The sequence below is a fragment of the Gluconobacter roseus genome (genome assembly GCF_046058915.1).
In the GTDB taxonomy this organism is placed as follows: Bacteria; Pseudomonadota; Alphaproteobacteria; order Acetobacterales; family Acetobacteraceae; genus Gluconobacter; species Gluconobacter roseus_A.
This window is the reverse complement of record NZ_CP175538.1, coordinates 1,506,749-1,564,419: the sequence shown is the minus strand read 5'-3', so window position 1 is coordinate 1,564,419 and position 57,671 is coordinate 1,506,749. Positions and strand designations below refer to the sequence as shown.

Annotated in this window: 52 protein-coding genes and 2 pseudogenes (1 of these 54 cut by a window edge); 35 read left to right on the top strand and 19 right to left on the bottom strand. The window is 58.6% G+C overall.

The window, feature by feature from the left end; genetic code table 11:
• Window positions 1-334 precede the first annotated feature (334 nt).
• From ACJ2A4_RS07205 to ACJ2A4_RS07155, 11 genes are all read left to right on the top strand, one after another.
• Complete coding sequence (locus tag ACJ2A4_RS07205; protein WP_408872306.1) at window positions 335-703, top strand: hypothetical protein; 369 nt, start codon at window positions 335-337, stop codon at window positions 701-703.
• Complete coding sequence (locus ACJ2A4_RS07200) at window positions 687-2,000, top strand: phage terminase large subunit (RefSeq protein ID WP_408872305.1); 1,314 nt, start codon at window positions 687-689, stop codon at window positions 1,998-2,000. The genes ACJ2A4_RS07205 and ACJ2A4_RS07200 overlap by 17 nt, the downstream gene beginning before the upstream one ends.
• A 46-nt stretch (window positions 2,001-2,046) precedes the next feature.
• Window positions 2,047-3,465: a portal protein gene (locus ACJ2A4_RS07195; protein ID WP_408872304.1), complete on the top strand. Its 1,419-nt coding sequence runs from the start codon at window positions 2,047-2,049 to the stop codon at window positions 3,463-3,465.
• Between the two features lie 14 nt (window positions 3,466-3,479).
• Window positions 3,480-3,977, top strand: a complete 498-nt coding sequence (locus ACJ2A4_RS07190; protein WP_408872303.1) for a phage scaffolding protein — start codon at window positions 3,480-3,482, stop codon at window positions 3,975-3,977.
• A 70-nt stretch (window positions 3,978-4,047) separates the two neighbouring features.
• Window positions 4,048-5,427, top strand: a complete 1,380-nt coding sequence (locus ACJ2A4_RS07185) for a DUF4043 domain-containing protein (protein WP_408872302.1) — start codon at window positions 4,048-4,050, stop codon at window positions 5,425-5,427.
• 54 nt (window positions 5,428-5,481) lie between these two features.
• On the top strand, window positions 5,482-5,883 hold the full coding sequence (locus tag ACJ2A4_RS07180) for a hypothetical protein (protein WP_408872301.1): 402 nt from the start codon (window positions 5,482-5,484) through the stop codon (window positions 5,881-5,883).
• A gap of 10 nt (window positions 5,884-5,893) precedes the next feature.
• Window positions 5,894-6,493, top strand: a complete 600-nt coding sequence (locus ACJ2A4_RS07175; protein WP_408872300.1) for a hypothetical protein — start codon at window positions 5,894-5,896, stop codon at window positions 6,491-6,493.
• A gap of 12 nt (window positions 6,494-6,505) precedes the next feature.
• Window positions 6,506-7,486, top strand: a complete 981-nt coding sequence (locus ACJ2A4_RS07170) for a hypothetical protein (protein ID WP_408872299.1) — start codon at window positions 6,506-6,508, stop codon at window positions 7,484-7,486.
• Between the two features lie 96 nt (window positions 7,487-7,582).
• Complete coding sequence (locus tag ACJ2A4_RS07165; protein ID WP_408872298.1) at window positions 7,583-9,070, top strand: phage tail protein; 1,488 nt, start codon at window positions 7,583-7,585, stop codon at window positions 9,068-9,070.
• A complete protein-coding gene (locus tag ACJ2A4_RS07160) occupies window positions 9,071-9,496 on the top strand; it encodes a hypothetical protein (RefSeq protein WP_011252772.1) in 426 nt (141 codons plus the stop codon).
• A complete protein-coding gene (locus tag ACJ2A4_RS07155) occupies window positions 9,493-9,810 on the top strand; it encodes a hypothetical protein (RefSeq protein WP_062455999.1) in 318 nt (105 codons plus the stop codon). Before ACJ2A4_RS07160 ends, ACJ2A4_RS07155 begins: the two co-directional genes overlap by 4 nt.
• A gap of 471 nt (window positions 9,811-10,281) precedes the next feature.
• On the opposite strand, the gene ACJ2A4_RS07150 is transcribed toward ACJ2A4_RS07155, so the two are convergent.
• A complete protein-coding gene (locus tag ACJ2A4_RS07150) occupies window positions 10,282-10,596 on the bottom strand; it encodes a hypothetical protein (RefSeq protein WP_408872297.1) in 315 nt (104 codons plus the stop codon).
• Between the two features lie 292 nt (window positions 10,597-10,888).
• Here ACJ2A4_RS07150 and ACJ2A4_RS07145 point away from each other — a divergent pair, with 292 nt between their 5' ends.
• Genes ACJ2A4_RS07145 through ACJ2A4_RS07105 form a run of 9 tightly spaced genes read left to right on the top strand, consistent with a single transcriptional unit; the run spans window position 10,889 to window position 18,466 of the window.
• The gene (locus ACJ2A4_RS07145; protein WP_408872296.1) at window positions 10,889-11,803 is read left to right on the top strand and encodes a hypothetical protein; all 915 of its coding nucleotides are present in this window, start codon (window positions 10,889-10,891) and stop codon (window positions 11,801-11,803) included.
• 4 nt (window positions 11,804-11,807) lie between these two features.
• A complete protein-coding gene (locus ACJ2A4_RS07140) occupies window positions 11,808-12,020 on the top strand; it encodes a hypothetical protein (RefSeq protein ID WP_174787453.1) in 213 nt (70 codons plus the stop codon).
• Window positions 12,017-13,078: a hypothetical protein gene (locus tag ACJ2A4_RS07135; RefSeq protein ID WP_408872295.1), complete on the top strand. Its 1,062-nt coding sequence runs from the start codon at window positions 12,017-12,019 to the stop codon at window positions 13,076-13,078. Before ACJ2A4_RS07140 ends, ACJ2A4_RS07135 begins: the two co-directional genes overlap by 4 nt.
• Window positions 13,075-13,698: a baseplate assembly protein gene (locus ACJ2A4_RS07130; protein WP_408872294.1), complete on the top strand. Its 624-nt coding sequence runs from the start codon at window positions 13,075-13,077 to the stop codon at window positions 13,696-13,698. The genes ACJ2A4_RS07135 and ACJ2A4_RS07130 overlap by 4 nt, the downstream gene beginning before the upstream one ends.
• Window positions 13,695-14,054, top strand: a complete 360-nt coding sequence (locus tag ACJ2A4_RS07125; protein WP_408872293.1) for a phage tail protein — start codon at window positions 13,695-13,697, stop codon at window positions 14,052-14,054. The genes ACJ2A4_RS07130 and ACJ2A4_RS07125 overlap by 4 nt, the downstream gene beginning before the upstream one ends.
• 44 nt (window positions 14,055-14,098) lie before the next feature.
• On the top strand, window positions 14,099-15,238 hold the full coding sequence (locus ACJ2A4_RS07120; protein WP_408872292.1) for a baseplate J/gp47 family protein: 1,140 nt from the start codon (window positions 14,099-14,101) through the stop codon (window positions 15,236-15,238).
• Window positions 15,239-15,280: 42 nt separating this feature from the next.
• Window positions 15,281-16,519, top strand: a complete 1,239-nt coding sequence (locus ACJ2A4_RS07115) for a hypothetical protein (protein WP_408872291.1) — start codon at window positions 15,281-15,283, stop codon at window positions 16,517-16,519.
• Window positions 16,520-16,523: 4 nt separating this feature from the next.
• Window positions 16,524-17,210: a hypothetical protein gene (locus ACJ2A4_RS07110; RefSeq protein ID WP_408872290.1), complete on the top strand. Its 687-nt coding sequence runs from the start codon at window positions 16,524-16,526 to the stop codon at window positions 17,208-17,210.
• A complete protein-coding gene (locus tag ACJ2A4_RS07105; protein ID WP_408872289.1) occupies window positions 17,210-18,466 on the top strand; it encodes a hypothetical protein in 1,257 nt (418 codons plus the stop codon). Before ACJ2A4_RS07110 ends, ACJ2A4_RS07105 begins: the two co-directional genes overlap by 1 nt.
• Before the next feature lie 8 nt (window positions 18,467-18,474).
• On the opposite strand, the gene ACJ2A4_RS07100 is transcribed toward ACJ2A4_RS07105, so the two are convergent.
• The 10 genes and pseudogenes from ACJ2A4_RS07100 to ACJ2A4_RS07055 form a co-directional block, all read right to left on the bottom strand.
• On the bottom strand, window positions 18,475-19,788 hold the full coding sequence (locus tag ACJ2A4_RS07100; protein ID WP_408872288.1) for a c-type cytochrome: 1,314 nt from the start codon (window positions 19,786-19,788) through the stop codon (window positions 18,475-18,477).
• Entirely contained in the window at window positions 19,785-21,563 is a 1,779-nt protein-coding gene (locus ACJ2A4_RS07095) for a GMC family oxidoreductase (RefSeq protein WP_408872287.1), read from the bottom strand. The genes ACJ2A4_RS07100 and ACJ2A4_RS07095 overlap by 4 nt, the downstream gene beginning before the upstream one ends.
• A 1-nt stretch (window position 21,564) precedes the next feature.
• Entirely contained in the window at window positions 21,565-22,278 is a 714-nt protein-coding gene (locus ACJ2A4_RS07090; RefSeq protein ID WP_408872286.1) for a gluconate 2-dehydrogenase subunit 3 family protein, read from the bottom strand.
• Window positions 22,279-22,419: 141 nt separating this feature from the next.
• Complete coding sequence (locus ACJ2A4_RS07085) at window positions 22,420-23,232, bottom strand: hypothetical protein (RefSeq protein ID WP_408872285.1); 813 nt, start codon at window positions 23,230-23,232, stop codon at window positions 22,420-22,422.
• A gap of 19 nt (window positions 23,233-23,251) precedes the next feature.
• Window positions 23,252-24,280, bottom strand: coding sequence for a hypothetical protein (locus ACJ2A4_RS07080; protein WP_408872284.1), 1,029 nt, complete (start codon window positions 24,278-24,280; stop codon window positions 23,252-23,254).
• Entirely contained in the window at window positions 24,277-25,206 is a 930-nt protein-coding gene (locus tag ACJ2A4_RS07075) for an Hsp33 family molecular chaperone HslO (protein WP_408872283.1), read from the bottom strand. The genes ACJ2A4_RS07080 and ACJ2A4_RS07075 overlap by 4 nt, the downstream gene beginning before the upstream one ends.
• Entirely contained in the window at window positions 25,206-26,261 is a 1,056-nt protein-coding gene (argF, locus tag ACJ2A4_RS07070; protein WP_408872282.1) for an ornithine carbamoyltransferase, read from the bottom strand. The genes ACJ2A4_RS07075 and argF overlap by 1 nt, the downstream gene beginning before the upstream one ends.
• Window positions 26,177-27,479 (bottom strand): annotated as a pseudogene (locus ACJ2A4_RS07065) (aspartate aminotransferase family protein). The gene argF and the pseudogene ACJ2A4_RS07065 overlap by 85 nt, the downstream one beginning before the upstream one ends.
• Before the next feature lie 66 nt (window positions 27,480-27,545).
• Window positions 27,546-28,001: a hypothetical protein gene (locus ACJ2A4_RS07060; RefSeq protein WP_408872281.1), complete on the bottom strand. Its 456-nt coding sequence runs from the start codon at window positions 27,999-28,001 to the stop codon at window positions 27,546-27,548.
• On the bottom strand, window positions 27,958-29,124 hold the full coding sequence (locus tag ACJ2A4_RS07055) for a D-aminopeptidase (protein WP_408872280.1): 1,167 nt from the start codon (window positions 29,122-29,124) through the stop codon (window positions 27,958-27,960). The genes ACJ2A4_RS07060 and ACJ2A4_RS07055 overlap by 44 nt, the downstream gene beginning before the upstream one ends.
• Before the next feature lie 66 nt (window positions 29,125-29,190).
• Here ACJ2A4_RS07055 and ACJ2A4_RS07050 point away from each other — a divergent pair, with 66 nt between their 5' ends.
• The 7 genes from ACJ2A4_RS07050 to ACJ2A4_RS07020 all read left to right on the top strand — a co-directional run bounded on the left by ACJ2A4_RS07050 (window position 29,191) and on the right by ACJ2A4_RS07020 (window position 33,426).
• Window positions 29,191-29,805 (top strand): regulatory protein RecX, encoded by a 615-nt coding sequence (locus ACJ2A4_RS07050; protein WP_408872279.1) that lies wholly within the window; start codon window positions 29,191-29,193, stop codon window positions 29,803-29,805.
• Between the two features lie 2 nt (window positions 29,806-29,807).
• Window positions 29,808-30,296 (top strand): CHAP domain-containing protein, encoded by a 489-nt coding sequence (locus ACJ2A4_RS07045; protein ID WP_408872278.1) that lies wholly within the window; start codon window positions 29,808-29,810, stop codon window positions 30,294-30,296.
• A 70-nt stretch (window positions 30,297-30,366) separates the two neighbouring features.
• The gene (locus tag ACJ2A4_RS07040; protein ID WP_062507617.1) at window positions 30,367-30,621 is read left to right on the top strand and encodes a twin-arginine translocase TatA/TatE family subunit; all 255 of its coding nucleotides are present in this window, start codon (window positions 30,367-30,369) and stop codon (window positions 30,619-30,621) included.
• The gene (locus ACJ2A4_RS07035) at window positions 30,621-31,244 is read left to right on the top strand and encodes a methylthioribulose 1-phosphate dehydratase (protein ID WP_408872277.1); all 624 of its coding nucleotides are present in this window, start codon (window positions 30,621-30,623) and stop codon (window positions 31,242-31,244) included. Before ACJ2A4_RS07040 ends, ACJ2A4_RS07035 begins: the two co-directional genes overlap by 1 nt.
• 2 nt (window positions 31,245-31,246) lie before the next feature.
• Window positions 31,247-31,813 (top strand): 1,2-dihydroxy-3-keto-5-methylthiopentene dioxygenase, encoded by a 567-nt coding sequence (locus tag ACJ2A4_RS07030; RefSeq protein WP_408872276.1) that lies wholly within the window; start codon window positions 31,247-31,249, stop codon window positions 31,811-31,813.
• 9 nt (window positions 31,814-31,822) lie between these two features.
• The gene (gene mtnC, locus ACJ2A4_RS07025; protein ID WP_408872275.1) at window positions 31,823-32,506 is read left to right on the top strand and encodes an acireductone synthase; all 684 of its coding nucleotides are present in this window, start codon (window positions 31,823-31,825) and stop codon (window positions 32,504-32,506) included.
• On the top strand, window positions 32,503-33,426 hold the full coding sequence (locus tag ACJ2A4_RS07020) for a bifunctional riboflavin kinase/FAD synthetase (protein ID WP_408872274.1): 924 nt from the start codon (window positions 32,503-32,505) through the stop codon (window positions 33,424-33,426). Before mtnC ends, ACJ2A4_RS07020 begins: the two co-directional genes overlap by 4 nt.
• A gap of 774 nt (window positions 33,427-34,200) precedes the next feature.
• Here the strand turns inward: ACJ2A4_RS07020 and ACJ2A4_RS07015 are convergent.
• A complete protein-coding gene (locus ACJ2A4_RS07015) occupies window positions 34,201-35,280 on the bottom strand; it encodes an IS5 family transposase (RefSeq protein WP_408872273.1) in 1,080 nt (359 codons plus the stop codon).
• A 461-nt stretch (window positions 35,281-35,741) separates the two neighbouring features.
• Here ACJ2A4_RS07015 and ACJ2A4_RS07010 point away from each other — a divergent pair, with 461 nt between their 5' ends.
• The 3 genes from ACJ2A4_RS07010 to ACJ2A4_RS07000 all read left to right on the top strand — a co-directional run bounded on the left by ACJ2A4_RS07010 (window position 35,742) and on the right by ACJ2A4_RS07000 (window position 41,675).
• Complete coding sequence (locus ACJ2A4_RS07010; protein ID WP_408872272.1) at window positions 35,742-36,860, top strand: glycosyltransferase family 2 protein; 1,119 nt, start codon at window positions 35,742-35,744, stop codon at window positions 36,858-36,860.
• Between the two features lie 32 nt (window positions 36,861-36,892).
• Window positions 36,893-38,710 carry a hypothetical protein gene (locus ACJ2A4_RS07005; protein ID WP_408872271.1) on the top strand — a complete coding sequence of 606 codons (1,818 nt, stop codon included), beginning with the start codon at window positions 36,893-36,895 and terminating at the stop codon, window positions 38,708-38,710.
• 577 nt (window positions 38,711-39,287) lie between these two features.
• The gene (locus ACJ2A4_RS07000) at window positions 39,288-41,675 is read left to right on the top strand and encodes a TonB-dependent receptor (protein ID WP_408872270.1); all 2,388 of its coding nucleotides are present in this window, start codon (window positions 39,288-39,290) and stop codon (window positions 41,673-41,675) included.
• Here the strand turns inward: ACJ2A4_RS07000 and ACJ2A4_RS06995 are convergent.
• Together ACJ2A4_RS06995 and ACJ2A4_RS06990 are read right to left on the bottom strand one after the other, a co-directional pair.
• Window positions 41,653-42,447 (bottom strand): tetratricopeptide repeat protein, encoded by a 795-nt coding sequence (locus ACJ2A4_RS06995; protein ID WP_408872269.1) that lies wholly within the window; start codon window positions 42,445-42,447, stop codon window positions 41,653-41,655. The two genes, ACJ2A4_RS07000 and ACJ2A4_RS06995, sit on opposite strands and share 23 nt — an antisense overlap.
• Complete coding sequence (locus ACJ2A4_RS06990) at window positions 42,447-43,418, bottom strand: TraB/GumN family protein (RefSeq protein WP_408872268.1); 972 nt, start codon at window positions 43,416-43,418, stop codon at window positions 42,447-42,449. The genes ACJ2A4_RS06995 and ACJ2A4_RS06990 overlap by 1 nt, the downstream gene beginning before the upstream one ends.
• Before the next feature lie 178 nt (window positions 43,419-43,596).
• Between ACJ2A4_RS06990 and ileS the strand changes: the two are divergent.
• The 5 genes and pseudogenes from ileS to dld all read left to right on the top strand — a co-directional run bounded on the left by ileS (window position 43,597) and on the right by dld (window position 51,365).
• Window positions 43,597-46,454 (top strand): annotated as a pseudogene (ileS, locus tag ACJ2A4_RS06985) (isoleucine--tRNA ligase).
• Complete coding sequence (lspA, locus tag ACJ2A4_RS06980; protein WP_408872267.1) at window positions 46,454-46,966, top strand: signal peptidase II; 513 nt, start codon at window positions 46,454-46,456, stop codon at window positions 46,964-46,966. The pseudogene ileS and the gene lspA overlap by 1 nt, the downstream one beginning before the upstream one ends.
• Window positions 46,967-47,031: 65 nt before the next feature.
• Window positions 47,032-47,604, top strand: a complete 573-nt coding sequence (locus tag ACJ2A4_RS06975; protein WP_062507636.1) for a DUF3035 domain-containing protein — start codon at window positions 47,032-47,034, stop codon at window positions 47,602-47,604.
• Between the two features lie 89 nt (window positions 47,605-47,693).
• A complete protein-coding gene (gene mutL, locus ACJ2A4_RS06970) occupies window positions 47,694-49,553 on the top strand; it encodes a DNA mismatch repair endonuclease MutL (protein WP_408872266.1) in 1,860 nt (619 codons plus the stop codon).
• A gap of 81 nt (window positions 49,554-49,634) precedes the next feature.
• A complete protein-coding gene (gene dld, locus ACJ2A4_RS06965; RefSeq protein WP_408872265.1) occupies window positions 49,635-51,365 on the top strand; it encodes a D-lactate dehydrogenase in 1,731 nt (576 codons plus the stop codon).
• Window positions 51,366-51,395: 30 nt separating this feature from the next.
• On the opposite strand, the gene ACJ2A4_RS06960 is transcribed toward dld, so the two are convergent.
• The 5 genes from ACJ2A4_RS06960 to ACJ2A4_RS06940 all read right to left on the bottom strand — a co-directional run.
• The gene (locus ACJ2A4_RS06960; RefSeq protein ID WP_408872264.1) at window positions 51,396-53,540 is read right to left on the bottom strand and encodes a TonB-dependent receptor; all 2,145 of its coding nucleotides are present in this window, start codon (window positions 53,538-53,540) and stop codon (window positions 51,396-51,398) included.
• Window positions 53,541-53,655: 115 nt separating this feature from the next.
• On the bottom strand, window positions 53,656-54,078 hold the full coding sequence (locus ACJ2A4_RS06955; protein WP_408872263.1) for a DUF2946 family protein: 423 nt from the start codon (window positions 54,076-54,078) through the stop codon (window positions 53,656-53,658).
• 92 nt (window positions 54,079-54,170) lie between these two features.
• The gene (locus ACJ2A4_RS06950) at window positions 54,171-55,061 is read right to left on the bottom strand and encodes an EamA family transporter (protein ID WP_408872262.1); all 891 of its coding nucleotides are present in this window, start codon (window positions 55,059-55,061) and stop codon (window positions 54,171-54,173) included.
• Window positions 55,062-55,063: 2 nt separating this feature from the next.
• The gene (gene parE / locus ACJ2A4_RS06945) at window positions 55,064-57,079 is read right to left on the bottom strand and encodes a DNA topoisomerase IV subunit B (RefSeq protein ID WP_408872261.1); all 2,016 of its coding nucleotides are present in this window, start codon (window positions 57,077-57,079) and stop codon (window positions 55,064-55,066) included.
• A 67-nt stretch (window positions 57,080-57,146) separates the two neighbouring features.
• A protein-coding gene (locus tag ACJ2A4_RS06940; RefSeq protein WP_062507642.1) for a hypothetical protein crosses the window boundary here: on the bottom strand, window positions 57,147-57,671 show its 3' portion. 36 nt of this gene lie beyond the right edge of the window; the window shows 525 of its 561 coding nt (coding positions 37-561); the start codon falls outside the window, past its right edge; it ends in the stop codon at window positions 57,147-57,149.

Sequence of the window (57,671 nt, the reverse complement as noted above, 5' to 3'; positions counted from 1 at the left end):
AGCCCAGGAGATCGGACATGTCGCACCGGAAATTGTGTCGCGTGTGGCTGTGCGGGCGGAACGGGAACAGATCCAGCGTGATGTGGAGACCCGCGCGCGCAGGGGAACGGAACGTCGGGAACGTTTCCGACATGTGCCGGTTCGGGCGGTCTGGCTGGACGGTGGCATGATGATGAGCCGCAGGGAGGCTTCTCTGAGAGCAGGCTGAAAGCCGGTTCTCGGGGCGATCCGGGGGAAAAGGTTGGAACAGATGGATGAAGACGTATCTGGTAAATGTTCTTTGCGACGGGAACAGTCTTGGGAACGGAAGAAGAGATTTCTCGAACATCTGTCTGTGAGTGGAAATATTTCTGAAGCCGGGCGTGTCGCTGAGGTCCGGCGCAGTACATTATATCTCTGGAAAGATACGGATAAGGAATTTTCTTCCCGGTGGGAGGAGGCTCTGGAAGAGGCTGCGGATGCTCTGGAAGCGGAAGCACGCCGACGCGCCGTGGAGGGATATGATGAGCCTGTTACGTATGCCGGGCGTGTCGTCTGCGATCCGGATACGGGCAATCCGATTGTTCGCAAACGGTATAGCGATGGGTTGATGGCGTTTCTGCTTCGGGCGCATCGTCCGTCCCGTTTCAGGGCGGGTATGGAATCCGAGGGGCGTTCGGGAACGATCTCGATCAGCATCAGCAGTGATGACAACGCCCTTTAGGCTGAATGATTCGCAGCGTGAGGCGGTGCGGCTGCTTGGTGGGCCAGCGCGACATATTCTTTTGAGAGGTGGGTCGCGGTCGGGGAAGACCTTTGTTCTGGTTCGGGCCGTTGTGATTCGGGCGCTGAAGGCACCGGACAGTCGGCATGGTATTTTTCGCCATCGGCTGACGGCGCTGAAGGCGTCGGTTTTGCGGGACACGTTTCCAAAGGTCATGCGGATGTGTTTTCCGCAGGTCGGATGGAAGCTGGATCGGCAAGACTGTGTCGTGACGTTCCCGAATGGATCGACGATCTTTTTCGGGGGGGTGGATGACGAGCATCGGACCGAGAAGATCCTCGGTCTGGAATTCGCGACGGTTTATCTGAACGAGGCCAGCCAGATCAGTTATGGCGCGCGGAACATGCTTCTGACGCGTCTGGCGCAGAAAACCGGCCTTGCAGTTAAGGAATATATCGATGCCAATCCGCCGAGCATGGGACACTGGCTTTATGCGCTTTTCGAAAGCGGGATCGAGCCGAAGTCGGGGGAACCGTTAGCGGACAGGTCGCTGTATGCGACGATGATCCTTAATCCGCAGGCCAACCGGGATAATCTGAGCGAGGATTATCTCGCCAGCCTTGAAGCGCTCCCTGAGCGGGAAAAGCGGCGGTTTCTTTATGGTGAATATCAATCGGTTGTTGAAGGCGCGCTGTGGCGGCTGGAGATGTTCCGGCGTGAGGCGGCGATTACGGCGCAGAGCCGGGCGGATGTGGCGGCCCGTATGCGGCGTATTCTGGTGTCTGTTGATCCTTCGGGGGCTGCGGGACCGGAAGATTACAGATCCGATGAAATCGGGATTGTGGTCTGCGGCGTTGATGCGGCTGGTGTGGGGCATGTTCTGGAAGATCTGTCTGCTAGGGATAGTCCGGCGGGCTGGGCTGCCAGGGCCCTGCGGGCATTTGATGAATGGGGTGCTGAACGCATTGTTGCGGAGCGGAACTTCGGCGGGGCTCTGGTAGAGGGCACGATCCGGAGTGTGCGGGCGCATGCCTCGGTCAAGCTGGTGACGGCGGCGCGGGGCAAGGCGGCGCGCGCAGAGCCGGTTGCGGCACTCTATGAGGTTGGCAGGGTTGTTCATCATGGCCGGTTTACGGCTCTGGAGGATCAGCTCTGTCATTTCTCGGTCAGCGGGTATCGCGGGCCACGGTCTCCGGACCGGGCGGATGCGATGGTCTGGGGGCTGAGTGAACTGATGCTGGCCGGAAGTGGCGGCATGACGGGCTGGAGTCCGTCTGGATTTTCGCTGGCGCGCTGAACTGACCCTCCGGGTCGGGATCGCGGCCTGAAACAATGGAGAACACATGGACTGGTTGTCCCTGCAACAGCGTTACGCTGTTCCCGCGGGTGCGTCCGCGCGGACGGCGCGGCTGCTGGCGCTCAAGCGTGTTCTGGATGGGACGCAGTATGATGCGCTGCCGCATCCGTTCTCGATGGAGAAGTCGGGGGCGGGAGAATACATCCCGCTGTCGAGCCGGCGTCCTTCGGTGCGGACGAATCTGTGCCGGACGGTGGTGGATGAGTCGGTTTCGCTGCTGTTCGGGGATACGCACTGGCCGGGTCTGGTGACGGATGATGCGCGGGTGACAGAAGCCTTGAGCACGTTCGCTTCGCAGACCAGGCTGGCGTCTCTGCTGATGGAAGCGGCGCGGCTGGGCTCGGTGGGATCGGTTGCGATCCTGTTCGAGGTCTCGGCTGATGTTCCGAAGCTGTCGGTTCTGGAAACGGCATATCTGACGCCGTTCTGGGATGATGCGACGGGGGAGCTGCTTCGGGTTGAGGAGCGGTTTCTGGTCCGGGGGCGGGATCTGGCGGCGCAGGGCTATCCGATTGCGGATGAGCTTCTGGGGGCGCAGTTCTGGTGGCAGCGGATCTGGACGTCTTTGGACTGTGCGGTTTCCGTGCCCTGGCTTGTGGGGATGGATGGCGGGGTCCGGGATGAAAGCCGGTCCGTGCGGCATGGGCTGGGGTTTGTGCCGATCGTGTGGACGCGCAATCTGGGCGGCCCTTATGGGCGTGATCCGGAAGGTGAATGCACGTTTGAGCGGGCCATCGATACGGTCATCGAGGCGGATTATCTGCTGTCTCAGGCTGGGCGCGGGCTGAAATACGGGTCCGATCCGACGCTGGTCCTGAAGACGGGTGGATTTTCCGATGGGGTGGCGCATCAGGGTGGTGCAGCTTCGGCGCTGACGCTGCCGCCTGAGGGTGATGCCAAGCTTCTGGAAATCAACGGGAATGCGGCGGGCGCGGTGCTCGATCATTATCGGGAACTGCGTCTGGTGGTGCTTGAGCAGTTGCATGGCAACCGGGCGCATGGCGACCGGGTTGGTGGTGCGCAGTCGGGCAAAGCCATGGAGATGATGTGTCAGCCACTGATCTGGCTGGTGGATCGTCTGCGGCATTCCTACGGGGAAGGGGCGCTGCTCTCGATTTACCGGATGGCATGCCGCTTTTCCTGTGTTCTGGAAAATGGGCTGCGGATCGGGGGAGCGCTGGTCAAGGACCTGCCGTACTGCCGCATGAGTTTGCGGTGGCCGGCATGGTTTCCGTCTACCGATCCGGAGCTGCTGTCGCTGACGCAGGGTCTGGTGACGGCGGTCTCCAATGGAATTCTGAGCCGCGAGACGGCGGTTCGGATGTTTGCGATGGCATCGGGAAATTCTGATCCGAATACGGAATGGAAAATGCTGGAGCAGTGGTGTGCTTCTGAACAAGCATGAGTGTTGACGGGGGAATGATGTCCGGAACTGATGACACCATTGAGGATGTGGAGGCTCTGCGTCAGGCGCTGAATGAAGCGCGGAGCGAAGTTGAGGCAGTCCGTCAGGAAATGACGGATGTTGTGACACGGCAGGAGACGCTTCAGCGCAGTCATGAGGAAGCGCTGGCCCGGGTACGGGAGGACAGTGACCGGGAAGTCATTGTGGCGGCGCTTCGGGCGGAGGCAATCCGCAATGGTGCGCATAATCCTGATGATGTCGTGCGGCTGATTGATCTGGAAGGGATCAACCGGGGCGAGGATGGTTCCGTGGTCGGTGTGGCCGAGGCTTTGCAGCAGGCGCGTCAGGAGCGGGCCTATCTGTTCGGCGAGGTGCTGCGGCCCGGATATTCGAGCGGAACCACCGTCGGGCAGGCAGCGCCTCGCCCGGGCGGCATCGAACCGTTCAATGCGCGCGCCGTCAGTGAGGCGGATTATGAAGCGCGCAAATGGCAGTTTCTGGCCCAGGGCTGAGGCCCGGGACGATATTTGACCGGGTCTGATGGCAGGCCGGGTTCAGAAAACACATTTACGGAAAAAATACATGAGCATTGATAATTTTCCTGTTCAGCTTCAGGCCGCCATTCAGCAGGGTTTTCTGGCCCGTGAGTTCGAGAATGGTCTGAAATCCCGGCTGGGTTTCCGGCAGGTTGCCGATCGTGAAGTGTTCCCGAATGCCATCGGTGAGACGCTGACGAAAACCCGCAAGAGCCTCAAGGCTCCGGTGACGACGCCGCTGAACCCGACGGGTAATACGAATTTCGACAATGGTCTGAGCCCGTCCGGCTGGTCGGTCGAGCAGTATACGCTGTCCATCAACCAGTATGGCGATACGATTGATCTGAACATGGTCACCAGTGGCGTGGGGATTGCGTCGCAGTTCCTGGCCAATGCCAACACCAATGGCGTGCAGGCCATGCAGTCTCTGGATCGTCTGGCACGCAATACGCTGTTTGGCGGTGTACAGAATGGTGTGGGCGGTTACCTGGGGGGCAACACGCGTGTGACGGCGACGCTGCGGAGTGCTGACAATACCATTGCTGTCGATGATATCCGTGGTTTTCAGTCCGTAATCGTGAATGGTCAGGTGACGCCGATCAGCGCGACCAATGGCATGACCGTGACTGTGGGCAGTGATGTTTATACGCTGGTCAGTGTGGCGGCGGATGCGACGAATGTCTCCACGGCGCCGGGCGGTGTTTCGGGCCAGATGACGTTCTCGGCGTCCGTGTCGGTTGCGGATGGCACGGAAGGTCAGGCGGTTGTGGCGTCCACGGCGCCGCTGGTGATCCGTCCGAACGGTCGTCTGACCACGGCGGCGCTGCAGACGGCCAGTGCGAGCGGTCTGGCGGATACGTTGGGCATCCAGCAGGTTCTGGCTGGTGTGGCGACGCTGCGGCGCAACAACGTGCCGATGATCAATGGTGCGTATCATTGTTACCTGGATGATCTGCAGCTTCTGTCGCTGTTCCGTGATCCGGATTTCAAGCATCTGTACCGTGGTGCATATGGTTCGGAAGAGTATCGTTCTGGTCAGGTGATCGAGCTTCTGGGTGTACGGTTCATCCCGACGACGGAAGCGCCGCAGCAGGCGTCTCTGGGTTCCGGTTCCATTCATCGTGCGCTCCTGCTGGGTCAGGGTGCGCTGATTGAGGGTGACTGTGCTCTGACGGGTCATTCCGATATTCCGGATTCCGAGCGTGCGCTGATCGAGATGGTGGACAGCGTGGCAATGGTGACGCGCGAGCCGCTGGATCGCCTGCGCCAGATCATTGCGCAGTCCTGGTACTGGATTGGTGGTTTTGCGCTGCCGACCGACGTGACGGCGGACATGACTGTTATTCCGACGGCCACGAACAGCTATCTCAAGCGTGGTGTCGTGATTGAGAGCCTTGGTACGGACGCGCTTGGTCTGACGTTCTGAGGCTTTTCCGGCCCCTGTCTGTAAGGCGGGGGCCTCTCTTGCGGGGAGAATGACATGTCCGAAACGGTTGGTTTATCGACGGATATTCTCTCGGAAGGAGAGAAAATGGATATCCGCCGGTTCTGTGGTTATCCAGCGATCGGGTCGCGGGAAGGCAATCAGGAATCCTGGCGTTTCTTTCAGGTTGAAGGAGCGCTGGAATGGCGGATGAACTGTCTGTCCGGGGCGGAGCTGCAGCAGCTCCGGCTTTATCTGTTGCAGCTTTATCCGTTGGAAAACGCGATTATGGCGTCGTCGGACAATCTGGATACGGCGCGGGCGGCGGGCTGGTATCACAATGGTCGGGAAGTGCAGGACCGGGTGATGCTGTTTACGCTGTGGCGGCGGCGACTGTGTGCGTTTCTGGGCGTGACGGGCGGGCTGGAGTTGCAGGACGGCCGGGCGATCGTGGTTTGAGGAGAGCGATGTGCAGCAGGCGATGATCGCGGCCAGGCTCTCCAGGGGATATGCGAGGGCTGCGGCGGTGCTTGGGGCTTCAGGGGAACAGTATCGTCCTTCGGGTGGGCTGTTACCGATGGAAACCCTTTATGCACAACCCATGCTGGCTTTTGACGTCGATGCCGGGTTTTCGTTTGCGCGGCCGATTGGATGGGGCATTCCGACGGAATATGTCCTGACGGATCGGCGGGATGATACGCAGGTTGCGGATATCCTCGTTGCGAGCGGTCGGACGTATTTTGTGGCGTCCGTGGAGCCGTTGCGGCCTCCCCTGTGTGTGGTGTGTAGCCGGACGGTATCGGTTAGCGGTGTTACGGGAACGGTGCAGACACTGGTTTCGGACTGTCCGGCGGCCATCATCATGCGGGCGAAGGGAGAATCTTCGGGCAGTGGTGTGCCGGGGGCGACGCGGCCGGGACAGTCGATAATGTATCTTCCGCTGTTACCCGGGGTGGTGCTGACGCCTTACATGACGGTCACGACTGATCTGGGTACGACTTATACAGTCAATGCGGTGGAAATGTCCGGGTTCGGGATCCGGTGTACCATGTCGCTTCAGCAGGTCTGAGGGAGGACAAGAATGACAGATGCCTCCAAGGTCGGATTGGCGCTGGCCTATAACTGTGCACAGGTCCTGTATCCGGATGGGTTGTCGGGAGCTTCAGTGACGGGGCGGCAGGTGGTGTTACGGCGGGGATGGCTGTTGCCGAGCGATCTTTTTGCGGCGCAGAACATCCGCAACAATATCGATTTCGTGACTGTTACTATGGCGCCGCGGAAAATGCCTGAATGGGCTGAACCTCTGGGGCAGCCCTGGCGGGTGCAGCAGAAGGTTGTTCCTATAGTTGGGGTCGTGGTTACGGATGGGGCAGTTGAGATCGTCTTTTCCGGGACATCTACGCCTGCGGGTGTGGTGGCGATCTGGCTGGATGACATGCCGCATGGGGGAGCGCCTTCTGCGGCTTATGCGGTGACGGCGCAGGATACGCCTGCGACGGTTGCTGCTGCTCTGGCGGCAGCGTTGACGGATGGTGTGGCGAGCGGGGCGACGGTCAGTGTGCCGGGACGGGTTCTGAACGGTCATGCTGGGGGGTACGGCCAATCGGTGCGGGTGACGCGGCGGCAGGCGCAGCTTTATCGGGTTTCGATCTGGACTGCGGATGCGACGGCGCGGGAAACGTTGGCGTCCGTGCTGGATACGGCGCTGGCGGGGCAGAGCTGGATCACCACGCTGGACGGGCGGGAGGCTCAGCTTCGGTTTCAGAGCGTGGAAGACGTCGACACGATGCAGAACGAGGCGTTGTATCGGCGGGATTATTTCTACGAGCTGGTTTTCGATACCCTGCAGGTGCAGTGGGCCTCCGAAATGCTGTGCGGCATTGGAAACCTGTCTGGCGAAGAGGGGCTTCCGGCGTCTTTCGGTATTCTGGCGCCAAGCACGGCAAACCAGACAGTGACGGCGGCTCTGGAGGCCATGCAGGCAGCGGTTGCGGCGCAGGCGGCGGCTTCGTCCTATCCGGGGCTGGGTGTTGACCGGTTCGGGACGGTGGTTGCCGCCTGACGGACAGGCTGAGTCAAAGGGCTGAAATTTCATCAGGAAAGCGGGTGGCTTCTGTCGGAAGCGCCCGCTTTCTGCATTTTGGAGAGCGATCCGGGGATGTCTCTGGTCTATCAGGCGGGAACGCTGAATACCACGGCACTGACCGTGCCAAATCTTTATGTGCAGATTGCCCAGCCGCAGACGCTGGCCCTGGCGGGCGCGTCGTCTTCGCAACTGGGTGTCGTGGGGACTGCCGGCTGGGGGCCGGTGGGGATGCCGCTGCCGATCGGGGGCATGAGCGATTATGTCGCGGCGTTCGGTGCCAAGCAGAATAAGACGACGGATGCGGGTCTGGCGGTCAATATCGCCGTCATGCAGGAAGCGTCGTCCTTTGTTGTCGTCCGCGTGACGGATGGGACGGATGTGGCAGCATCTGGCACGATCGATGGCGTGGAAATCCAGGCTGTTCACACGGGCAGCGTAGGTAATGGCATCGTGGCGGCCGTGACCGCGACAGGCTCCGGGTATGCGCTTGCGGTGACGCATGCGGATCTGGGGGCGGCGACCTATGCGGGGGCGGACTGGTCTGCCATTGCGGCGGCTGTGGCGCAGGATCTGAATGCGCTGGTGAAGGTTGTGCTTCCGGAGACGGTTCCGGCTGTGGCTGCAGCGAGTTTGACGCTTTCGGGCGGTACGGATGGCGGTGTGCCGACGACGGCTCAGTTCATCGGGCAGGACAGCACGGTGCGGACCGGCATGTATGCGCTGCGCGGGCAGGGCTGTGCGGTGGCGCTGCTGCATGGTGTGACGGACAGCACGTCTTATACGGCTCAGGCGGCTTTCGGAACGTCCGAAGGGATCTACATGATCGCGGCGGGGCCGGCGTCCGACACGGTGACGAATGCCATTTCGGTCAAGGCGGCGAGTGGGCTGGATGCGGCGTCGGTCAAGCTGATGTTCGGTGACTGGCTGTGGTGGAATGATGACACCAACGGCATGATGCTTGTCAGCCCGCAGGCGTTTGCCGGTGGCAGGCTGGTGGCGCTTTCGCCGGAACAGTCCAGTCTCAATAAGGCGCTGTCGGGTGTGGTTGGCAGCCAGAAAGCCGGTTTGACGGGGAGCAGTGCGACCTATTCCACGGCCGAGCTGTCTGCCCTGTTTACGGCCGGGATTGATGTGATCTGTAATCCGGCGCCGGGTGGAACGTACTGGGCGGTGCGCTGCGGTCACAACTCGTCCAGCAAGAGCACCATGAATGGTGATAACTACACGCGCCTGACGAATTACATCGCGGCTTCGCTTGCTGGCGGCATGGGCGGTTATGTGGGTGAAGTGATCAACGATACGCTGTTCAGTGATATTCGTTCGACGCTTCTGGGCTTTCTGTCGTCGCTGCTGTCACAGGGTATTCTGGGTGTTCAGAATGGTGAGCTGCCGTACAGCGTGGTCTGTGATTCGAGCAACAATCCGCAGTCCCGCACGGCGCTGGGCTATGTGCAGGCGGATGTGGCGGTCCGCTACCAGGGTATCAACGAGAAATTCTTCGTCAATCTGCAGGGTGGTGCGTCTGTCACCGTGTCCTCTGCATCGGGGAGTGTCGGCTAAATGGCAAATCCATACAGCATTGGCCGGGATTGCCGGATTACTGTTCTGTGGAATGGTCAGCGGGTTGATCTGCGGGATGTCACGTCTTTCAGTGCGGCCCAGGAAACGCAGGCTCTGCGTGCCAACCCGCTGAACGGAGTGCCATTGGAATTCAATGTTCCGAATGGCTGGCGGGGAGCGTTCCAGATTGCCCGGGCCAATGCGGCGCTGGACAATCTGGTGGCGGCTGTCGAGGCCGCTTACTGGAATGCTGGGACGGTCGGGAGCGGGACGATTTATCAGTACGTGACCGAACCGGATGGCACGACCAGCACCTGGGAATTCAGCAATGTTTCCATGCAGCTGAAAAGTGATCCCTGGCAGGCGGATCACATGATCCATCAGACGGTTCAGTTCTTTGCTTCTACGAGGACGAAAATTTCGTGAGTGATTTTCCGCAGGAAGTTGTCCTGTCCGACAACCGCCGTCTGACGCTGCGCGAGATTGATCCGGCGGATATGCTGGATCTGATCGAAGCAGCGGGTAGTGCGATCAATGGGGCCTCGGCTTCTGCATGGCTTGGTTATGCGGAGATGATCTGTTCGGTGACCGCGATCGATGGTGTGCCGGTTCAGATGCCGCAGACGAAGGATGAAATCCGCGATCTGGCGCGTCGCGTCGGGAAGGCCGGGATTGCCGCGCTGACGCCGCTGTTCGAGCGTGATGCGGATGAGGATCTTCGGGACGTCGCAAAAAACTGAGCCGGCACTCCGGGTTCCAGGAGATGCTTTATCTGCTGGATCACGGGGTGCCATGGGATGTGTTGCGGGGATGGTCGCGGGCGCGGCGTCTGGCGGCCTGTGTCATTACCGCAGAGCGGGACGGGCACAGTTTTGACTGGGACATGATGTCCTATCGGGGAGAGATATGATGCGGAAGGCCATCTGGCGGAATATTCTCTCGATCAGGACGTTTCCTGTCGGTACTTCCAGAGGAATGGCACGAAGGTCGGTTCTGGTTTCGGCTGTGCCTCGTTTGAAAAGACGGATCAAAGTTGCTTCGTCTCGCGGACGAGGCCGTTCTGTTTGGGAAGTCGGGAACGGGTTTTCCGGACCGTGTAGAGGCCTTGATGCACCGGGAAAAGTTTTTGTCCGAAAGGCGGAAAGCATTGTTCATGCACCGTTATTTTCCGGACATACGAAGTTCCGGTCAGGGATGATGGTGCGGTCGGTTCAGTCTTCATCAAGGCCTGTCTCAAGCGTGATGAAGACGAAGAGCAGAGCTGCCATCGTTCCGGACATTGTCGTTGCTCGGAAGCAGGTTTCGCGACCGGTTGAAAAGCCGGTGCGGAGTGTAGGAACGTGGACGCGGAGTGCTCCTGCGATTGCGCGAGGTATGGCAGCCGTCAGGCGTCCAATACCGATTGCTGCCGTAGCGATGAAGCGGCGCCGCCATAACGCTGCTGCAGGAGCCCCTGTTCTCCGCAAAGCGGTCAGGACAGGTGTGAGGGGCGGAGGCAGGGCTGCCGCCAGGAGCAATATCGTCAACGGGGTAAGTTACGTGCCGGTGGTGCGCAGGGCTGTGACCAGCGGGCAGTCTCATGAGGGCATCGGTCAGGAGCATGCTCGACATCAGCCTGTTCTTGGCTCCGAACATTACCATGAGCCAGAGGCCTCGGATGCTCATTTGGATCATGGGGCGGGGCATGTTGATTTTCTGCTGGGAAATCGACGTTCCCGTCTGACTGCGCGCCGCTCTGGCAGTGGTGTCGATGAAATCATGCAACCTCAGTATCCGGGCCGAAGTATCGGATTTTTCTGACAGAGGAGATGTTCCCTGATGGGTATTGGCCTTTCTGACATAGAAAATGCCATTGGCGCTGTAGGGCGGCTGGGAGCGTCATCACCCGTCATACTGGGAAATCTGGTTCTGACAGGAATTGAGGTTCCTGACACATTGCAGGTCGGCGGGCGTCAGATGCTCGTCGTGCATCGTCTGCCAGGAGGCGGGCGGGTTGTTGATGCGCTGGGGAATGATCCGGGCCGTCTGGAGTTGAAAGGCCGGTTTCTTGGTCCGGATGCGCAGATGCGGGCGCAGGCGGTCGAGCGCATGCGGATGGCGGGGCAGCAGGTTACTTTTTCGGCGGCCGGTCTGTCCGTGCAGGTCTGGATCGCCCAGTTCACTTATGTCTACCAAGCAAAAGGGGCTGTCTGTTCCTATACGCTGATCCTTGAAAGGCCGCAGGAAACAGCATCCACACAGATTTCGAGCACTCTGTCCGGAGTGCTTGGGGATGATGTGGGAAGTGCTCTGGACAGTTTTTCGGGGGTGGTTTCGGACGTTTCCGAAGGTGTGTTTACGGCTGCCGGACAGGTGTCTTCAGTCGTGGGGCAGGTCATGCCGCTGGCCAGTCTGGTCGGTGCTGGCGGTTTTGCCGCGAAGGTGACGGATGCTCTGGGGACGGTCAACGGTGTGGCGCAGAGTGGCATGAACCTTGCCACGGTTCCGTCTGCACTGGCGTCTGTTGCGGGTGGGCTGGAAAGCGCGGGAAGCGGTTTGCAGTCCGTGATTACCGGGGCGGGACAGAATGTCGAATTTATCCAGCCGGACAATAGCGTGTCGCTGAATGCTCTGGGTCAGAACGCCGCACTTCTGAGTGCTGCGACGGATGCAGGAAGTCTGGTTAATCGGGCTGCGGCGAATGTGGCCGTGGCGCAGGGACAGGAAACGTCTGTGCCGTCCGTTTTCGCATGAGGGAATGATGCAGGATATTATTGTCAGTGCTGCGGATATTTCCCTGTTTCATGTGGCTGCGCGTGAACTGGGGGATGCGTCCCAGTGGTGGAGAATTGCGCAGGTCAACGGGATGACGGATCCGGATCTGGGGAAGATTCCGGAAACTGTCGTGCTGAAGGTTCCATCGGTTGAACGTGATCTGGTGTCAGGTCTGCCGGATGGAGCCGGGTCATGAATGTCAGGAATCTGGAAGCTCGGGTCCTTTTTGACGGGCAGGTTGATCCGGTTCTGGCGCTTGTGCAGTTTGAAGTCGATGCCAGCCGGTATGAAACCTGTGATGTTGCCTCGCTGCGTTTTGCAGTCCGGAATCAGGGACAGGGAAACCTGTGGTTTGAAGTGGAGCAGCCGGCGCGGAAATGGGTGACGCTTCAGATGCAGAATACCCAGAGCGTCAGTTCGTCCTGGACAACGCTGTTCGAGGGGCGGCTGGATCATATCGAATATGCGGCTGAACATGCCTGTCTGGAAATGGAATGCCGGGATGCGCTGGCGGCTTTGATGGATCTGCGGGTTCAGGATGCCTGGCTCAACCATACCCAGCAGGAACTTCTTGAAATCATGGCGCAGGCTGCGGGGCTGGATGCGACGATTTCGCTGCCTTCAGATCAGGCCACGCTGATGGCCGGTCAGTTCTGGCAGATCGAGCATAAACGTGGTGCTCTCATGGGGCAGCACCGGTTCCAGACAGCGGCGGATCTCGCTTTTACGATTGCACGGGATGCGTACTGTGATCTTTACGCAGAAGGAACGTCCCTTATCTGTCAGCCGCTGGGCTCTGCTTCTGATGCGGGCGCGCAGGTGACGGATATGCGTCATGCCGTTCTTGAGACGAGTGTTGCGCGGGACCTTCAGCTTTTATCCGGTGTCGTTGTGCATATGGCGTCGTGGGATTCACGGCAGAGAAGCACGACGCAGGTCTATTACGATGGTGTTTCATTTTCTCAGGATGCACCGGCGGGAAATGCCAGTATCCATACATTCCGTGTTCCTGAACGGCGGCTGGATGAGTTGCAGCGGCTGGCTCGTGGCAAACATGCGCGGATTGCTGCTCATGCCCTGTCCGTGCGGATCAGGATTCCAGGCGTCATTGGTATTGCGCCACGGAATTTCATGACCGTCTCGACTGGCAGTCAGGAAAAGACCTTGGGAATTGATCAGGTTATTTCCCGTTTTTCTGTGGAAAAGGGATTTGTGCAGCAGGTTGTTCTGCGGGATCGCGGAGGGGAAGCATGACTGATGCCCGGTTTGATGCCGCTGTGCTGCAGGGCCGGACGGCGCATACGATGTTTGGGATTGTCTCGGCCGTTGATCCTGTCAACCATGCCGTGAAAGTCCGGATCCAGCCTGAAAATGTGGAGACCGGCTGGATACCGGATGCGGGTGGCGTTCATGCGGGGGATCTGCGGATAGCATGTCCGTCTTCGCCCGGAACGCATGTTGTTCTGCAGCCGGTTGAAGGGGACGGCGAGCATCTGGTTGTGACGGGATGTGTGTTTGATACCGTCGTAATGGCACCTGTTTCTCCGTTCACCGGCTCTGCTGCCCAGCCTGGCGAACTGCTGGTCAGGGGCGGTTGTGGGCGCCCGCCAGTCTCATCTTCCGGATCGTCGGGTGCTATATCTTCCGAGGCTGGGTGGCTGCATATCGGGCCGAGTGGCGTTGCTGCGGGGGCAGGTAATGTGCGGCTGGTTCTCAGGGATGGGGAGATCAGTTTTTCCGTGGGAGAAATAGCCATGACGCTGACCTCCGCCGGGCTGAAGGTTTCGGGTGGGGATGTGCGGACGGACCAGCACTCCCTTAACGGGCATGTCCATCTGGCAGGAAGCCAGAATACGGGAGGGCCGATTGGATGATCGCTCTTTCACATATTTTTGGAAATGATCTGGTTTTGAACTCTGGCGGACTTGGGACGGTTTCCGGGACAGAACTGACGCGGCAGAGCCTGCTGAGGCGTTTGCTGACCGTGCCGGGGGATTATATCTGGCAGCTTGATTATGGAGTGGGGCTGCCGCTCATGGTTGGCCAGGTTATCGCTCCGGAAGCCATGGAATCCGTCATTCAGGCGCAGGTGCAGGCGGATGCCGGCGTGGATTCATCGCAGGCGGTGACTGTAACCGTGACGGACGAAGGGAGCGGCGTCTGCAGATGCGACGTCTCCTATGTCGATGCCGGATCCGGTCAGCAGCAGAGCCTGTCTTTTTCCTACTGAAATAATGAGAGCGGCACGTTACTGAACCGCTCCAAGAGGATGCGATGTCTCTCTCCTTACGTTCCTTTTCCACGACTGTTTCCACAGCCGTGACAGCAGCGCAGGCCTCCTGTTCCCAGTTGCTGGATGTGTCCATCGGTTCTCCTGCGCGGGCTCTGATGGAAAGTGTGGGCGGGGTTGGCCTGTGGTTGCAGTATCTGGTGCTGCAGTCGCTGCTGCGGAGCCGTCTGGCGACGTCTACGGGCTCCGATTGCGACAGTTTCGTCAATGATTTCGGCATGACCCGGCTGCCGGGTACGCCTGCGACGGGGCTTGTGACGTTTACGTCTTTTATGGCCAGCGAGCAGTCGGCGGTTGTGCCGCCTGGCGTCATTGTACGGACTGTGGGAGGAATTTCGTTTGTCGTGACGCAGGACCAGTCCCTGCCGACATGGTCTGCGTCTGCCGGAGGGTATGTGCGGGCAGCGGGTGTTTCCACGTTGTCTGTCCCGGTGTCATGTCAGGTGGCCGGATCGGCAGGGAATGTTTCGGCTGGCGCGATCTGTCTTATGGGCACTGCGGTATCGGGACTTGATACCGTGACGAATACGGCCCCTTTTCTCAATGGTTCTGATCAGGAGACGGACAGCCAGTTGAGGGCACGTTTTCCGCTCTGGCTGGCAGCAAAGGCGTCCGCAAGTCGTGCAGCGGTCGGGAATGCCATTGCGAATGTGCAGACGGATCTGAGTTACTCCCTGCGGGATGGTCTTGATGCGGCAGGGCTGGCGCGGAGCGGGTATTTCACCGCCGTGGTCAACGATGGGAGCGGGGTTCCTTCGGATCAGCTGCTGTCGGAGGTCTATGAGGTTATTGATTCGGTTCGGGCGCTCGGGGTCGGGTTCGGTGTGCAGGCGCCTCGGGTCCTGAGCGTGGATGTCTCCATGGATGTGGTGGTGCCGTCTTCCGTAACGGTACAGCAGGCGCAGAGTGCCATTCAGTCCGTTGTGGCAAAGGATATTGCGTCGATGACGGTAGGCGATGGCTATCCGTACAGCCGCCTGTCCTATCTGGCCTATGCCGGTGCAGACGTTTCCGTGACGTCGGTTCTGAATGTCCGTCTGAACGGGGGGCAGGCCGATATTCCTGCAAACGGCAACCAGGCTCTGGTTGTCGGAAACATTCAGATCAATGTCACTCAGGGCTGAGGATTCGGAATCTGGCTCTATCGGTAGGGATGAGGAATTCTCATGGCTGTCTTTAATACATATCCGAAACTCGACGCCCTGACGGGCGAAGAGGTCTTTATTCTGGCGGATTCTACCGGAACAAGGACGGTTACAGCTACTGTGGCGCAGGTGATCGAAGCACCTGTCAGCGTTGAGGCCAGTGGTCAGTTCTATTCGGATAAGGGCGCACAGGTAAAACGCTTTGCGGACCGGCTTCTGGTTGGTGTTGCGGCAGAAAATCCGGCTCTGAGTGACCGTGCCAGTTCTTCGCAGAATGACTGGCTATCGGAAACCATGGCAGCAACATCGATTGGTCCATGGGCCCTGCAGGATGCCCAGTGCGCCTCCGTTGCGCAGTTTGGCAACAGCGCGTTTGTAGCCGGTTCACGGACGTCCGATGCGCTGAGGGGCTCTTCGGTTCTCGGGTTTCAGCCGAGCAGCATCGGAGTGGCGTCATGGGGAATTTCCGATGACACGTCCAATCCCACGACCACGACTGCCTATGCCTATTATGGCGAGGCATGGCGCATGGCGGGTGTGGATTATCAGCCTACTTTCGGAATGGAGCTTGAGGCAGTCAATTTTGGTGGTCTTGCCGTCGGACAGTCAACGCCTTATGCGCCGAATGTCGGTGGTGGCGTGTACGGGATCCAGCTTGGTGCAGGCGGTGGCCAGACGTCCGGAACCTCGGATGCCGCGGCAGGAATGGTTTTCGTATCTAATCCGAATTCCTGGCAGACGGGTATTGTCTTCGGGGCGCAATCCCTGACAGGGACGGACGGGAAAGATTCCGGATATGCATCGGCTGTCTCCCTGGCCCGCAATCATGCTGTTGAGTGGCATACGCCTGAAACCGTTTCCGGCGTTGCGGGTGCCAATGTAGGCGCGTTTGTCCGTTCGACAGTAACCGAGCGCTCCAATGGGACGCGGCAGGAATTTACCGACAACGGAATTCTGTTTGCCAATATCGAAGGGGAAACGCTTTTCTCGATCGCTACAATGGAGAATCCGACCAATGCGCTTCAGGTGCAGGCTGGTGCCGGAATGCAGGCGGCGGGTTTGTATGTCCAGGAAGGGACGGGTGGTTCCGGAAATCTGGGTCTTTTCCCGGCAAGTGGTGGAGAACTGCAGATCACATCACCGGTCACGGGGGCAGGCGCTACAATGCCGAGTGTCGCTGATGGTGGTTTCCTGCACATCAATATCAATGGCGCGGATTATCGTATCCCGCTGATGAGTGCTGCCCAGGCCGGGGGTTGATGGCATGGGCATTCTTTATGATGAAGACCGGAATATTCTTCGGGCATCGGATGGAAGTATCCTTTTCGATACAGGTCCGGCGCCAGGATCGGCAGAGGATTTTGCGGGCCGGTTGAGACGGCTGTTGCCAAAGGGATGGTTCCCGCCTGAGCCTCAGGGGCTGGAGGAAGAGGCTGCGCCGGTACTGGCTGCTCTTCTGACAGGGTTTGGGGCTGTTCTGGCCGGGATCTGGCAATTGATGCTGGAATGCTCGCAGCAGATGCGCCTTTCCACGATGAGTGGTGCGTTTCTGGATATGGCCGCTGATGACTATTTTGGCGAAAGCGGCTTGGTGCGACAGATATCCGAGACGGACGGTGTCTATCGGAAGCGGATCAGGACTTCCCTGTTCGCCGAACGCAATACACGTCAGGCCGTGACAAACGCGATCGTAGCGGCAACCGGTGTGCAGCCGGTGATCATCGAGACACTGAACGCCGCTGACTGTCATGCTCTTGCCTGTGCTTCATCTCCAGCCATGGGCGGGGGATATGGTTATGGGGCATCCGGTCTGCGGTATGGCAGCCTTCAGGGTGGCCAGTTTTTTGTAGAAACACAGTTGGGAAAAGCTGCGGATCTGGCAGCAGTCTGTCGCGCCGTCGACCAGACGGCAGCCATGGGCGTTACCGGCTGGATCAAGGTGAAAAGTTAATGGATCGGGCAATCGTTTATGCGGGATCGATCCCGCTTGATACGGATCTTCTGCGTGCAGGGCGGTACACCAAGGCTGCGCTGGGAAACCTGGCATCAATGCTTTATGGCCCGAACGTCACGGCAGCCTCCGGACTGGGATATTCCGCGTCTGTCAGTGATCTGAGCCTGACAGTGAATGCGGGGTCGATCGTGGCGCCCGGCGTCATGGATGTTTCTGCCATTGGCGGAAATGGTGGTGGCCTCGGCGCAGATACGACCGCTCTGACATGCCAGTACTGCAGCACTGCGGCGCAGACTGTCACAATGCCTGGGACGGGAAATACCTACACGGTATATGCCATCTGTTCCGAAGAGGATGCTGACCCGACCGTGCTGCCATTCTTCAATGCCAGCAATCCGTCTCAGACACAGGCTGGTATCCAGAACTCCGGTGGGGCGCTTCCTGTCCGGCGATCGGGTATCATCACGCTGGTTGTGGCTACCAATCCTCCAGCAACTCCGGCGGGAGGACATGTTGTCGCGCTTTATACGATTGCGGTTCCACAGGGAGCCAGCAGTCTCGCGGGTGTGACGGTTCAGCCGGGACAGGTTTTCTGGCCAACGATTCCTGAACTGGCAACACAGGCACTCCTCAAGGCATCCACGGAACCCATGACGCTTGTGACCGGGAATGGCTCGGTTCCCGTTCCGGCCTGGGCATCCAGGGTGGAATTGCGCGCTATCGGCGGCGGTGGTGGTGGAGCTGCCTCGCAGGCCATGACGACAACCGGTTCCTTTTCAGGTGCAGGCGGCGGCGGCGGCGGAGACGCCTGGGGCATTTATGCTGTCAGCCCGACCCAGGGAAATGGTCTTGCCATTACTGTTGGAAATGGCGGTGCATCTGAGCAAACGGGTGGCACGTCTCTCGTAAGTTACAATGGACAGACACTTCTTCAGGCTGAAGGCGGTCAGGGCGGAACGTTCTATTCCACAACCGGATCGGCCGGTGGCGTTGGCGGGAATGCCTCTGGTGGAACGGTCTGGAACCAGAGCGGCACTTCCGGCGGAGATGGGCAGTGCAATGCCTATACATTCTCCGGCTATGGCGGCGATGGTCCATGGGGCGGCGCAGGACGTTGCGGCAACCAGGGAGGCCGAAACGCTACACGCTATGGTGCAGGTGGCGGCGGTTCCTATTCAGCAACGACTGATGGAACGGCTTCCAGCGGTGGGACAGGGTATCAGGGTTGTATCCTGTATCGTTTCCTGCCCTGAAGACAAACTCAGTTCAGCGAAAGTGCGTCATCCGCCATATCTGGAGGAGGCATGCTTTTGCTGAGCCGTTTCACGTCTTCTGCTGAAATCGGTGAAGCATTGTTGCCCCAGGCATGGCGGATGAACGTCACGACATCAGCAATCTGCTCATCCGTCAGCTTATGCTTGAACACTGGCATGACGATGGATGATGGCGCCGCTGTCATCGCGGGGAGCGTTGCACCGCTCTGGATGATGTGAATGAGTGAAACGGGATCATCCTGCATCATGACAGGGTTGCCGGCGAGAGGCGGAAAGACGGAAGGATAGCCTTTCCCATCAGTGCGATGACATGCCGCGCAGCGATCGACATAAATGCGTGCACCCCGATATGAGAGATCTGCTTTGTGAAGCTGATCGGTTATCGTGGAGTCATAGGTCCATGGTTTCTGGGTCTGATCGACAGCTTTCAGGCTCTTGAGATAATGAGCGATGGCATGCAGATCATCATCCGTCAGTTTCTGCGTTCCATGCAGGACGGCGGATGTCATGGATCCGAAAACACTACCGGTCACTGCGCGGCCGGTTTTGAGGAAAGATACGATATCATCCTCGCTCCATCGGCCCAGTCCAGTACGGTTTTCCTGACGGAGTGACGGGGGCGTCCAGCCATCCACCATGGCACCGCCGGCGAGGTAAAGATTCCCATCCGTCGCTGTGAGTGCCTTTTCCTGCATTGTTATGGCGCGAGGGGAATGACAGGCCCCGCAATGGGCTGGACCTTCAACGAGATAGGCGCCACGGGCAAGCTCGGGATCAGTGAATTCTCCTGAGGTCCTGGGGATGGCCTTTGTGGGTGTGGGGGCAAAAGCCCAGCGCCAGAAAGTCAGCGGCCAGCGGATGGAGAGCGGCCAGACAATCCCGTTCTTCGGGGGAGAAATGGGAGCCGGTTTGACGCCTTTCCGAAAATAGATAAACAGGGCGTGGATATCGCTGTCCGTCAGACGCGCATAGGATGGAAAAGGCATGGCCGGGTAAAGCGTTGAGCCATCACGACGCACGCCTTCGCGCAAGGCTCTGCCAAACTGGGCTTCCGTATAATGACCAATTCCATGGTCCGCATCTGGTGTGATGTTGGTGGAATAGATTTTCCCCATGGGCAGGGAAAATGAAATGCCCCCGGAATATTCTGGTCTTCCATGCGCTGAATGGCAGGCTGCGCAATCTGAAGCCGCGGCTAGATAACGTCCTTTTTCTAAAGTGGCGTTATCAGCATCCTGCGCGATGGCTTTTCCAGCCAGACTGCTCCCGAGGATGCATACCGCAAGCAGAGGCCATTTCATGCCTGCACCAGCGGGCCAGGGGATTTCAGATAGGTCGTACGAATATGGTGTGCGGCCCAGTATGCAAGAGCGGCGACCATTCCTGTTGGATTATATCCCATACCCTGCGGAAACGCATTTGATCCAATGACGAAGACGTTCGATACGTCCCAACTCTGAAGATAGCGGTTCAGCGCGCTTGTCTGGGGATTTTCTCCCATGATGGCGCCTCCACCCAGATGGGTGGTCTGGTATTTGCGAGTGTCAAAAGGCTGACCCGGATTGAGGTGAACCAGATTCATTTTTGTCGCACCCATGGCGCGTGCGATGGGTTCAATTTTGCTGACGACATACTGGTTCATGCGAATATCATTTTCCTTCCAGGTGAAGGTCATGCGAAGCAGCGGCTGTCCGTACGCGTCTTTCCAAGTGGGATCGAGGTCCAGATAGACGTCCCGATACGCCATGTTGCTGCCATGTGCATCAATACCCAGCGAATGTTTATAGGTATTGATCAGGGCATCCTTGTAGGCAGAACCCCAGCGTGGTGTGCCTCCGCCTCCGGCACCGGTTGCAGCAGCGATCGGCTTCATTCCGGCCTGATTGACCCAGACAGGGGACCCTCCCACAAAACCAAGTGGCCCATGATCGAAATTCATGCTGTTGAAATCATCGATGGCAACGCCGGCACCACCTGCCCCTACAAACTGATTGGTATAGGTCGAGGAGGGAAGCCAGACGCGTGAGGACGTGATGGTCTGGTAGACGAAATTGCGTCCGACCGTCCCGGTGTTGCTGACGGGATCATAAGGTTTGCCGATACCGGAAACCAGCATCAGATGAACATTGTTGAACTGGAATGCTCCCAGAATGACCAGATCGGCGGAGAGTGACGTTTCTTTCCGGGTCTTGGTGTCTAGGTAAGTGACGCCGGTCGCCTTCGTTTTCGTGCTGTCGAGATCGACCCGAAGAACATGGGCGTTCGGGATCAGGGAAAATCTCGGATCCTGCCGTAATGCGGGAAGGATGTTTACATTGGGCGAGGCCTTGGAATAGAGGTAACAGTCATACCCGCTGCAATATCCGCAGAAATTGCATGGTCCCATCTGGCAGCCATAAGTGTTCGTGTACTGGCGCGATGCGTTGGCGGCGGGAAGCGCGTAGGGATGGTATCCAGCACTTTTAGCCGCATCGCGGAAAACCGATGCCGAAAAAGTATCCTTCATTGCTGGAAGTGGAAAGTTACTGGAACGATCCGGAGAAAAAACATTTCCGTTTCCAACTACTTTTCCCTGAACCTTGTAGGCTTCTCCCGATGTGCCGAACACTTTTTCCGCCTTGTCGAAAAAGGGCTCCAGTTTCTCGTAGGTGACACCATAATCCTGAAGGTTCATCCCTTCAGGAATGAATTTCTCTCCATAGCGCTCGATCACGGAACTGCGTAGTCTCAGATCTTCTGGTGCAGCGCGGAAATGGACGCCCGACCAATGAAGCCCGGCTCCTCCCACGCCTTCACCAGGCAGGAAAGCTGCGAGTTGCCGGTAAGGTAGAGCCGTCTGGTCCATGGTGTTGCGGATTGTCACCGTAGACTGGGACAGATTCTGGAACAGACGTTTGCGCACGGCGCCGCGCAGTTCATCAATAGAATCCGGATAGGCGCCTTCGATTTGTGTCGTCCTTTCGGCGCCACGCTCGAGCATGACCACGGAGAGCCCTGCTTCGGTTAGTTCCTTGGCGAGGATCGCGCCAGCCCAACCAGCCCCCACGATAATGGCATCGACATGCTTTTCACCCATTTTACGCGGTCTCCCCCGAGATGGAGACCGGTCCGATGGGGTAGGGCGCACCTTCCTGGTTTACCCAGTCCATGAAATCCGCTCTGGCTCCTGGAAAGCCGAGCATGACCCAGCCTGCGAGGCCCCGATTGCCACCATAAAGAGGGTCGGCAAACACACCTTCAAGGGTATTGGTCCGGAGCTGTTCGAAAAATACGCGCCCCGGAATTTCGCCGAGCTGGACAGATCCCCCTTCCAGAGCCGTCAGGATTTCGTCCTGCTGTACGGCTGCAAGGGCTGCAAACTCCTTGCCGTGTTGCTGTCTGGCATAAGTTTCGACGCCAGCAATACCTTTGCGATAGAGGTCGCGCGGAACGAACGGAAGCTGATAGCCAAGATTGGCAGGTCCCTGCTGGAACGGACCGGACATATACCAGTTTTCCCCATGTCCATAAGGGGTCTGCATCTGTCGGTCGATGAATTCGGCTACACCTAGTGCTCTACCACCCGGACTGTTATGATCGGAGGGGAAAAGGCGGTCGCTGGCCGCTTCCAGAAACTGGTATTCCTTCATATCAAAGAAGGCGGGCTGATAGGACTGGGCTGCCGCTTCCGCCGCCAGAGCTTCGGCCCACTGGGTACTTCCTGAAGTCATCCAGAATGATGTGGTTCCCAGGAGGCCTTTGATGAAACTGCGGCGGAGCGGACGGTTCAGTGTCAGTTCCATAGGTGGCACAGGTCTCTCCGGAAAATAGAACCAAAAATCACAGAAAATCTGAAAATGGATGCTTTACAAAATCCAAACTCCTGTCCCCTACCGAAGACAGGCCAGGACTTCCAGCGTTGTGTTCATCACAACATGACGAGAGATGTAAACTCAGTGCGTTGCGGTGCCGGTCGTTGACGGAAGTTGCAACGTCCCGGGTTGAGGAGAATGCTGGGTAACGGGAGCTGCTGTTGTTTCGCTATCTGCCCCTGTCGGGAAAATGGCATCCGGTCCGCTCGCAGCGGCAACTGGGGTCGCTGTTTTCTCGGGAGCAGCAAGGGCAGAAGGTGTAGTGGGTGCTGTTGCTGTAGGGGCAGGCACTGGCTCTGTTCCCGGCGCTCCAAGTGTCTGCTGCTGGATACCGCCATTGACGAGAGGTGTACCGGTCGCATCCGTCATCCATGACATAAGCTTCTTGCGGATTTGGAATTCCAGCTCCACGTTCATGTCCTGCATCATCTGGCTGGTCAGAGCGTAGAGTTCCTTGCGGGATGTCGGATCACGGTCGCCCGTATCGAGCTTGCGTGTGATACGGGCATGAACGAAGCCAGTATGCTGGTTTCCGGCATCCGCGATATTCAGCTGCACATCCATCGCGCCCGTTACCGCATTGTCGCCTGCCCGGTTCAGATAGGCCTGCTTGATGATGAAATCGGCTTTGCCAGAACTGCCGCTGGCAATCAGGCGCTGACTGGCCATAGCCTTCAGGGCTTCATCAGGAGCAGTCGGCGCTTTGGCTGAAAGTGAATCCGGTGCGGCAGGAGCTTCATCCTGCACGTCGATGGAGGCTACATTCAGATGAATCTGTGAGAGATAGCTGTAATCGAGCGGGGGAAAGGTCTGGTTCCCATTCCCGTCAGAGCATGCGGCTACGCCAAGGGACAACGCCAGAGCACCCAGACCGGTCCAGTAACGTATGCGCATATCCTGTCTCCTGAAGACGTTACAGCCGGCCGAAAAGAGACTTGAGCCGGCTCTTGAGTCCCTGTTTAGACGTCTGGGGGGCCGAAGCGGAAGTCGGCTGTTCGGCCTGAGGTGAAGAAGGACTTGTCCGACTTGTCTCTGGCTCAGGTGTTACCACAGCAGGCTCGTCCCTGGTTTTGGAAGAAGAAACCGTTTCAACCCCAGGTGCCGGTGTATTATTTTCCGCTGGCTCTTTCTGACGCAGGCCCGATGCCTGTCCAAGACCGAAATCCTCAGCCTTGAACGGCCGCGCCTCACGAATGAGAGCCGCATGTTCAGGGTGGCGCGCGTACCAGCCCAGGATCAGCCCTGGAATCATTGCTGCACCGGGATCATCACTGATCACGATTGGGCCGTCAGGATAGTAAAAGGTGGGACGAAGCGCAGGGAGGTTTTCGTTCCAGATCAGATAGAAAACCGTCTCACCGTCCTGAAAACGACTGACACTCAGCGGTCCCGTCTGAAATGTAATCTGGGCCAGAAGAGGCAGTGCCGTGAAGGGTGAGGAAACAATCAGCGGTCCGGCCCCCCGCTGGGCGGACAGCAGAGCGGTCATCCGGTTTGCACCGATCTGGCGACCGTTTGGACACGACAAGGCTTCTCCACTGTCTGCATGACCTGAAGGCAGCAGAAGCGTATGTGGGGCATATCCTTCCAGCCAGGAGCCCGACATTTCATTGACAGCGATTTCAGGCAGGTTTTCACAGTCTACGGGTGTCTGATCGGGAAGAGGAGATCCCAGAACACCCGTTGCCAGAGGCCAGAAAACATAGTCCATGGCTGTCAGAAGACGCCGTCGGACAGGTTCATGAAGGACCAAGATATGGCTTGCGCTGTAGTTTTCGCCTTCAAGCCACCAGCAGGCCTGTCGCCCGCTGCTGTCCTCACCGAAAACGACGACACTGAAATCGTCCACAACCGGGGTGCGACTAACAGGAACCCAGCCGGGATAAAGCTGCTCGACCGGAAAGCCATCGAGCTTTACGCCATCAAGCAGTGTCAGCGTCATTCAGACCGTTCTCCAAGTTCATCGCGCGTAAAGCGGAAACCCACATTACAGAACTCACAGTTCATCGTAATGGCCCCGTTCTCGACCATATGGTCAAGATCGTCATCCGGGAATGTCTCCAGAACGGATGCCAGCCTTGCCCGGTTGCATCGGCAACCATAGGCCAGCGCGCGCGGGGTGCCCAGACGGACATCCAGCGTACCGAAAAGCCGATGAATCAACTGCTCGTTCGAGAGCTCCGGATCAAGAACTTCCTGCTCCGTGACCGTCTCCGCCAGCGTGCAGGCGGTTTCCCAGGCATCTTCGTCCTGCTCGGTCGCCTCGATCCCGCCTTCGGCCGCAATCCGTTCCAGAACCAGCGCTCCGGCCTTCCAGTCATCTGACGATTTCGCACAGAACAGCCGGATCCAGCAGTCATGCTGTTCGCTGGTGTGGAAATAATGCATTGCCATTTCGGCAAGCGTCGTGCCGGTCAGATCAACAATGCCCTGATGCCGGTCCATGTCCGGCCCCTGATCAATGGTGAAGGCCATGTAGCCGTCACCAAGGAGTTCCTTGGCGGTCTCAGGCAGTGCATTCCGGTCAGCGTCTTCGCGCAGACGTGCAAAGAACCGCAAATCCCCACTATCTGTTGCATCGGCAACAAGCATGGAGACCGGTCCATCCCCTTTGATCTGCAGGGAAAAGGCCCCTTTGAACTTCAGGGCGGAGACCATGACGGCCACGAGCGCCAGAGCCTCGCCTCCCAGCCGGGAGACGGCATCAGGATTGTCGTGACGGGACAGGATGGCGTCAGCCAAAGGCCCAAGCCGGACCAGACGGCCCCGGACAGGTGAGCGTTCCAGATAGAACGGCATCACCCCGCCGGAAACAACCATGTTTGGAACGTCAGGACGGTTCGTGTCGAGGAATGGTGGTGTATCCATCACCCGTTTTCTCTCCCAAGGGCCCAGAGCAGCAGGCCCTTCTGCGTGTGCAGGCGGTTTTCCGCCTCATCAAAGACAACGGACGCCGGGCCTTCAAAAACTTCGGACGTCACTTCCTCTCCGATATGGGCAGGCAGACAGTGCAGGAACAGGGCATTGGGCGCAGCTTTTGCCATCAGGGCCGTATCGACCTGATAGGGCTGGAACACCTTGAGCCGTCTTTCGCGGTCCTTGTCCCCCATGCTCACCCAGGTATCGGTCAGTACGGCATCGGCACCAGCAACCGCTTCGGCCGGATCACGGAAGACCTCGATCGTCGCGCCATGGGCCCGGGCCCATTCTACGGCTTCAGGGTTAGGAGAGAAGCTCTCCGGCGTGGCCAGACAGACATTGAAGCCCAGAAGAGCTGCACCCTCCATCAGAGACGTGGCGACATTGTTGCCGTCACCAATCCAGGCCAGCGTTTTTCCACGGATTGGCCCGCGGTGTTCCTCGAATGTCAGGACATCGGCAAGGATCTGGATCGGATGGGAGACAGGCGTCAGGCCGTTGATGACCGGCACCGAACTCCATTTTGCCAGTTCACGCAGATTGGCGTCATTGCCGGTCCGCAGCACGATCACGTCCAGAAAACGCGACAGGACACGGGCTGTGTCCGCCACGGTCTCGCCCCGCCCAAGCTGCATGTCGCCCGGCGAGAGGACCGAAACCGACCCGCCAAGCTGTCCCATCCCGACCTCGAACAACACACGGGTGCGCGTCGAAGGCTGGGCAAGGATCAGACCAAGACTCCGTCCTTCTAGCGGGCGATCCGGATGTAGGGGCTGGCGACGGCCGTTCTGCATGGCCTTCACCTTTGCAGACAGGTCGATGATCTGCCGGATCACCTCAGGCGTAAAATCGCGCAGATCGAGAAAATGCCGGGGCGCCTGGTGATCCGTGGCGGTCGTGCGGCTTGCAGTTGCTGCGCTCACGAGGCGTTCTCCTGGGTCTTTGTGGTCTGTGCGTTCAGGGCAGCTGCCGCCCGGATTAGGCGATCGCACGCCTCGCGGCATTCGGCTTCCGTGACGATCAGGGGGGACGAGTCGCAGGACATTGTCCCCCGCGCCTACGGCCAGAAGATCCTGATCCAGAATCGCAGCCATGACGGCAGCGACAGGCGGGACGCAGTGCAGTCCACGCATCAGCCCGACTCCACGCACACCGTCGAAAACGCCTTCCGAGCGCTTCACGACATCCTCAAGCATGGCGCCAAAGGCACTACCGACGGCCCGGACATGTTCGAGGAAGCCGGGGCTGAGCACTTCCTCCAGCACGGCAAGACCCGCCGAGCAGGCCAGCGGATTGCCGCCATAGGTCGTGCCATGAGAACCCGGCGTCAGATGCTTTGCCACCTCTTCGGTTGCCAGAACGGCGCCAAGCGGGAAGCCGCCGCCAATGCCCTTGGCCACGGAAATGACGTCCGGCTTCACGTCATAAAGTTCATGGGCGAATAGACGTCCCGTACGGCCCACGCCGGTCTGGACCTCATCGAAGCCCAGATAGAGGCCGTATTCATCACAGGCGGTGCGGAGAGCCGACATGAATTCCTGAGTGGCCGGCTTGATGCCGCTCTCACCCTGAACCGGCTCGACGACGATGCCGGCCGTCTCAGGTGTGATGGCCTCACGCAGCGTGTTGGTGTTGTTGAACGGCGCATGGTCGAAACCGGCCACGACCGGCCCGAAGCCTTTCTGATAGGCCGGATTACCGGTGGCGGAGATCATGCCCAGCGTCCGTCCGTGGAAGGCGCCGTTGAAGCATAGGATATGCGTGCGTTCCGGATGGCCGTTCTCGAACTGGGCGCGCCGGATCATCTTGACCATGGCCTCGTTGGCCTCGGCACCCGAATTGCAGAACAGCACCGAGTCCGCAAACGTGTTCTGTACCAGAAGCTGCGCCAGCTTTTCAGCCTGGGGCACCCGGTACAGGTTCGAGACATGCATGACCTTCGCGGCCTGATCCGCAATGGCCTTCACCAGTTTCGGATGGGCATGTCCCAGCGAGGACACGGCAATGCCGGCGCCGAAATCCAGATATCGTCGTCCGTTCGTCGCCGTCAGCCAGACGCCTTCGCCCTGCTCGAAAGCAAGGTCGGCACGTTTGTAATTCGGCATCAGCGCGGGGATCATGATGGATCTCTGAATATCTGGTTGAGAACGAAACGGTTGTTGCGGAATTGCAAAACCCTGCTCTGGTTGCCCGGAGCAGGGCTTCAAAATCCGCCTGCGCATAGTGAAGGGCGGAAAGGGGTTCCGTCAAACCCCATGACCGGATAACTGCCCTGTGCGGGTTCCGGATCAGACGCGCTGATACACGAGATCCCGCGCCAGCCAGCACCCGACCCGTACCGCGGCCACGCTGCTGCCCTGTCGCTCGAACGCCAGCGTCCAGTCTCCCGGAGCCGTATGATCAAGCGCGCGCGGGCAGGGGAGAACCCACACATCCCGTGCCAGACGCTGGAGCATTTCCATCCGGCCATCGCCCAGAATTCCCGAAAAACCGCCATAAACCACGCCACCTGCCAGCTCGATGGTGACTTCGGCCTCGTCCAGTTCCTCGCAGCGATAAATTCCGGCCAGCTCGGCGATGTTCTCACCGGGCGTTTCATCGCAGCGTGTCAGGATACTCGTCCGGTTTTCGCCCGGACGTTCCATTACGGCTTCCGTGCCTTCCGCAGCATCCTGTGCCCTTACGACAACCGACCCTGCTTCAGCTCGCGTGGCTGAAATCCCCTCCAGCAGCTCCGGCACCATCAGATAGCGCAGCTTTGCACCGCCCGGTGCAGGCTCGAACTCGGGCCGACAGTCCCGTCTCCCGTTCCAGATAGGTGCCATACAGCGCCGTCGGCTGCTGGGTGCTGCGGTCTGGCTCGTAAGGAACGCCGAGTGCCGCAGCCAGTATCTGTGCCGCTGCGACCTGCGCTGCACTCATATGGTTAAACATCACCACAACTGACAGCCGTTCCGAAGCGACATGCAGACGATGTGACCGCCAGCCCCGCAGGGCACCTCCATGCATCGTCACGTCCCGGCCGAACATCGTGCTGCGCTGCAGGCCGAATCCATAAGGTGCGGACTGTCCATCGCTGAACGTCACCGGAACGGTCAGGCGGCGGTAAAGACTGTCCGGAGCATCGCGGGTTTCATCAATGAACCGCTCCCAGGCGATCATGTCATCGAGCGAGGCCCCCAGTCCGGCATCGCCCGTCCACAGCACATTATTGACCGCCGGACGGAAGCCGCTCTCCACGGTCCCCTCATATCCGACGGTTCCATCCGGCATGGCGCGTGTCTCGGCCGCAAGAATCGCCCGTTCCATACCGACCGGATTGAAGATCGACGTCTGGAGCAGTTCAGCGAAGCTACGCCCCGTCCGATCCTGAAGAATGTCGGAAATCAGCCGGAAATTCTGGTTCACATAGGAATAAGACGTACCCGGCTGGAACTGGAGCGTCCGCGTTCCGTCAATGACGCGACGGGCCTCGCGGTCCCCGAAATACCCTTCGATCGGCGCGCCATGCAGCATTGCCACGGCCCAGTAATCCCGCAGCCCCGACTGGTTATGCGCCAGATGCAGCAGCCCCGGTGAGGGTTCATCCAGTTGTGGCAGGCGCGCATCCAAATCCCCATCCAGTTCGGACGGATCGTCATACAGGTCCAGCAGCGTTCCGCAGGTGAACTGCTTGGTGATGGAGCACATGCGGAACAGCGTGGACGGCGTGAACGGAATGCGACGTTCCACATTCGCATAGCCCCAGCCATGCCGGACCAGAACCTCTCCGTCCTTCAGAACGGCCACGGCCCCGCCGGGGCCGGGAAAACGGGCAGGGAGGGCGGAGACGGCCGCTTCAAGACGGGCAGAAAATGAATCGTTCATGGACGGAATGATGGCTCCAAGGCGTCTTGCCGTAAATGCCTTTCACGCCGCATACTCCGAAGCATTATGGAGGACAGTCCCGCCCCGCCACCCGTTCCGGATGCCGCGTCCCTGCGTGAAGCGGCGCTGGCGCATCTCGCCCGCTTCGCCACAACTGAACAGGGCCTGCGTCAGGTGCTGGACCGCCGCCTGCGCCGCTGGGGCGTGCGCGCCTCACGTGCGGGTCTGCCGAATGAAGACATCGAATCCACTATTGCGGCTGTCCGCCCCGCCATCGACGGAATCGTCGCATCCATGACCGATCTCGGTGCGGTGGACGATGCCGGCTATGCCCGCAATCGCGCCGTCAGCCTGACCCGGACTGGTCGTTCCCGTCGTGCCGTGGAAGCCCATCTCGCCAATAAGGGCGTGGATCAGGACACGACCCGCGAAGCCCTCAACGAATCGCTTGGTGAGCGCTCGGACAGCAGCGCGCAAGACGCGGAACTTGCCGCAGCCCTCGTTCTGGCCCGCAAGCGCCGCCTCGGCCCGTTCCAAAGACCGGACCGCGAGGAAGAAGACCCGCTCAAAGCGCTGGGTGTCTTCGCCCGCAACGGCTTTTCCCGCGATGTCGCCCAGAGCGTGCTCGACATGGACCCCGATGAGGCGGAAGACCGCATCATCGCCTTCCGCAGCCTCTGACGATGATGATGTCCCGCGTTCTCCGCTTCCTGCCCCTTGGTCTTCTCGTGATCCTGGGGGCGTGCGGTAACCGCTATGAATACAGCCGCGCCAGCTTCAACGGTCCTTTGCAATGCGCACCCTATGTCCGGGAGCGGACCGGCCTGAAACTCAGCGGAACCGCGGCCTCATGGTGGCGGCAGTCCATCGGACGCTATGGTCATACCCACGCACCACGTCCCGGAGAAGTGCTTGTCTTCCGCGCGACATCCCGTGTCCCCAGCGGGCATGTCTCCATCGTGCGCAGGCAGATTTCGGACCGGACGATCCTCGTTGATCATGCCAACTGGGAGCCCGGCCGCATTGACCGTGCCGTGCCCGTCACGGATGTTTCCGCCCGCAATGACTGGACGCTGGTGCGCGTCTGGTGGGCGCCGGTTCACAGCCTCGGAAAGCGCGCCTATCCGACCTATGGTTTCATTTCATCGCAGGACATTGACGACGCTTCCTGAGAGGAACGCTTGCACAATCGCCCAAGCCTTGCCACATGATGGTGGCCTTGGCTTTTCGGAGTAATACATTATGGGCAGCATGAGCCCCGTTCACTGGCTGATCCTGGCGGTCGTCCTGCTCGTCGTGTTTGGCGGCGGCGGCAAAATCAGCGGCCTGATGGGAGACTTCGCGAAGGGCATCAAGTCCTTCAAGAAGAACATGGCCGATGATGAATCCATGAGCGCGCCGGAAGCCGGTCAGGCTCCGGGTCACATCTCGCCGCCGAACCAGAATCCTGGCTACAACCAGACGACCACCAGCGAAACGCACCGCAACCAGGCCTGATGCAGACCAGGGTTGATGAAAGCTGGAGCAATGCCTGCCGCCAGATCGTGCAGGCGGGCCAGCGGATGGACCAGCGCGGCTGGGTGCCGGCTACGGCAGGCAACCTGTCTTGTCGCCTGCCGGATGGTCGTATCGCGATTACGCGCTCGGGCGGCCATAAAGGCTTCCTGACGGACAGCGACGTCATCGAGATTACTCCCGATGGCGTTCCGGTTGATCCCGCAAACCGTGCCAGCGCGGAAACGCTCCTGCACACGCAGCTTTATGCCCATGATCCCGCGATCGGGGCCGTGCTGCATGGTCACTCCGTCGCCGCGACCATCCTGTCCATGGATGAACCGTCCGACGCGATTACGCTGGCGGGTTATGAGGTCCTCAAAGTGTTCGAGGGGCAGACGACCCACGATACCAGCCTCGAACTGCCCCTGTTCCACAACGATCAGGACATCGCGCGTCTGGCCACGGTCGTCGCGCCGAAACTGGCGGACATGCGCCTCGGCTACCTGATTCGCGGCCACGGCGTGTATGTCTGGGGCAAGGACATGTTCACCGCCCTGGCCCGTCTCGAAGGGCTCGAGTTCCTGCTGGCCTGCGAACTGGCCCGTCTGCAGAAGAAGGCCTGATCATGAGCCGTCTGACCGTCTATCGCGACGATGCTCCCGACACGATCCTGCTGGATGTCACCACGCCCGGCGAGATCGCGGAGACCCTGCGTCCCCACAACATCCGTTTCGACCGCTGGTCCGCTCCCGTCACACCGGCGTCCGACGCGCCGGCGGAAGAGGTGCTGGACGCCTATCGCCCCTATCTCGATACGCTGATGGGTGAGACGGGTGCCGGCAGTGCGGACGTTGTGCGAATCAACGCGTCCACGCCAAATCTTCCGGAGCTGCGGAAAAAATTCCTGTCCGAACACACCCATAGCGAAGATGAAGTCCGCTTCTTCGTGCACGGGCAGGGGGCGTTCGTCCTGCACATCCGCGGGCGCGTCTATTCCGTCCTGTGCACACAAGGCGACCTGATCTCCGTTCCGGCAGGCATCCCGCACTGGTTCGACGCCGGACCATCGCCGGATGTCGTGGGCCTGCGCGTCTTTACCGACACCACCGGCTGGATCGCGCAGTATACCGGCGATGACATTGCCAACCGTTTCCCGGCCGAAGTGCCTGTCGAAGCCTCCGGCAACTCCTGAAAGTCTCCCATGATCCGTCTCGTCCTGCTTGATATCGAGGGCACAACCCTGCCGATCTCTTTCGTGCGGGACGTCATGTTTCCCTACGCCGCGAAAGCCCTCCCGGCCCTGATGCAGGACCACACGAACCCGACGGTCGTGGGTGCCCGCGCGGATATCGTCATGGAGCATCCGGGGCAGGACCCGCTGAAGGTCTGTCAGGACTGGATGAAGGCGGACGTGAAAGCCGCACCTCTCAAGACGCTTCAGGGTCTGACCTGGCGTCAGGGTTTCGAGGACGGTACCCTGAAAGCGGATCTCTATTCCGATGTCCCGCCCGCTCTGGAAGCATGGTCGAAAGGCGGTCTGCGTCTGGCCGTCTACTCCTCCGGCTCCATCCCGTCCCAGAAGCTGCTTTACGGACATAGCGAACAGGGCGATCTGACGCCGCTGTTCGAGGATTTCTTCGATCTTTCGACCGGCGGAAAAAAAGACGCCGCCTCCTATGAAAAGATTACGGCCGCTCTCGGCCTGCCCGCAGACGAAATCCTGTTCCTGTCCGATATCGGCGCCGAGCTTGATGCGGCCCAGAGGGCAGGCCTGACTGTCTGCCAGCTCGTCCGCGAGCAGGACGGCACTGTCCCTCATCCGGGCGTCCCGCAGGCGCCAGACCTCAATGCTGTCGCCACCCAGTTCGGCCTGCCCGTCGCATGATCCTGCATACGGACTGGCGCAATATTCCTGCCTCTGCGCGCAATACGGTTGCTGCCCTAGGCAATTTCGACGGTGTGCATCGCGGGCATGTCCATCTGCTCGATACGTTGAGGATGGCGCGTCCCGATCACCCGCTTTCGGTCGTCACGTTCGATCCCCATCCCCGCACGCTGTTTCGCCCGCAGGACCCCCCCTTCCGCCTGATGCTGCCGGATGTCCGCGCTGCCGCTCTCGGTGAGCAGGGTGTGGACCATGTCTTCCAGATCCCGTTCGATGCGGAGTTTTCCCGCTTGAGCGCCGATCAGTTTGTGAATGACGTGCTGGTGAACGGCCTTGGCGTGGCGCATGTGGCCTGCGGGGCGGATTTCGCGTTCGGCCATCGTCGCACCGGCAATATCGAGCGGCTTGAAACCCTTCTGGCTCCCCATGGAATCGGTCTGACCATCGTGCCCCAGCTTTCCGATGAAGGCGGCCCGATCTCCTCAAGCCGCATCCGCCGCCTGTTGCAGGAAGGCTATCCCCAGCGCGCTGCGCAGGAACTCGGCCGTCCCTGGAGCATCACCGGTCCCGTTATGCACGGAGACCAGCGCGGACGCCTCCTTGGTTTCCCGACTGCCAACATCCCCCTGACGCAGCATGTCGAACCCGCACGCGGCGTCTATGCCGCGCGTGTCACGCTGCCGGATGGCCGGGTTGTTCCTGGCGTCGCCAATATCGGCCGCCGCCCGACCATCAATGACGGTCAGGAAAGCCGGCTTGAAGTCCATCTCTTCGATTTCAACGAAGACCTGTACGGCCAGACCCTGAGCGTCGCCCTGATCTCGCTTCTGCGTGAGGAAAAGAAGTTCTCCGGTCTGGACGAACTCAAGGCCCAGATTGCAGCAGATGCCGTACAGGCGCGCGCCATTCTCGGTACCTAAGTCCTCCCATCTATTTTTAGGTCAGGTTGACAAAAGGTCTATCGGTCTAATGTGAGATCTACCTTGCTTTGTTTCTCTGGGGTAGCAGACAGAAAGAGCAGGTATGGCATGAAGCGATCTGACGGATCAGGAGTAGGCGATAATTGGTCCGCGTCTATCTTCCACGTCCGGTGTGGCAGTCAAGGTGAACTCTCGGCTGTATTCTCACCGGGGGACAGGTCTCGGACTACAAAACCAATTCCGTCAGGATGTGCTGATCCACAGGATTTCGTCTGTTATTTCATCCCGCAACCGCATTGAAGGGATGTTCAACCACTTCAAGCAGATGCGGGTGTATTGCAACTCGCTATGGCAAGACTGTTCTGTCCTTCATGAGTTTCCTCAATCTCGCCGCCGCAAGGTTTGGGACCAGACCTTTGATCAAAGTCATCGCCCAACGCCAGATGGTCAAGAAGTGTAGGAAATTTTAGTATCTGACTACCGTGTCAATAAAAAACCTGCGAAGGTTACGTATTTTAAAAGCGTTACACGGCAAGGACCCTAGAGTGCAAAATTACGCCCCAGAATGTCCTAAGGATTTAGCTCGTGTCCCCGTATTGACGAGCACTTATATCACGACACACCATCAAAAAAGTCCAGATGGAGGGATCGAAGAACCGTTGGTTGATGCGCCTGGCTCGTGATTTCAGGCTTTTGGCGATTTGATTGACGGTTTTTGGGGGAGCTTTTGATCTGCGTTTTGAGCAGATCGGGGACTGCTCTCCCGCTGGATGACTATGCGCTCGCGTTCAATCTTTCGAGGAAGAGGAAGCGGCGCATGTTGTAGACGATATTGGCCAGCCCGATCCTCATGGTGGCCCGGGTGATACCGACAGTTCGGATGAACAATCCCGTCTGTGATTTCTGGTCGGCAAAGACGTGCTCGACGCGCGATCGGATCACGGACTTTCCAGCATTCGATTTCTGGATATGTCGGGGCATAGGCTTGAGATGCGGCTTTTTTCTGTGAACCTTTGAGACAAAACCCTCTTTGTCCATGAAGTCCTCATTCGCTTTCGAGCGATAAGCTGTATCAGCCCAAACGCTTGAGGCCGTATTGGTTTTATCTAACAGCCCCTCTCTCAATCGCGCACCATCACTGGCGGCGGCATCCGTCGTCTTCCATTTTCGGATGAACCGAAACTTCCGGTCGATGGAGACGTGGGATTTGTAGCCAAAGAACGGGATGGCGAGATCGCTCGACGGTATGGTTCCATCGTCCTGCCGCTTCGCCTTCGTGAACTTCAGTGTCCATCGTGCATGACGATCCTTGTGCGACAGCTTTGCGGGTTTGTCCTGCCAGTCTTCAGGAATACGTCCTGCCCGGAGATCCGCTTTCTCAGCCTTCGTATTGCGCTGCTTTGGAGCAGCCACCAGTGTTGCATCCAGGATCTGGCCGGACATCGGGAGATAACCGGCGTTCCGCAGGGTCGCGTCAAATCGGTCAAACAGCCTTTCAATGGCACCCGCCTGTGTCAAACGCTCACGAAACAGCCAGACCGTTTTGGCATCCGGCACGCGGTCCGACAGCCCCAATCCCAGAAAGCGCATGAACGACAGGCGGTCATTGATCAGATACTCTGTCCGTTCATCAGACAAATTGTTCAACGTCTGGATGACCAGAATTTTGAACATCAGCACCGGATCAAACGGCGGACGTCCGCCTTTACTTCCGTCTGAATAGGCCAGAGCCAGCTCCAGATCAGGGCGGAACACCTCAAAATCCACAGTCCGGGAAAAGGCCTCCAGCTGATCGCCAAGCCCGCTCAGCCGAGCAAGGCGCTCTTCAACATCAAAGAAACCAGGCTGCTTCATCTTCCACCATCCCCAATCAACGCCGAAGAAATGGAATCACACAGAACAGCTCAGAGCCAAGGGTTTTTCGAACCCTCCAGATTCTATTCGTCTATCTCAAGCAAAATCTGAACGTGGACCGCTTGAAATTATTTTCTCTAAGGAAACTTCATAACGAGTTTACCATCGCTGCAACCGCTCGGAATTACCGCAAGATGGCTAAGCTCGTCCTAATATCCAGACGGGGATACCAGCAGAGTAAGGAGAAGAGACCACTATTCTGCTTCCACAAGCGGGTTGAGCACCAACCACAACGAAGGTTTCAAACATATTATTTTTCAAAAATACAGGAGATATGAGGCTAGGCAAAAACATCCAAACCAAAAGGTTTTCCGATTTTGAAATTTACTTGTGCAAGGTTTTTTCGTATAATTTACATGCGAATTTAGCTTCGAACATTGACGTAAGAAGGATATTATAACTTGGAAAGCTTTAATAAAAAATATAAATATTCCATTATATGCTGTGCTAGGTGGGAGAAAGACTACATAGGAGAATGGCTGGCGTATTATAAAGAAGTAGGATTTAATCATATATATGTTTATTGCAATGATGATGACCCTACGGAGTTCTTTAAAAAAATTAGTGAAGTAGATCTTCCGCAAGATTTTCTTACACTGAAGCATTTCCCTGAAAAAGGGAAGCAGTACGAAATGTACTTAGATGCTTTAAGAACTGCTCGGTATGAATCGGAATGGATTTCCTTTTTCGATATTGACGAGTTTTTAGACTTAAGAAGTTTCGGAAATATATCAAATTATATGGAATTCCATAAGGAAAGTGTGGATTGTGTATATTTCAATTGGTTAAATTTTAAAACTTCTGGTTTTATTTCACGTCCTGGTGGATCTGTTTTAAGGAATTATACATACAGAGATAAAAATATTAATAATCACGTAAAATATATTTGTAAAACAAAGTATTTGACAGAAGATCGGATAAAAAAAACTAAATTCCCTTTTCATCATGCGCTAACACAAAGCGTTTGGCCAGATATCAATATTGTGAATTCTATTGGCGATGACTGGTCTTCATATGCAGAATCTTTTCCCAGTGGCGGGGATAAGCTTTTGAATGATTCAGATCAATCCTTATTGTTGGAATCGCCTCATATCAAACATTATCAGCTCAAATCAGCTGAAGACGTGATTATTCGACGCTTTAGATCTATAGAAGGAGCTTTTTATGGGCAACAAGTATATTTCAATCAATTTTTAGAAAGAAATAGCGACTACTCCACAATAGATAAAGGATCCGTTGTAGATAACAGCCTCAAGAATTTTGCTGAAAGACGAAAAATATTTTATAATATTAATCTTATTAAAGAAGATAAAAAAATAATAAATGCTGAAAATCCTTCTTGGAAAGGGAAGATTCTTTTAGATTTCTCAAGCAAGAGAGTTACTCTTTTAGAACATAATAGTAAGGGAAAATTTTCATTTTATGATCACTTGTTATTGGTGTATTGGGACAATTACCCCTTAGAAATCTTTATCAAAGACGGAGAAACGTATAAATCATCAACAATGTTTTCCAACTAACCTGAATAATTGTATTTTCTAAGGATAATCGTATGACTCCAGAATTTCTTTTGAGTTTAGTAAAAAATTCTCACAATCAAGGCCGGTATAATGAATCAGAATTATATATTGAGCTAGGAATTAAAAAATTCCCTTCATTTCTAAATGAATTAGGATTTTCTTATTTCCTTGAAGAGAAGGTTAAAATCCTTTTAGACAAAAAGCAGATAAAAGAAGCATTATCCTATGTAAATAACATGGAAAACAAAGAGTGGTTTTATAAGATCTGTTTCTTATCGGCTTTAGATACCAACGATCATTCATATAGAGAAGAAATTTTTGGAATCATACCGGATTTTAGTAAATACAAGGTATATTCGCGTTCATATGCTCAAAAGCCTTTTGAGGACCATTTATTTGATAATTGCGTAAAGGCTATAAATGAAATAAAAAGCCTTTTTATTGATTTAAAATTTGAAGATGCATTAAACTTACTTGAGTTAAATTTAGAAAAATTTAAAGAAAATAAGCGCATATATAATTATTTTCTAAATGAAATAGTATCAGATCTCCTTTCTAGAAGGATGTATGGAGAATATACAGCAATTATAAGAGAGCATGAGGAGTACATACCGTATATATACGACACATCAAGTAATATCTTGATAAAGGATGTTTGGACATCTGAAGTAGCCAGAAGAGCATTATATTTTCGGTCTCTTGCAAAATTTGAGAATAACGCAAAAATGTTATCCCGATTGGCAAAAGATGCATGTTCAGTTAATTATAGTGACTTAGCAATTGAGGCGGCAAATCAAATTGATTATCTGGCAAGAAAAAACTCTCTAGAATCAGAGATTTTTAATTCTTATTTGATTTTGGCTGATGCTAATTTAAGTGCACGTCGCATAGACTTGTCTTATGATTTCTATCATAAAGCAAACAATATATCTAAAGGAGATTTATATTCTCTTCTAGGTATCTGCTGCTCTTGTTTAGAAAAAAGAGATTATGATACCTTTGTAAAATATGCAAAAATTTGTAAAGAAACAAAAGCCTTCACAGAATTGGCGACGCATATTTACAAATTAATTGACGTTAAAATTGATAACATAAATAGAGATGAAAAAACTCATGATGTTGGACTATTCATATTTTCTCATCCAACTGAAAGAATGAGCCATAACCATGATTTGGCTCCCCCAAATACAAAAATGATTGAGGATATAATTTCCAATTCAAATAAAAGAACTGGTCATGTGGAAGTAAATACAAATATTGTATATGATCACAGGGAAACAGCATTGGGGATCCCATATAAGGAGAATTTATTAAAGCTAGCTGAATCAAAAGATGTAAATATTATCATAAATGAAAATAATGGACTTCGGAAACAATGGCTGGAATCAATAGCAAGATCTAATGAAGAATTTATTTTAGTAATTGAACAAGATCATGAATTGCTTGAAAATTGTCCAAATTGGATGGAGTTAATTGAAATTTTCCACAAAAGACCTGACATAAATTATATAAAAATCAATAGGGACAAAAATATTGCTGATAGATTTGATTTCTTTGCCAATCAGTCAATCATAGACTATCAAGACAATCTAACAAAAACTAGCCTTTTTTCTAATACACCCCACATAATGAGAAGGTCCTTTTTTAATTCATTTATCTTGCCAATAATATCAAATAACGATTACTTTGATGGTGGGAATGATGGAGCTTCAGGTATTGAGGAAAGTGTTAATGTTATTATAGAGAATATTGCATCTTACCTAGGCTGGCAAATCACTTCCAGATTATTGGGGCTTTCTATATGGGGAAACATAGGAGATGATGCTGTCGTAAATCACTTGGGATACTAGGTTACATTGACAAAAGGTCTAGTCCAAAGCCTTGCGGTGGCGAGATTGAGGAAACTCATGAAGGACAGAACAGTCTTGTCATAGCGGGTTGCAATACGCCCGCATCTGCTTGAAGTGGTTGAATATCCCTTCAATGCGGTTGCGGTCCCGTTAGCACCGCCAGTCTTCTATCTGCGAAGTGCTGCAGCCTTTGCAGGATGAAATAACAGACAAAATCCTGTGGATCCGCACATCCTGACGGAATTGGTTTTGTAGTCCGAGACCTGTGTCCTCCGGTGAGGATACAGCCGAGAGGGTACCCGGACTGCCCCTCGGACGTGGAAGGTAGACGCGGACCAATTATCGCCCACTCCTGATCCGTCAGATCGCCTCATGGCATACCCGCTCTTTCTGTCTGATGAACCCCTTCTTCGTCCTCGGAGAAGGGGTTTTTGTCATATGTCGTTCTGTGTCGTTTTCGCCACAATCAGGCAAAGAGAATGAGAATCTTTCGCAATGTTGCTGAATCTGTATTGAGAATTATTCGCATTAACATTTTAAGGACAGCATCCGTTTTCGTTTGCAGGATCGTGATCCGATGTCGTCCAGAACACCCCGCCACCCTCTGGGACCACTCTCCCTTGCCGCAGGCCTGACGCTTGTCTGCACGGCCGCGCACGCTCAGGACGACACCCGGCACCACCACAAACTCCGTCGCCATCCCGTTCCCGGAAATGACGCCGCCCGTCCACAGGATACAAAACCGGCGGCTCCAAAGAGCGCTCCGCCCGCGCCGAAGACAGCGGATAACAGCGTTACGGCTGCACCGGAGGAAGCCGAACATCTTCAGGTCGTGGGCTCGCCCATGAACATCCTGCATGAATTGATGGGCCTGAGCCGCATGCCGCAGGATGCGCTGCACACGCCGCAAACGATCAACATTGTTCCACAACTCCTGATGCAGCAGCAGAACGTCAAATCGCTCGACGAGGCCCTGCGCAACGTGCCGGGCATCACCGCTTCGGTCGGGGAAGGCGAAGGCGGCATGGCGGGGGACCAGTTCCTGATCCGCGGCTTCCAGGCGCAGAACGATATCTACGAGAACGGTCTGCGCGATTTCGGCGTCTATACCCGTGACAGCTTCGATTATGACCACGTTTCGGTCATCAAGGGCCCGTCTTCGGAAGTCTTCGGCAATGGCACCACGGGTGGCGCCATCAACATCACCACCAAGGTCGCCCATCTCGGCGACAGCTATGGCGGCAGCTTCTCGGGCGGATCGGGTGCCTATTATCGCGGCACGCTCGACTTCAACAAACAGATCGGCGAGTCCACGGCCATCCGCATTACCGGCATGGGCAACGAGAACAACGTCGTCGGTCGTGACCAGCTCTATTCCCACCGCTGGGGTATTGCACCATCCATCGCCTTCGGTCTGGGCAAGCGTACCACTTTCACGCTCGAATACTTCCACCAGAGCGACAACCGTATTCCCGATTATGGTGTCCCGGTCGTGACGAAACCCGGTACGGTCTATGGCCTTCCGGTAACGGAATACGGTGTTAAACGGACCAACTGGTATGGCACGTCCTATGATCAGGATGCCTCGAACGTGGACATGCTGACCGGCCGTCTGAAATTCACACTCAATCCGCACATCACGCTTTACGATGATCTGCGCGGTGGCATGTACGAGCGGTATTTTTCATCCTCGCAGGAAGCCTGTGATGCGACCTGCACCGCCAATCTTTTCACCAATCCTTCCGCAGCCATGGTCAACCGTCGCGGTGGCGTGGGTGGACCCGAGCCCTATCAGCAGAACGACTGGTCTGTGCAGAACGTCTTCTCGGCCGTCGCAAAGTTCGACACGGGCTCCATCCGGCATGAAATGATCGCCGGCTGGGATGTCTCGCATGTCTATGACCGCCGCACGAACTACGCCTATAATTTCGACGGGCAGAACGGGACGCAGAAAGACACGACCAGCCTGCTTAACCCGAATCCCAATCAGGCAGGCCTGCTTCTGGGGTCTCTGGGCCAGTATGCCCCCAATATCGTAAACATTCCCGGCGTGGGCCATGCCATTTACAAGACGGGCGATGCCACGGATGTCGGCGCGTTCTTCTCTGAGCAGATGTGGCTTCTGCCGGTCTTTTCCATCAAGGGCGGCTTCCGCTGGGATCACTGGAACAGCCATTATTCGGCCAATGGCGGCGTTGCCGGATCGGGCATGGCGTTCGGGCAGGATCAGGACACGTTCAACCCGACTGTCAGCCTGATGTACACGCCTGACGACAACACGATGATCTATTTCAACTGGGCGCAGTCCACGACACCGCTTGGCCTGTATGTCACCAACAGTTCAGAGCCGCTGAAATCCAGCACAGAAGGCTTCAAGCCCGAGCGCAGCAGCCTTTACGAACTGGGCGCCAAGTACAACGCCTTCCACGGCCGCATGGGCTTTACGGCCTCCGTGTTCCGTCTTGAAAAGGGCAATTCGCTGCAGACGGACCAGAACGGCGACGTCTCCTCGTCGAGCGACCGTCAGCGCAACCAGGGCGTGGAACTGAGCGTATCGGGCGAGATCCTGAAGAACTGGACCATGATCGGCACCTATGCCTTCTACGACGCCAAGACGCTGGCGGGCACGGCCGCCGATGTCGGCAAGCGCATTCAGTATGCACCGAAGAACTCGGCCACGATCTGGTCCACCTACACGATCGCGCCCAACAAGCCCTATAACCTGACCTTCGGTGGGGGCCTGACATGGCGTGAAGGGGTGTGGCTCGATGCCGCCAATACGGCCCGCGTTCCGGCAACGGTGGAATGGGATGCCATGATTTCCCACAACATCACCAAACGCTGGCGCGTCGCCATGAACGGCTACAATCTCGACAACCGCCTGAACTACGGCAGCCTGTTCAGTAACCGCGCCACACCTTCGATCGGCCGGTCCTTCCTCTTCAATCTTTCGGCGACATACTAATCGGTCCAGCCGCGCCTGACGGAGAAATCCCCATCTCCGTCAGGCGCCCGCGCACTTGCTCCAGCAACTCCGCATCGCCGGTCGGTCCCAAAGCCGTCAGCTTCTGATCCATCGCCAGCAGAATGTCGGACGTCGCATCCACGGCGGCCTGCCGCCACCAACCCAGCGCCTCATTGATCTTCCCAGCATCCACAAGCGCCGTGGCATGATTGTGCTGCCCACGATAATCCCCGCCTTCTGCTGATCTGCGGTACCAGTCCAGCGCCGCCACCCGGTCCTGTGGCACCACCCATCCTTCTTCCAGAAACCGCGCATACAGGTTCATGGATTTCGCATGGCCGTTATTTGCCGCTGTCCGGAACAGATCCAGCGCCCGCGCCAGATTCGCTTCCATGCCGATCCCGCGCATGGTCATGATGCCCAGATTGTACCGGCCCCACTCGTCTCCGGCTTTCGCAGCGGCCTCGTAACAGCGTGCAGCCTGCAGAAGGTCCTTCTCACAGCCCCAGCCGAACTGGAAACACCGCCCGCGCATGTTATGCCCCGGCCCGAACCCCGCATTGGCGGCGATCGTAAACCAGTCCAACGCTGCCACCGGATTACGCGGAACATACACACTGTCCAGCAGCACCTGCCCCCACTGCACGATCTGAAGATGCTGTCCTTTTAATGCGCCCTGACGGATTTCTTCGATCTGAAAGGGCAGGGCAGGTGCGTCAGGATGACGTGACGAGGGCTTCCGCCCCAGAAACCTCTGAACGATCCGCTTCATCAGGGCGCTGGCACGATCTGCTGGACCTCGAACCCGTCCTTGCGGAGCAGGGCGGGCAGACCTTTCGACCCCGCCATGTGCAGAGACCCCACGGCCGCGAACAGTGATGTCCCGCTCTCATGGATCTTCTCGATTTTTGCCGCCATCCCGACATTCCGCTCATCCAGAAGCCGCGTCATGAAGCGCTGCTTCTGTGGCGTATCCAGGCAGTCGCACCAGTCCTGATACCGCTCCAGCCGCTTCACGTCGCTCGAGGCCCACATCTCCGCCAGCCGCTGGTTCTCGGCCTGCGTCTTGCCGGACGACACGCCTTTGACGATGTCATCAATAAACGCATCTTCATCCGCCTGATCCGAACCGATCAGCAGCTCCCGCTGCATCTGCACCGTCTCCAGCCCGATCAAAGGCTTTTTCAGACTGCCCGCCATGCCCTGCAAAACGGCATCCACGGCATAATCCGGATAATATCCGTCCGGGCGTGACGACAGGGATTCAACCCCGGCCGCTTCCACGCCAACCGCCACATGCGCGAACGCCGCGCTGGGCACGCATTGCTGATCCATGAGCGCATCCACCTTCGCCTTGCGCCCCGACTGCACGAGATGCGCCCAGCGGGCCGGATCTTCCGGCTGCCGCAGCGTGGTGGCCGTGTCCGGAGCGTTCAGATCAAGCTCCAGCGCGATCTCGCTGCTGTGCAGGATCGCGGCGCGTGTCAGCGGGCCGGGCAGCAGCCAGTCCTGCTTTGCGACATGCAGCGTTCCGTACAGCCAGGAGGAGTGACCATCCTTCGTCACTTTCCACAGGAAGCCCCGGTCCGGTGATGTCTGGAACATCTGCGCCATCCGGGTTTTGTCCGGCACGCTTGCCGCTGCCGGACAACGGGGCGCCTGCGCATGTGCGGCGATGCTGAACCCTGCACAGACACCCAGAACGGCTCCTGCAACGGACTGGAAGAGACGAAGTGCGGTCACGGATCTGCCTTCTGAAAAAAGCGCCATAGCGTCCATCATCCGCGAGTCCCGCCGCCCCGGCAACCCGCTTTGGGACGACCCTGCATTGCTGCCGCCCTTAACGCGGACTTGACCGGATTGGCCCGCAATCTCCATATGGTTCCCCCTTTGTGTGAATGACCGAAACTGGCCCGTCCCCATGTCCGATAAGACCCCCGATCCTTCCGTCGCAGCCTTCAAGGAACAGCAGGATCGCTACCGCGATACCGTGTTTCTCCCCGAACCGGCTTTCCGATGCGCGGCGGCCTGCCAAAGCGCGAGCCTGAAACGCTCGCCCGCTGGGCCGCGACAGGACTGGACGAAAAGATCCGGGAGGCCGGGAAGGGACGTCCCGTCTTCACGCTTCATGACGGACCGCCCTACGCCAACGGCCACATTCACATCGGACACGCCCTGAACAAGGTGATGAAGGACGTCATCAACCGCGCCCATCGCATGTCGGGGTATGAGGTCCGCTATCTTCCGGGCTGGGACTGCCACGGCCTGCCGATCGAATGGCGGATCGAGGAACAGTATCGCAAGGCCGGCAAGGACAAGGATCAGGTACCCCTGCTCCAGTTCCGTGCCGAATGCCGCCAGTATGCTGCCGAATGGGTGCAGAAGCAGGCCGAAGACTTCAAGCGCATTGGCGTTCAGGCCGAATGGGCCAACCGCTATGTGACGATGGACTTCAGCTCCGAAGCCAAGATCGTCGATGAAATCGGCAAATTCCTGCTCAATGGCAGCCTCTATCGTGGTCTGCGCCCCGTCATGTGGAGCCCGGTCGAGAAGACGGCCCTGGCCGAAGCCGAGATCGAATATCACGACATCGACTCTACCACGATCTTCGTGGCCTTCCCGATCATCAAGGACCCGACACCGGCCCACGCCCTGAACGGTGTGTCGGCCGTCATCTGGACGACCACGCCCTGGACCATCCCGGCCAACCGCGCGCTCGCCTACGGCCCGGACATCACCTATGTCGTCCTGCGCGTCGATGAGACGAACGAGAACAGTCTCGTCCCGCAGGGCGCGAAGCTGCTGGTGGCCGAGGATCGTGTGGACGCGTTCTGCACGGATGCAGGCATCACCGCACACCACGTTCTCTACACCCTGCCGGGCAATGCGCTCGAAGGCGCGGTCTGCGCCCATCCGCTGCGTGGCCGTGGCTATGAGTATGATGTACCGATGCTGCCAGGTGATTTCGTCACGACCGATGCCGGTACGGGCCTTGTCCACATGGCGCCGTCCCACGGTCAGGACGACTTCATGCTCTGCCGTCAGTACGGCATCGAAGTGCCCGAACTCGTGCAGGATGATGGCCGCTACGCTCCGTGGGTTCCGCATCTGGCCGGCATCCATGTTTTCAAGGCAGCCGATCCAGTCTGCGACCTGCTGACCGAAGCCCGCCAGTCCGCCGAACACGACGATGCCCCGGCCACCGGCCTGATGGCCCGAGGGATGGTCCGTCATTCCTATCCGCATTCCTGGCGTTCCAAGGCCCCGATCATCTTCCGCGCCACGCCACAATGGTTCATCGCGATGGATGGCCAGACGAAGCTGCGCGAAAAATCCCTGAGCGCACTGGACAACGTCACCTTCGTCCCCGAAGCCGCCCGCCGTCGCCTGACCTCCATGATCGAGCAGCGCCCCGACTGGTGCATCTCCCGCCAGCGCGCCTGGGGTGTGCCGATCGCGGTCTTCGTCGAGAAGCGCACCGGTGAAGTCCTGCGCGATGCGGCTGTCATGCAGCGTATTGTCGAGGCTTTCCGCGAAAAGGGTGCGGATGTCTGGTACGAAGCCGACCCGGCCATCTTCCTCGGCGCCGACCGTGACCCCGCCGATTACGAACAGGTCTTCGACATCGTGGATGTCTGGTTCGAAAGCGGCTCCACGCATCGCTTCGATCTGGGGCAGGAAGGCCTGAACTTCCCGGCGGATCTCTATCTTGAAGGCTCGGACCAGCATCGCGGCTGGTTCCAGTCCTCCCTGCTGGAAAGTGTCGGCACGATGGGGGTCGCACCCTACAGGGCGCTCGTGACCAATGGCTTCGTCATGGACGAGCAGGGCCGCAAGATGTCCAAATCGCTGGGCAATGTCGTGGCGCCGTCAGACGTGACCGACAGCCTTGGCGCCGACATCCTGCGCCTGTGGGTCTTGAACTCCGACACGAACGAAGATCTCCGCATCGGGCAGGAAATCCTCAAGCAGCAGGGTGAGCTTTACCGCCGTCTGCGCAATACGCTGCGCTGGCTGCTCGGTGCGCTGGACGGGTTCACGCTCGAAGAAGCCGTGCCTTACGCCGATCTGCCGCCGCTGGAGCAGTACATCCTGCACCGCCTGACGGAACTGCGCGGCCTGATCGCCAGTGCGGTCGAGACGCATCAGTGGGTCGGTGTCTACCCGGCACTGCACGGCTTCTGCACCACCGATCTTTCGGCGTTCTATTTCGACATCCGCAAGGATGCGATCTACTGCGACGCCCCGTCCGATCCGACGCGCCGTGCCGCCCGCACGGTGCTGGACGCCCTGCATCGCGCGCTCTGCACCTGGCTCGCTCCCGTCCTCGTCTTCACGGCCGAGGAAGCCTGGCAGGCCCGCTTCGGTGAAGGCGAGAGCGTCCATCTCGCGCAGTTCTTCGAGCCAGACGCCGAGTGGAACGACCCGGAACTTGGCAACCGCTGGGAAGACATCCGCGCCTATCGCCGCCTGATCACGACCGAGCTGGAAACGGCCCGCCGCGACGGCACGATCGGCTCTTCGCTCGAAGCCAGCGTCACGCTGCCTCTGTCGCAGGAAGAGGCCGGGATCTTCGGCGGCCTGGACTGGGCCGAACTGCTCATCACCTCCCATGCCGAAACCGAACTGCTGCCGGGGGACACGGCCCATGGCGGTCCGCAGGTCGAGCGTGCGCCGGGCCATAAATGTGCCCGCTGCTGGAAGGTCCTGCCCGAGGTTGGCGAGAATGCTGAGCATCCGGCCCTGTGCCGCCGCTGCATCGACGTGGTGAGTGCCTGATGTCCCTGTGGCATGAGGGCATGAGCCGGATCGGCCGCATGGTTCTGGGTCTCGCCCTGCTGGTTCTGGTCCTCGTTCTGGATCAGGCCAGCAAGGACTGGATCCTCTATGTTTACCATCTGCCAGACCGGGGATCGGTCGAGATCCTGCCGTTCCTGAATTTCACGATGGTCTGGAACCACGCCGTGACGTTCGGCATGTTCGGCGGCCTCGGCAGCCGGGGGCCGTGGATTTTCTGCGCGGTTTCCCTGATCGCCGTGGGACTGCTGGTCTGGACCCTGACGCGTACGAAGCGCACGCTCGTGGCAGCATCCTGTGGCGCGATTGCCGGTGGCGCCATCGGCAATGTCATTGACCGCCTGCGCTATGGGGCGGTTGTGGATTTCCTGCACGCCCATGCATTCGGCTGGTCATGGTATGTCTTCAATATCGCGGATTCAGGAATCGTCTGCGGCGTCATTGTCTGGCTGATCGACTCCCTGCTCGCGGAACGTCAGGCCGCGGCCAAGTGATGCGATTGCGGAACTTGTTCCAATGGCTTGCCCCCGCGTCGCGCGGACTGTAGGAGTGTTGCATCATGATCGCGTCCCAGGGGCCCTCCATGCGTCGTAACCGTCTTTCCGTTGCCCGTCTCAGTGTCCAGATGGGTGCCATGGCTTCCGTCGGCCTGCTGCTTTCGGGCTGCTCGGGTGCGGATGTCTCACGCGCGATCGGCCTCGAACGGGCCATGCCCGACGAGTACACCGTCACCACGCGCGCCCCGCTGTCGATGCCGCCTTCCGAGCAGATGCAGCTCCCCGGCGCGGCCGACGCCCACCGTCCGGACGAAAGCCCGCGGATGCAGGCGCTTGAAACCCTGTCGCCGGATACGGCCCTGCACCCGGATGCCGGACAGGGCAGCTCGGGCCAGAGCGCGCTCGTCGGGCAGGTGGACAAGTCCGCCAATGCGCCGAACAATGCCGAACTCGGTACGGCTGACGCGGGCTTCGTGGACAACCTGATGTTCTGGAAAGGCGGCAGCGCCGGTTCCGTCGTTGATGGAGACGCTGAAAACCGCCGCATCCGCGAGAACTCGGCTCTGGGCCGCAACCCGGCCACAGGTGCGACCCCGACCGTCCGCAAGAAGAAAGCTTTCCTGGGCGTTCTCTGAATACCCTCCGTCCCGTCTGTCCTGATGACCGGATAGAAGGGACGGCCCTGTCTGCCGTCCGGTCCCGTTCCGGACGATGAGGAGGCATCGTGTCCGAGGCCCCGTCCTTTTCCCGCCCCACAATCCGTCGTCTTTCCGGGCACGTCATTGACCTGATCGCAGCCGGCGAGGTCATTGAACGCCCCGCTGCCGCTCTCAAGGAACTGGTGGAGAACGCCGTCGATGCCGGCGCAACCCGCATCGTGGTTGCCCTACGCGCTGGCGGGACGGACCGGATCGACGTCACCGACAATGGCTGTGGCATGACCCCGGCCGAACTGGAACTGGCCGTCGAGCGGCACTGCACCTCCAAGCTTCAGGATGAACGCCTCGTCCAGATCCGCACGCTGGGCTTCCGGGGCGAGGCACTGCCGTCCATCGGCGCCAGCGCGCGGCTTTCCATCACGTCCCGTACGCCGGAGTCCGATACCGCCTGGTGCATCCGCGTCGATGGCGGTGTCATCACGCCACCACAGCCTGCATCGGGCCCGGTTGGTACGCGCATCGTCGTGACAGACCTGTTCTTTGCCACCCCGGCGCGACGCAAGTTCCTCAAAAGCGCCCGGGTCGAGAGCGGCCATGCCGAATCCGTCATGCGCCGTCTGGCTCTCTCGGCGCCCCATTGCGCCATGCGCGTCCTGCTGGACGATAAGGTTCTGTTCGACCTGCCGGAACAGAGCCCCGTCGCCCGCACGGCCGCCGTTCTGGACACGACACCAGACACGCTGATCCCGCTGGATGAACAGCGCGGTTCTGTCCGTCTGTCAGGCTTCGCCTGCGGCCCGGCACGGACCCGCGCGACCGGGTCGGGCCAGTTCATTCTGGTCAACAACCGGCCGGTCACGGACCCGATGCTCCGGACCGCCATCCGCGTGGCCTACCGCCCCGTGATCGAGCGTGGTCGCTTCCCGGTTATGGCGCTGCATCTGAAAGTGCCGCTGGAACGGCTGGATGTGAACGTTCATCCTGCCAAAACGGAACTGCGTTTCGCCGATGAAGCCGAAATCCGGTCTCTCGTGATTGGCGGTCTGGGCCGGGCGCTGGGGCACGGTTCGAATGGCGGTGGCGGCATTCATGCGAGCTTCGGTTCCCGTCCGTCCATCGTCTATCCGCCCCGCCCGCCGGAGCCGCGGGACGCTTCGGCCTCTGTTCCGCTACAGGGTAGCCTGCCGACCGGGTACGCTCCGCGATCCTCGCCTCTGCAGGACGCCAATCCGCCTCTGGCCCGATCGGGTTTTGCTGAAACGGACCCGGCTTTCGCTCCCGCTGCTCGTGCTCCACAGCAGCCGGAAGCCCTTGATCCTGCATTCCCGCTCGGCGCCGCCATTGCGCAGGTCTTTGACACATACATCCTGGCCCTTGCACCCGATGGCGACCTGGTCCTCGTGGACCAGCACGCGGCTCATGAGCGCCTGACCCATGAGCGCCTGCGCGAACAATATGCCAGCGGTGGGACATTGCGGTCGCAGGCCCTGCTTCTGCCGGAAGTGGTGGACCTGCCGCGTCGCGAGGCGGAAGCTCTCATGGCGCGCGCCGAAGATCTGTCAAAGCTCGGGATCGATCTTGAATCTTTCGGCCCCGGCAGCGTGCTGCTGCGCTCGGTTCCTGCTCTTCTGGGAGCACAGGACATTCAGGGGCTTCTGAAAGACGTTGCCGACGAACTGGCCAGCGATCCGGATCTGGACCCTGCAGGTACGGGAAGTCTTTCGCATCATCTGGATGCCATTCTGGCGCGGATGGCATGTCACGGCAGCATCCGCGCAGGTCGTCGTCTCAAACCTGAGGAAATGGATGCCCTGTTGCGCGAGATGGAACTGACACCGCGTGCAAATACTTGTTCACACGGACGGCCAACCTGGCTCAAACTGACACGGCGTGAACTTGAACGTCTTTTTGGGCGCGTTAAATAACACGCAGGGTTGAAGAGCGGTTTCTTGCAACACCATGTTAGGACCAGCTGCGATCACTTTGGCGGTAGGAAAGACAACAGAATGTCAGCGTCCCTGAAAAGTAGTTCCGAGGTCAGCAACGCCTCGCTCATTCATTCCCTCCGTGCCATCGTGGGCGCGCGCCACGTCCTGACCAAGCCGAGCGCAACCTACCGTTTCCGCAAGGGCTTCCGATTCGGCATGGGCGACGTGGTTGCGGTTCTCCAGCCCAGCAGTCTGGTGGAACTGTGGCGCGCCGCAAAGCTCTGCGCCGAGACGGGCCGGATCATCATCATGCAGGCCGCCAATACCGGCCTGACCGGCGGCTCTACTCCTGACGGCGACGACTACGATCGCGATGTTGTCATCATCAGCACGAACCGCCTGGACGGCATCCACCTGATCGGTCAGGGCAAGCAGGTCGTCTGCCTGCCGGGTTCCACCCTGCACGATCTAGAAGAAAAACTGGCTGCGATCGGCCGTGAACCTCACTCGGTCATTGGCTCGTCCTGTATCGGCGCTTCGGTTCTCGGCGGCGTCAGCAACAATTCTGGTGGCGCGCTGGTGCAGCGCGGACCGGCCTTCACCGAGATGGCCCTGTTCGGCCAGATGGGCGAGGACGGCAAGCTCCACCTCGTCAACCATCTCGGCATCCGTCTTGAAGGCAATCCCGAGCAGATCCTTGCCGCCGTACAGGCCGGTCAGCTTCCGGAAAGCGCCATCGACTGGAAGGCCGGTCGCGGTCATGACGAGAACTACGCCACCCATGTTCGGGACGTGGATGCCGATACCCCCGCCCGCTTCAATGCCGATCCCAACCGCTGGTATGAAGCCGCAGGCTGTGCGGGCAAACTGGTCGTGTTTGCTGTCCGTCTCGACACGTTCGAAGCCAACAAGAATCCGGGCGTGTTCTATATCGGGACGAACAACACATCCGACCTCGAAGACCTCCGCCGTCACGCCCTGACCCATTTCGACGAACTGCCGATCGCCGGTGAATACCTGCACCGCGATGCGTTCAATATTGCCGAAAAATACGGCAAGGACACCTTTGCGGTCATCCGCTATTTCGGCACGAAATACCTGCCGATGTTCTTTTCCATGAAGTCCCGGTTCGACGTTTTCGCACAGCGACTGCCATTCCTGCCGAATCATTTCAGCGATCTGGCAATGCAGTTTATCAGCCGCTTTCTGCCGAAACAGCTTCCCCAGCGCATGTGCGATTACCGCGACCGCTTCGAGCATCATCTGATGCTCAAGGTCTCCGCCCATATGACCGCACCCGTCCGCGCCTATCTGGAGCAGTGGGCCTCAAGCACGGGTGGCGCCTTCTTCGAATGTACACCGGATGAAGGCACACGCGCCTTCCTGCACCGCTTCGCCGCAGCCGGTGCCGCCGTGCGTTACCGTGCGGTCCATACGAAAACCGCTGAAGACATCGTGGCGCTAGACGTTGCCCTGCGCCGCAATGACCGTGAGTGGTTCGAGGTCCTCCCCAAGGAAATCGAGGACCGGATCATCGTCAAACTCTATTACGGCCACTTCTTTTGCCACGTGATGCACCAGGATTACGTGATCAAGAAGGGCTACAACGCCATGAAGGTGGAGCATGACATGCTCCCCGGACTGGACGCCCGCGGTGCCCGCTATCCGGCCGAACATAATGTCGGGCATCTCTACAAGGCGCCCGAGGAAATGGTCGAGCATTACCGCAGTCTCGATCCGTGCAACTGCTTCAATCCGGGCATCGGTCTGGCGACAAAGAAGCGGAACTGGGTTGCCGAGAGCGTCTGACGCGCTCCCGGTTCTCCCGGCCCGGTCTTTTCAGAATGAGGCGGTCAGGTTCATGTTGAAGGACCGCCCCATTCCTGGCAACGGCCCCAGAACACCCGTGGCGTCATAGTCACCCAGTGAAAGCCCGCCGAGCGGCAGGTAGTATCTCTGGTTCAGCACGTTCGCGAGTTCGGCATTGAGCGTGAAATACCGCCAGCGATAGCTCCCCCCAAGCCCCAGCAGCGCATAGCCTGGCGTGCGGGGCTCGTTGCGCAGCCAGTCTACGGTGTCCTTGGACTTCACGAGCGTTACTTCGACGCGTCCCGTCCAGTTCTCATACGTCTCGTGCAGTCCGATCACGCCATTCGCCGGCATCTGGTGATACAGCCCCGAATGCGTCACCAGATCCACGCCACGCACCCAGTTGATGTTTCCGACAAGCTCTCCGCGACCATAGGCTGGCCTGTCCCATAGGCGCACGGACCCTGAGGCATTGATGCCATAGCTCTGGGCGTTGTGGTTGACGAACCCCAGCATCGACAGCCCGTTCGAAAAGCTCTCCAGCCGCCGGACGTTAATGTAATTGTGGGTGTAGGTATAAAATGGCTGGATCTTCAGATCCCAGCGCCGCGTGGTTTCCGGATCATGCCAGTCCACCGTCATGCTGGCGGTATTGGCAACTTCGGGAGACAGGTTCAGGTTCCCGACATAGCCGTTGCCGTCGCCAAACCAGCCGATCATGCGCGTCGCCATGCTGCCCATGCCCCAGGCATACCGCTCATACAGGTTCGGCGAGCGCGTCTTGCGGGCATAGCCACCCTCGATGGACAGACTGTCCAACGGTTTCCACCGCCCCGTTGCCGTAACATCGAAATTGACGTCCGTCCGGCCGCGTGACGCCCGGTTGAACTGCTCTGCGGCGGCAGCATCCGCCATCGCCATCATGCCGGTCCAGGAATAGGGCGCGACCTTGCCCGTATTCATCATCACCAGATCATTGCGAAATCCAAGCTGCGTGGAAAAGCGCGGCAGCCACTGCGCATCCCATTCCGCGAAATGCCCCAGCCGGTCCCGATGGCCGTTATTGATGTTGTGATAGGTCCCAGGCCCCATCATCATGCTGCCTTGCAAAGGCGGCCACCAGTCGTTCAGCCCGTTATGGTCGAAGGAACTGCCCAGCTTCAGCGTATGCTTCAGCCCGAGCGGAATGGTCGCCTTGATCGCATAGGCCGCCGTCCGGGCATCCGTGTTCATCGGCATGCCCGTAGTCGCGCTGTGACCGCCTTTGTCCGACAGCATGTCCATGACATGCGTCACCCGCTGCCAGGATCCGCGCACATCCAGCGTGCCCCAGTTGAAGTCGCCCTTGTACTTGCCGTTCACGAAGGTCGAACGGTTGTTCGTCATGTCCATGTACTGGTTGGGAAAGCCCTCATACGGAATATCCTGCTGCCCAAAGGTCAGGGCCAGCAGATGATTGGCCTTTTTCATGCCCAGCGTTACGGCATGGTTGAAGCTCAGATACTCCGTAGAGCGCACCTGTTTCCCGTCTCCGCCGGCCTGATAGTCGCTGGCATGGGAATAGGACGCCGTATAGCGCAGACTGAACATGTCATTGGCGACCGTCAGGGAACCCGAAGCCCCTGACCCGCCGCCATTGCTGCGATAATCGCCACGCACATGCCCCGTCACGAGGATATTGCCTGTCTTTGCAAACAGCGGGTCTTTCCGTTCGACTTCCACGGTGCCGCCGATACTGTCCCCGCCCAGACTGACAGGCGTAATGCCCGCAATCGCCACGGCATGGGAGACGCTGTCCGGATCGACATAGGACATGACCGGGTTCATGTGGTTGGGGCAAGCGGCATCGATCCGCATTCCGTCCACGAGTGTCGCCACGCGGTCATCGGCCATGCCGTTCAGGACGGGCAGGGCGGAAACACCGCCTGCGGAATAGGTGCTGTAGCCCAGCGCATGATCCAGAAGATGGGCCGTATCCGCGCTGGTCGTTCGTGGCTGGCGCACGCCGATGACGCTCAGCTGTTCGGCCTTGCCCGCTTCAACAGACTCTGGCGGAGAAGCGTCATCCTGCGCAAACGCTGCTGGAAAAGCGCTCAGGGAAAAAGCGATGGCGGCAAGAAGCGTACATGCACGGCATGCGCTTCCGCCTGCACGGACGCTGAAGAGAGGGAGCATGATCCACATCCTCGACTGGTCTGAAAACCCAGTCACGGCGGAGCACGCCCTGAAGACCCGCTTCAGAAAAGCAGACCGCAGAACCCTTCATCCTCCGCCATGACCACGATGAAGTTCAGACGCAGCAGGGAGGCCCTCGGGACGGGGGAAGCAGACGCCGGATCGCCGGTGGCGCACGTGGCGCACCCGGTTTCTGCCGGATCCGGCGCCCGACGGTTCCACAACCCGGCATGACAGGCAGGCTGGCAAGAATGACCGCCAGAAGCTGCAACAGAGGGCAGAGCGGGCAGCTGCCATCATGGGAATGGTGGGGGTGATGATGCCCGGCCATCATGCCTGGCATTGGTTCCGCCATCACCGCGTGTGACGGCGCAATGTCGATTCCCGTCAGGCGCTCGATCGTCGCCCGCGGGCTTTCTTCGGGATAGGCACATCCCTGAAGGACAAGCTGCCCCAGAAATCCCAGCAACACCGCGACGATGACCGCAAGCGCACAGGCGCGGGACCGTCGGGTTGAAGGGAAAGCATGGGCAGACATGATGCCCGCATCTGGCGCCCGAGCTACGGCCCGGTCAAGGGAGCAGAATACGGCCCATCCCTATATTTCCGCCGGTTTTCAGCTGATGACGATCAGTGCAGCGGCTTCTGTCGACCCGTCAGGACATTCCCGGCCGAAGCAGCGGCAATACACAGAACGCCCATCCAGCGCATGACCGACAGCGCCTCATGCAGGAAAATGAATCCTGAAAGGGCGCCCAGCATGGGCTCCATGCTCAACAGGATGCCCAGATCACGCGGGCTCAGGTTCCGCATCGCCATCATGTCCAGGATATAGGGCACCGCCGAGGACAGGACGGCCACACTCAGCGCGGCGCCGCCCTGCCAGGGATGGGTCAAAACCGTCGGGATCGTCGGGATCAGGCAGGGCAGCAGGATGATCGCCGCCGTGCTCATGCCTAAAGTGGTCGCAACGGGCGCAGGAAACATCCTGCCCATCCGCGTGCCCGTCAGGATGTAGACCACCCAGCCGCACCCGCTCAGAAGAGCCGCCGCTACGCCGAACAGGTTGAGCGATGACAGGCCGACCGTCGCGCCTTCCGGTCGCAGCAGCAGAAACAGTCCCAGAACCACAAGCCCGGCCCAGCACAGATCCAGCCATCGGCGGGACCCGACCAGTGCCAGCGTCAGGGGGCCTGTGAACTCAAGGGCGACAACAACGCCAAGCGGCAGCCGGACCAGCGCCACATAAAAACAGAAGTTCATGACCGCGACGGATGCGCCATAGGGCAGGAGCAGCTTCACGCGCTCGACCGTCAGGGTCCCCCGCGTTGGTCGCCAGATGGACAGCAGGATCACGGCCGCCAGACATACGCGCAGTCCCACCATGCCGGTCGGACCGAACAGGGGAAACAGTCCCTTCGCCAGTGTGGCGCCGATCTGAAAGGAGGAGATCCCTCCAATCAGACATCCGACGGCCTTGAGCTGGCTATGAGACTCCGTGGTACTGGCCGGTGACGACACGCTCAGACGTCGAGCTCGTCAACGGATCGGGCATGTTCCTGAATGAAGCGGAAGCGCAGCTCCGGCTTGCGGCCCATGAGGCTTTCGACACGCTCACTGGTCGCCAGGCGGTCTTCGGCCGGGGTGATGACCCGCAGAAGCGTACGCCGGGCCGGATCCATGGTCGTTTCCTTGAGATCCTTCACCGGCATCTCACCCAGGCCCTTGAACCGGGAGACCTCGACCTTCGCATTCGGCTTGAAATCGGCCTTGATGCGCCGGACACGGTCCTGATCATCCATCGCATAGACCGTCTTGGGCCCATGCGTGATGCGATAGAGCGGCGGCTGCGCCAGATGCAGATGCCCGTGACGGATCAGCTCCGGCATCTCGCGATAGAAGAACGTCATCAGAAGCGAGGCGATATGCGCCCCGTCCACGTCGGCATCCGTCATGATGATGACGCGGCCGTAGCGCAGACGGCTGATGTCGAACGACGCCCCGATGCCGCAGCCCAGAGCCTCGGTCAGGTCCCGGAGTTCCTGATTGGCCCGCAGCTTGTCCGTTGTCGCAGACGCCACATTGAGGATCTTTCCGCGCAGCGGCAGCACGGCCTGCGTCTCACGGTCACGCGCCTGACGTGCCGAGCCACCGGCCGATTCGCCCTCCACGAGGAACAGCTCCGTCTCGACTGCATTTTCGCGCGTGCAGTCCGTCAGCTTGCCCGGCAGGCGCAGCTTGCGTGTTGCGCTCTTGCGGGCCGTGTCCTTGACCTCACGGCGGCGCAGACGTTCTTCCGCCCGTTCCACCATGAAGGCCAGCAGGGTGTCGGCCTGTTGCGGGTTGCCGCCCAGCCAGTGATCCACACGGTCACGCAGCGCACCTTCGACCAGCCGGGACGCTTCCTGCGACGTCAGCTTGTCTTTGGTCTGGCCCTGGAACTGCGGATCGCGGATGAAGACCGAGAGCTTGGCCGCCACGGAACCAAGCACGTCCTCGGCCGAGATCGCTGCAGCCCGCTTGACCTTACGCTGATCGCCCCAGGCGCGCAGCCCCTTGACCAGAGCTGCGCGGAACCCGGCCTCATGCGTACCACCCTGTGGCGTGGGAATCGTGTTGCAGAACGAGGACAGCGAGGCTGTACCGCTTTCAAGAAACGCCACCGCCCATTCCACGCGTCCGCCCGTGCGACCGTCTGCCGCAATCGGCAGTTCGACATCGCCGGCCCAGATCGGCGTCAGCAGATCCGGATCAGGCCGGAGTTCCGCCGAAAGGGCGTCTTCCAGACCGTTGGGGAACTGGATCGTGGCCTCAACCGGTGTCTCGTCCCCGGCCTTGATGAGGGAGGGCTCGCATTTCCACTGGATCGTCACCCCCCGGAACAGTGCCGCCTTGGAGCAGCACATCCGGTAGAGGCGCGCAGGGGAAAAATGATGATTGCCGAAGATTTCCGGGTCGGGCGTGAAACGCACCGTCGTCCCGCGACGGTTGGGCGCATTGCCGACTTCTGCCAGCGGTGCCAGCGAGACGCCGCGCACGAAGTCCTGCCGGTACAGCGTCCTGTCCCGCGCGACCTCGACTTCCAGCTTCTCGGACAGCGCATTGACAACCGAACTGCCGACGCCATGCAGGCCGCCGGAGGTGTCATAGGCCTTGCCGGAGAACTTTCCGCCCGCATGCAGCGTGGTGAAAATCACCTCAAGCGCGGATTTCTTGGGAAATTTCGGATGGGGATCGGTCGGAATGCCACGGCCATTGTCGCGCACCATGAGCGTGCGCGGGCCTTCCAGCCGCACGTCGATGGTCGTGGCGTGCCCCGCTACCGCCTCATCCATCGCATTATCAAGGATTTCGGAGGCCAGATGATGATATGCGGTATCATCCGTGCCGCCGATATACATGCCCGGACGGCGCCGGACGGGCTCAAGCCCTTCCAGCACCTCGATGTCGTGGGCGCCATATTCCGTGTCGACCGTCCCCTTGCGGGTGCCGCCGGCCCGGGTTTTGCCTGTCTTTCCTGACTCGAACAGATCGCTCATGTCTGCGTTGTCGCCGTCCCGTCACGGAACGTCAAGCGAACGCTTCGCGACAGGATCAGAGATTGGCTCAGGCGCGGTTCGTGCGACGGGTGGTGGCCCGCTTTGTTACGCCCTTGCGGGAGTGACGATCCACTGTGGCCGGGGCTTCACAGCTCTCATAAGAGGCCGGCTGGGCCACGTCCTTGGCTTCAGCGTAATGCGCCAGGTCGGATGCCGTTTCCAGCGCGTCGATCTCGTCGAACATGGCTTCGCGCTGCTGGCAGAAAACCGTACCGGATTTCAGGCCGCCCAGCGACTGGATGTCGGCAAGCTGCGTGATGTAGTCGTCATGTTCGACCTGGGCGCGGCGGCCATAGGTCGTGCGGAAATAGCTGTTCAGACGCTCATCGGCGCTCAGCAGGGCCGGGCGGAACTTGCCGACGAAGGCATTGTAACGCTCCTGCGCCTTGCAGGACAGCGCCGTCACCATCAGCTCGGACTTCAGGCCGGCCACATCGAAGGCTTCGTGAGCGGGCGAATTGCCACAGTCCGCAGCGCGGGCGGACAGGGGATGAACGGCAGCAAGCGTAGCGCAGGAAAGCCCGACAGCAAG

Bases quoted from the DNA above. Each gene is read 5' to 3' on its own strand.
- argF (WP_408872282.1), bottom strand. From the start codon at position 26,261: ATGCCGCGAGGCGTGCGATCGCCTAATCCGGGCGGCAGCTGCCCTGAA.
- ACJ2A4_RS07095 (WP_408872287.1), bottom strand. From the start codon at position 21,563: ATGGGTGAAAAGCATGTCGATGCCATTATCGTGGGGGCTGGTTGGGCT.
- ACJ2A4_RS07105 (WP_408872289.1), top strand. From the start codon at position 17,210: ATGGATCGGGCAATCGTTTATGCGGGATCGATCCCGCTTGATACGGAT.
- ACJ2A4_RS07000 (WP_408872270.1), top strand. From the start codon at position 39,288: ATGTCGTCCAGAACACCCCGCCACCCTCTGGGACCACTCTCCCTTGCC.
- mtnC (WP_408872275.1), top strand. From the start codon at position 31,823: ATGATCCGTCTCGTCCTGCTTGATATCGAGGGCACAACCCTGCCGATC.
- ACJ2A4_RS07080 (WP_408872284.1), bottom strand. From the start codon at position 24,280: ATGACGCTGACACTGCTTGATGGCGTAAAGCTCGATGGCTTTCCGGTC.
- ACJ2A4_RS06960 (WP_408872264.1), bottom strand. From the start codon at position 53,540: ATGCTCCCTCTCTTCAGCGTCCGTGCAGGCGGAAGCGCATGCCGTGCA.
- ACJ2A4_RS07160 (WP_011252772.1), top strand. From the start codon at position 9,071: ATGGCAAATCCATACAGCATTGGCCGGGATTGCCGGATTACTGTTCTG.
- ACJ2A4_RS07050 (WP_408872279.1), top strand. From the start codon at position 29,191: ATGGAGGACAGTCCCGCCCCGCCACCCGTTCCGGATGCCGCGTCCCTG.
- ACJ2A4_RS07145 (WP_408872296.1), top strand. From the start codon at position 10,889: ATGGGTATTGGCCTTTCTGACATAGAAAATGCCATTGGCGCTGTAGGG.
- ACJ2A4_RS07165 (WP_408872298.1), top strand. From the start codon at position 7,583: ATGTCTCTGGTCTATCAGGCGGGAACGCTGAATACCACGGCACTGACC.
- ACJ2A4_RS07115 (WP_408872291.1), top strand. From the start codon at position 15,281: ATGGCTGTCTTTAATACATATCCGAAACTCGACGCCCTGACGGGCGAA.
- ACJ2A4_RS06995 (WP_408872269.1), bottom strand. From the start codon at position 42,447: ATGAAGCGGATCGTTCAGAGGTTTCTGGGGCGGAAGCCCTCGTCACGT.
- ACJ2A4_RS07035 (WP_408872277.1), top strand. From the start codon at position 30,621: ATGCAGACCAGGGTTGATGAAAGCTGGAGCAATGCCTGCCGCCAGATC.
- ACJ2A4_RS07040 (WP_062507617.1), top strand. From the start codon at position 30,367: ATGGGCAGCATGAGCCCCGTTCACTGGCTGATCCTGGCGGTCGTCCTG.
- ACJ2A4_RS07015 (WP_408872273.1), bottom strand. From the start codon at position 35,280: ATGAAGCAGCCTGGTTTCTTTGATGTTGAAGAGCGCCTTGCTCGGCTG.
- ACJ2A4_RS07055 (WP_408872280.1), bottom strand. From the start codon at position 29,124: ATGAACGATTCATTTTCTGCCCGTCTTGAAGCGGCCGTCTCCGCCCTC.
- ACJ2A4_RS07135 (WP_408872295.1), top strand. From the start codon at position 12,017: ATGAATGTCAGGAATCTGGAAGCTCGGGTCCTTTTTGACGGGCAGGTT.
- ACJ2A4_RS07060 (WP_408872281.1), bottom strand. From the start codon at position 28,001: ATGGTGCCGGAGCTGCTGGAGGGGATTTCAGCCACGCGAGCTGAAGCA.
- ACJ2A4_RS07120 (WP_408872292.1), top strand. From the start codon at position 14,099: ATGTCTCTCTCCTTACGTTCCTTTTCCACGACTGTTTCCACAGCCGTG.
- parE (WP_408872261.1), bottom strand. From the start codon at position 57,079: ATGAGCGATCTGTTCGAGTCAGGAAAGACAGGCAAAACCCGGGCCGGC.
- lspA (WP_408872267.1), top strand. From the start codon at position 46,454: ATGTCCCTGTGGCATGAGGGCATGAGCCGGATCGGCCGCATGGTTCTG.
- ACJ2A4_RS07005 (WP_408872271.1), top strand. From the start codon at position 36,893: ATGACTCCAGAATTTCTTTTGAGTTTAGTAAAAAATTCTCACAATCAA.
- ACJ2A4_RS06975 (WP_062507636.1), top strand. From the start codon at position 47,032: ATGATCGCGTCCCAGGGGCCCTCCATGCGTCGTAACCGTCTTTCCGTT.
- ACJ2A4_RS07075 (WP_408872283.1), bottom strand. From the start codon at position 25,206: ATGGATACACCACCATTCCTCGACACGAACCGTCCTGACGTTCCAAAC.
- ACJ2A4_RS07085 (WP_408872285.1), bottom strand. From the start codon at position 23,232: ATGCGCATACGTTACTGGACCGGTCTGGGTGCTCTGGCGTTGTCCCTT.
- ACJ2A4_RS06955 (WP_408872263.1), bottom strand. From the start codon at position 54,078: ATGTCTGCCCATGCTTTCCCTTCAACCCGACGGTCCCGCGCCTGTGCG.
- ACJ2A4_RS07180 (WP_408872301.1), top strand. From the start codon at position 5,482: ATGTCCGAAACGGTTGGTTTATCGACGGATATTCTCTCGGAAGGAGAG.
- ACJ2A4_RS07030 (WP_408872276.1), top strand. From the start codon at position 31,247: ATGAGCCGTCTGACCGTCTATCGCGACGATGCTCCCGACACGATCCTG.
- dld (WP_408872265.1), top strand. From the start codon at position 49,635: ATGTCAGCGTCCCTGAAAAGTAGTTCCGAGGTCAGCAACGCCTCGCTC.
- ACJ2A4_RS07200 (WP_408872305.1), top strand. From the start codon at position 687: ATGACAACGCCCTTTAGGCTGAATGATTCGCAGCGTGAGGCGGTGCGG.
- ACJ2A4_RS07140 (WP_174787453.1), top strand. From the start codon at position 11,808: ATGATGCAGGATATTATTGTCAGTGCTGCGGATATTTCCCTGTTTCAT.
- ACJ2A4_RS07020 (WP_408872274.1), top strand. From the start codon at position 32,503: ATGATCCTGCATACGGACTGGCGCAATATTCCTGCCTCTGCGCGCAAT.
- ACJ2A4_RS07045 (WP_408872278.1), top strand. From the start codon at position 29,808: ATGATGATGTCCCGCGTTCTCCGCTTCCTGCCCCTTGGTCTTCTCGTG.
- ACJ2A4_RS07125 (WP_408872293.1), top strand. From the start codon at position 13,695: ATGATCGCTCTTTCACATATTTTTGGAAATGATCTGGTTTTGAACTCT.
- ACJ2A4_RS07195 (WP_408872304.1), top strand. From the start codon at position 2,047: ATGGACTGGTTGTCCCTGCAACAGCGTTACGCTGTTCCCGCGGGTGCG.
- ACJ2A4_RS07190 (WP_408872303.1), top strand. From the start codon at position 3,480: ATGATGTCCGGAACTGATGACACCATTGAGGATGTGGAGGCTCTGCGT.
- ACJ2A4_RS07100 (WP_408872288.1), bottom strand. From the start codon at position 19,788: ATGAAATGGCCTCTGCTTGCGGTATGCATCCTCGGGAGCAGTCTGGCT.
- ACJ2A4_RS07170 (WP_408872299.1), top strand. From the start codon at position 6,506: ATGACAGATGCCTCCAAGGTCGGATTGGCGCTGGCCTATAACTGTGCA.
- ACJ2A4_RS07110 (WP_408872290.1), top strand. From the start codon at position 16,524: ATGGGCATTCTTTATGATGAAGACCGGAATATTCTTCGGGCATCGGAT.
- ACJ2A4_RS07130 (WP_408872294.1), top strand. From the start codon at position 13,075: ATGACTGATGCCCGGTTTGATGCCGCTGTGCTGCAGGGCCGGACGGCG.
- ACJ2A4_RS07185 (WP_408872302.1), top strand. From the start codon at position 4,048: ATGAGCATTGATAATTTTCCTGTTCAGCTTCAGGCCGCCATTCAGCAG.